At 46.7% G+C, this 57671-nt stretch carries 47 protein-coding genes and 1 pseudogene (1 of these 48 running past the window's edge); 21 read left to right on the forward strand and 27 right to left on the reverse strand.

The features are described 5' to 3' along the window. From C9I98_RS19405 to C9I98_RS19420, 4 genes are all read left to right on the forward strand, one after another. On the forward strand, positions 1–96 hold a 96-nt coding region (locus C9I98_RS19405), incomplete at its 5' end, for an IS3 family transposase (RefSeq protein WP_146153873.1). Beyond that, positions 86–907, forward strand: coding sequence for a nuclear transport factor 2 family protein (locus C9I98_RS19410; protein ID WP_051902132.1), 822 nt, complete (start codon positions 86–88; stop codon positions 905–907). The genes C9I98_RS19405 and C9I98_RS19410, both read left to right, overlap by 11 nt. Then, entirely contained in the window at positions 908–2197 is a 1290-nt protein-coding gene (locus C9I98_RS19415) for an MFS transporter (protein ID WP_051902131.1), read from the forward strand. It abuts the gene before it with no gap. A gap of 207 nt (positions 2198–2404) precedes the next feature. Further along, positions 2405–2665: a hypothetical protein gene (locus C9I98_RS19420; RefSeq protein WP_036821344.1), complete on the forward strand. Its 261-nt coding sequence runs from the start codon at positions 2405–2407 to the stop codon at positions 2663–2665. Positions 2666–2683: 18 nt separating this feature from the next. Here the strand turns inward: C9I98_RS19420 and C9I98_RS19425 are convergent, their stop codons facing one another. The 7 genes and pseudogenes from C9I98_RS19425 to C9I98_RS19455 form a co-directional block, all read right to left on the reverse strand. Next, positions 2684–3472 (reverse strand): DUF3157 family protein, encoded by a 789-nt coding sequence (locus C9I98_RS19425; RefSeq protein WP_036821342.1) that lies wholly within the window; start codon positions 3470–3472, stop codon positions 2684–2686. A gap of 86 nt (positions 3473–3558) precedes the next feature. After that, the gene (yddG, locus tag C9I98_RS19430; protein WP_036821340.1) at positions 3559–4443 is read right to left on the reverse strand and encodes an aromatic amino acid DMT transporter YddG; all 885 of its coding nucleotides are present in this window, start codon (positions 4441–4443) and stop codon (positions 3559–3561) included. A 162-nt stretch (positions 4444–4605) separates the two neighbouring features. Beyond that, a complete protein-coding gene (locus C9I98_RS19435; RefSeq protein WP_107272371.1) occupies positions 4606–6741 on the reverse strand; it encodes a TonB-dependent receptor in 2136 nt (711 codons plus the stop codon). A gap of 252 nt (positions 6742–6993) precedes the next feature. Next, positions 6994–7950, reverse strand: coding sequence for a GntR family transcriptional regulator (locus tag C9I98_RS19440; protein ID WP_036825232.1), 957 nt, complete (start codon positions 7948–7950; stop codon positions 6994–6996). A gap of 162 nt (positions 7951–8112) precedes the next feature. Further along, positions 8113–10008, reverse strand: a pseudogene (gene fhuB, locus C9I98_RS19445) (Fe(3+)-hydroxamate ABC transporter permease FhuB); the annotation flags it as partial. 88 nt (positions 10009–10096) lie between these two features. Continuing rightward, complete coding sequence (locus C9I98_RS19450; protein WP_107272373.1) at positions 10097–11020, reverse strand: ABC transporter substrate-binding protein; 924 nt, start codon at positions 11018–11020, stop codon at positions 10097–10099. A gap of 6 nt (positions 11021–11026) precedes the next feature. Further along, the gene (locus C9I98_RS19455) at positions 11027–11794 is read right to left on the reverse strand and encodes an ABC transporter ATP-binding protein (RefSeq protein WP_036831578.1); all 768 of its coding nucleotides are present in this window, start codon (positions 11792–11794) and stop codon (positions 11027–11029) included. A gap of 145 nt (positions 11795–11939) precedes the next feature. On the opposite strand from C9I98_RS19455, the gene C9I98_RS19460 reads away from it, so the two are divergent. The 4 genes from C9I98_RS19460 to C9I98_RS19470 all read left to right on the forward strand — a co-directional run bounded on the left by C9I98_RS19460 (position 11940) and on the right by C9I98_RS19470 (position 21300). Further along, a complete protein-coding gene (locus tag C9I98_RS19460; RefSeq protein WP_036831581.1) occupies positions 11940–13145 on the forward strand; it encodes an MFS transporter in 1206 nt (401 codons plus the stop codon). Positions 13146–13445: 300 nt separating this feature from the next. Next, the gene (locus C9I98_RS26900) at positions 13446–14525 is read left to right on the forward strand and encodes a hypothetical protein (RefSeq protein WP_245907193.1); all 1080 of its coding nucleotides are present in this window, start codon (positions 13446–13448) and stop codon (positions 14523–14525) included. After that, positions 14504–18466 carry a 2-oxoacid:acceptor oxidoreductase family protein gene (locus C9I98_RS19465; RefSeq protein ID WP_245907194.1) on the forward strand — a complete coding sequence of 1321 codons (3963 nt, stop codon included), beginning with the start codon at positions 14504–14506 and terminating at the stop codon, positions 18464–18466. The genes C9I98_RS26900 and C9I98_RS19465 overlap by 22 nt, the downstream gene beginning before the upstream one ends. A gap of 2 nt (positions 18467–18468) precedes the next feature. Further along, complete coding sequence (locus tag C9I98_RS19470) at positions 18469–21300, forward strand: sulfide/dihydroorotate dehydrogenase-like FAD/NAD-binding protein (protein WP_051902684.1); 2832 nt, start codon at positions 18469–18471, stop codon at positions 21298–21300. A gap of 157 nt (positions 21301–21457) precedes the next feature. On the opposite strand, the gene C9I98_RS19475 is transcribed toward C9I98_RS19470, so the two are convergent. From C9I98_RS19475 to C9I98_RS19485, 3 genes are all read right to left on the reverse strand, one after another. Then, positions 21458–24265, reverse strand: a complete 2808-nt coding sequence (locus C9I98_RS19475; protein ID WP_107272374.1) for a hypothetical protein — start codon at positions 24263–24265, stop codon at positions 21458–21460. Between the two features lie 389 nt (positions 24266–24654). After that, a complete protein-coding gene (locus tag C9I98_RS19480; RefSeq protein WP_245907195.1) occupies positions 24655–26496 on the reverse strand; it encodes a glycerophosphodiester phosphodiesterase in 1842 nt (613 codons plus the stop codon). Between the two features lie 133 nt (positions 26497–26629). Continuing rightward, on the reverse strand, positions 26630–27589 hold the full coding sequence (locus C9I98_RS19485; RefSeq protein WP_036821702.1) for a nitrilase family protein: 960 nt from the start codon (positions 27587–27589) through the stop codon (positions 26630–26632). Between the two features lie 100 nt (positions 27590–27689). On the opposite strand from C9I98_RS19485, the gene C9I98_RS19490 reads away from it, so the two are divergent. Next, complete coding sequence (locus tag C9I98_RS19490; protein WP_036821703.1) at positions 27690–28553, forward strand: LysR family transcriptional regulator; 864 nt, start codon at positions 27690–27692, stop codon at positions 28551–28553. A 398-nt stretch (positions 28554–28951) separates the two neighbouring features. On the opposite strand, the gene C9I98_RS19495 is transcribed toward C9I98_RS19490, so the two are convergent. From C9I98_RS19495 to ygeW, 14 genes are all read right to left on the reverse strand, one after another. Beyond that, entirely contained in the window at positions 28952–29977 is a 1026-nt protein-coding gene (locus C9I98_RS19495; RefSeq protein WP_146153891.1) for a sterol desaturase family protein, read from the reverse strand. A gap of 10 nt (positions 29978–29987) precedes the next feature. Continuing rightward, on the reverse strand, positions 29988–31004 hold the full coding sequence (locus C9I98_RS19500) for a Gfo/Idh/MocA family protein (RefSeq protein ID WP_107272376.1): 1017 nt from the start codon (positions 31002–31004) through the stop codon (positions 29988–29990). Then, positions 30997–31296 (reverse strand): pyrimidine/purine nucleoside phosphorylase, encoded by a 300-nt coding sequence (locus C9I98_RS19505; protein ID WP_036829130.1) that lies wholly within the window; start codon positions 31294–31296, stop codon positions 30997–30999. The genes C9I98_RS19500 and C9I98_RS19505 overlap by 8 nt, the downstream gene beginning before the upstream one ends. After that, entirely contained in the window at positions 31289–31891 is a 603-nt protein-coding gene (locus C9I98_RS19510; RefSeq protein WP_107272377.1) for a hypothetical protein, read from the reverse strand. The genes C9I98_RS19505 and C9I98_RS19510 overlap by 8 nt, the downstream gene beginning before the upstream one ends. After that, complete coding sequence (locus C9I98_RS19515) at positions 31884–32642, reverse strand: ferritin-like domain-containing protein (RefSeq protein WP_107272378.1); 759 nt, start codon at positions 32640–32642, stop codon at positions 31884–31886. Before C9I98_RS19515 ends, C9I98_RS19510 begins: the two co-directional genes overlap by 8 nt. Continuing rightward, entirely contained in the window at positions 32635–33807 is a 1173-nt protein-coding gene (locus tag C9I98_RS19520; RefSeq protein WP_107272379.1) for an MFS transporter, read from the reverse strand. The genes C9I98_RS19515 and C9I98_RS19520 overlap by 8 nt, the downstream gene beginning before the upstream one ends. A gap of 470 nt (positions 33808–34277) precedes the next feature. After that, a complete protein-coding gene (locus tag C9I98_RS19525; RefSeq protein ID WP_107272380.1) occupies positions 34278–34721 on the reverse strand; it encodes a nuclear transport factor 2 family protein in 444 nt (147 codons plus the stop codon). 33 nt (positions 34722–34754) lie between these two features. Beyond that, positions 34755–35105, reverse strand: coding sequence for an alpha/beta hydrolase family protein (locus C9I98_RS26905; protein ID WP_245907196.1), 351 nt, complete (start codon positions 35103–35105; stop codon positions 34755–34757). Continuing rightward, complete coding sequence (locus C9I98_RS26910) at positions 35083–35631, reverse strand: alpha/beta hydrolase (RefSeq protein ID WP_245907197.1); 549 nt, start codon at positions 35629–35631, stop codon at positions 35083–35085. The genes C9I98_RS26905 and C9I98_RS26910 overlap by 23 nt, the downstream gene beginning before the upstream one ends. A 243-nt stretch (positions 35632–35874) precedes the next feature. Next, positions 35875–36777, reverse strand: coding sequence for a carbamate kinase (arcC, locus tag C9I98_RS19535; RefSeq protein ID WP_107272381.1), 903 nt, complete (start codon positions 36775–36777; stop codon positions 35875–35877). An 85-nt stretch (positions 36778–36862) separates the two neighbouring features. After that, positions 36863–38326: a dihydropyrimidinase gene (gene hydA / locus C9I98_RS19540; RefSeq protein WP_245907198.1), complete on the reverse strand. Its 1464-nt coding sequence runs from the start codon at positions 38324–38326 to the stop codon at positions 36863–36865. Between the two features lie 108 nt (positions 38327–38434). Then, a complete protein-coding gene (locus C9I98_RS19545) occupies positions 38435–39652 on the reverse strand; it encodes a YgeY family selenium metabolism-linked hydrolase (RefSeq protein WP_036831231.1) in 1218 nt (405 codons plus the stop codon). A 220-nt stretch (positions 39653–39872) separates the two neighbouring features. After that, the gene (dpaL, locus tag C9I98_RS19550) at positions 39873–41075 is read right to left on the reverse strand and encodes a diaminopropionate ammonia-lyase (protein ID WP_036831229.1); all 1203 of its coding nucleotides are present in this window, start codon (positions 41073–41075) and stop codon (positions 39873–39875) included. Positions 41076–41251: 176 nt separating this feature from the next. Further along, the gene (ygeW, locus tag C9I98_RS19555; RefSeq protein ID WP_036825651.1) at positions 41252–42439 is read right to left on the reverse strand and encodes a knotted carbamoyltransferase YgeW; all 1188 of its coding nucleotides are present in this window, start codon (positions 42437–42439) and stop codon (positions 41252–41254) included. A gap of 492 nt (positions 42440–42931) precedes the next feature. Here ygeW and C9I98_RS19560 point away from each other — a divergent pair, with 492 nt between their 5' ends. The 3 genes from C9I98_RS19560 (at position 42932) to C9I98_RS19570 (ending at position 46599) form a co-directional block, all read left to right on the forward strand. Continuing rightward, the gene (locus C9I98_RS19560; RefSeq protein ID WP_107272383.1) at positions 42932–44680 is read left to right on the forward strand and encodes a sigma 54-interacting transcriptional regulator; all 1749 of its coding nucleotides are present in this window, start codon (positions 42932–42934) and stop codon (positions 44678–44680) included. A 255-nt stretch (positions 44681–44935) separates the two neighbouring features. Beyond that, entirely contained in the window at positions 44936–46252 is a 1317-nt protein-coding gene (locus C9I98_RS19565; protein ID WP_036817728.1) for a sulfite oxidase, read from the forward strand. Positions 46253–46263: 11 nt separating this feature from the next. Continuing rightward, a complete protein-coding gene (locus tag C9I98_RS19570) occupies positions 46264–46599 on the forward strand; it encodes a hypothetical protein (RefSeq protein ID WP_036817730.1) in 336 nt (111 codons plus the stop codon). 76 nt (positions 46600–46675) lie between these two features. Here C9I98_RS19570 and C9I98_RS19575 read toward each other — a convergent pair whose 3' ends face one another. Beyond that, positions 46676–47119, reverse strand: a complete 444-nt coding sequence (locus tag C9I98_RS19575; RefSeq protein WP_036817732.1) for an RNA-binding S4 domain-containing protein — start codon at positions 47117–47119, stop codon at positions 46676–46678. A gap of 132 nt (positions 47120–47251) precedes the next feature. On the opposite strand from C9I98_RS19575, the gene C9I98_RS19580 reads away from it, so the two are divergent. The 7 genes from C9I98_RS19580 to C9I98_RS19605 all read left to right on the forward strand — a co-directional run bounded on the left by C9I98_RS19580 (position 47252) and on the right by C9I98_RS19605 (position 55046). Next, positions 47252–47740: an NUDIX hydrolase gene (locus C9I98_RS19580; RefSeq protein WP_036817733.1), complete on the forward strand. Its 489-nt coding sequence runs from the start codon at positions 47252–47254 to the stop codon at positions 47738–47740. Between the two features lie 236 nt (positions 47741–47976). Then, on the forward strand, positions 47977–48135 hold the full coding sequence (locus C9I98_RS26675; protein WP_170111229.1) for a hypothetical protein: 159 nt from the start codon (positions 47977–47979) through the stop codon (positions 48133–48135). Between the two features lie 318 nt (positions 48136–48453). Next, entirely contained in the window at positions 48454–49299 is an 846-nt protein-coding gene (locus C9I98_RS19585; RefSeq protein ID WP_036817734.1) for a TPR end-of-group domain-containing protein, read from the forward strand. Between the two features lie 144 nt (positions 49300–49443). After that, a complete protein-coding gene (locus C9I98_RS19590; protein WP_051901916.1) occupies positions 49444–50988 on the forward strand; it encodes a DEAD/DEAH box helicase in 1545 nt (514 codons plus the stop codon). Between the two features lie 128 nt (positions 50989–51116). Beyond that, positions 51117–52403, forward strand: a complete 1287-nt coding sequence (locus tag C9I98_RS19595; RefSeq protein WP_107272384.1) for a rhodanese-like domain-containing protein — start codon at positions 51117–51119, stop codon at positions 52401–52403. 344 nt (positions 52404–52747) lie between these two features. Next, positions 52748–54424 carry a hypothetical protein gene (locus C9I98_RS19600; RefSeq protein ID WP_107272385.1) on the forward strand — a complete coding sequence of 559 codons (1677 nt, stop codon included), beginning with the start codon at positions 52748–52750 and terminating at the stop codon, positions 54422–54424. Then, positions 54417–55046 (forward strand): hypothetical protein, encoded by a 630-nt coding sequence (locus C9I98_RS19605; RefSeq protein ID WP_036823497.1) that lies wholly within the window; start codon positions 54417–54419, stop codon positions 55044–55046. The genes C9I98_RS19600 and C9I98_RS19605 overlap by 8 nt, the downstream gene beginning before the upstream one ends. Positions 55047–55177: 131 nt before the next feature. On the opposite strand, the gene C9I98_RS19610 is transcribed toward C9I98_RS19605, so the two are convergent. Beyond that, positions 55178–56356, reverse strand: a complete 1179-nt coding sequence (locus C9I98_RS19610) for an MFS transporter (protein ID WP_036823500.1) — start codon at positions 56354–56356, stop codon at positions 55178–55180. Between the two features lie 86 nt (positions 56357–56442). On the opposite strand from C9I98_RS19610, the gene C9I98_RS26680 reads away from it, so the two are divergent. Further along, positions 56443–56595, forward strand: a complete 153-nt coding sequence (locus C9I98_RS26680; RefSeq protein ID WP_170111228.1) for a helix-turn-helix domain-containing protein — start codon at positions 56443–56445, stop codon at positions 56593–56595. Then, positions 56528–57364, forward strand: coding sequence for a LysR family transcriptional regulator (locus tag C9I98_RS19615; RefSeq protein ID WP_146153894.1), 837 nt, complete (start codon positions 56528–56530; stop codon positions 57362–57364). Before C9I98_RS26680 ends, C9I98_RS19615 begins: the two co-directional genes overlap by 68 nt. 74 nt (positions 57365–57438) lie before the next feature. Here C9I98_RS19615 and C9I98_RS19620 read toward each other — a convergent pair whose 3' ends face one another. After that, positions 57439–57671, reverse strand: the final stretch of a protein-coding gene (locus C9I98_RS19620; RefSeq protein WP_245907199.1) for a nuclear transport factor 2 family protein. Its footprint extends 274 nt past the window's final position; 233 of the gene's 507 nt are visible here — the last part of the coding sequence; its start codon lies beyond the right edge, outside the window; it ends in the stop codon at positions 57439–57441.

Here is a 57671-nt window from a genome sequence, read left to right on the forward strand (position 1 = left end):
TTTGAGTACATTGAGGTTGATTATAATCAGACGAGAAGGCACAGTGCTCTTGGGTACCTAAGCCCAGTTAACTTTGAAAAGCAAAATGTCGCTTAATGAAGTGTCCAGTCTGGCTGGAGCAGATCATTACTACTCATCCCACCGAATTGTATCTAACGCGACGAACCTAGGGGACAGCAACTTTGGCCCAGCCACAGGCAAGAAAGCGTTTTTCAGAACGACCGTTGATTGCAAAGTCTACCGAAACCGTATTGTTGAAGAGTGGCTAGTACGAGATAACCTATACATTGCTAAACAGCTTGGTTTTGATCCTGTCGAATTGGCGAAGAAAATGGCCAAGGGATTTAAAACCAAGTCTCCTGCCCTGCAATCCAGGTTTGGTTTATCGGAAAATCGAAAAGGACAATTCACTCCAGAGATCACCGTCAAAACGATCACCAACGCTGAAGGTAAGTTCGACATCGGTAACTTTGTTATTGCTATGTATGAAAACATCTGGAATTACCGCTACTTTAACAAAGTAAAAGACTTCTATAGTGAAAATGCCATTGTCCATTCCATCTGCAATAAAGACCTGTTGGGTGAAAGCCAAATACAAGGCTTTTTAGTTAGCTTATTCGCCTCTGTTCCAAACTCTAGGCTGCTCATCGAACGAGTAACATGCAACCAAAATGGCGGCAGAGAAGATTGGGATGTATCAGTAAGATGGCGTTTATCTGGTGTACACGAAGGCACAGGCTTCTTTGGCGCCCCGAGTGGTAAACCGGTTGAAATATTTGGGATCAACCAATTAAGGGTCAAGCAAGGCTTGGTGGTTGAAGAGTGGGTCACATTCGATGGTTTGGACGTACTACGCCAGATCCACATGGAAGAAGACGACGCCTATCTTAATGTAAACGGAGGCTAAATGGATAATCAGCAAGAAGACGCTATCCTTGGCCAACACCTTTCAATGCCCCGAAGGTTGGCCGCATTCGCCGCGATATTAATAGTCTACTTCTTCTACTGTTATAACTTCATGGTGGATATTTTTGTAAGGCCGACATTGGTAAATGAGTTCGGCTTTACGCTACAACAAGCCTCATCCATCTTTGCTGTTATGTCTCTTGGCACAATCCCCGGCACAATCGTCGCGGGGATATGTTGCTCGCGCTTCGGTAAAAAAAGAACCTTAATCGCGATAGCAGTGCTGTATGCCTTAATGACATATATCCCATTACTAAGCCCTGAAAATTACACGCTTTGGCGGGCAGCGCGCTTTATTACAGGTTTTTGCCTTGGCGGGGTTTTTGGTACCTCGATACCTTTGGTTGCCGAGCTATTCCCTCAAAAGTACCGAGGGAAGTTGGCTGCAATCTGTACCAGCACTTTCTCTGTCGCTATGATCTTTGCGGGTCAGCTCTATGGGGCATTAGGGGATGAAAATTGGCAGCTACTTGTTTGGACCGCGATTATCCCACCGCTTATTGGCGCCGCTTTGGTACTATTTTTAGTGCCTGACGACGCTTCCTATATGAAAAAGCTTAGGGAAGAAGCAGCAGTAGAAAATACCAAGATCAGCTATTTGGAAATGTATAAAGGGAAATATCTCTGGATAGGCATTGCCGTAATTTTATTGTCTGGTACTAACTTCGTCGCGTATTCGGGATTTTCCAACAATGCGACTACCTACCTGACCACGGTATTGGGCATGTCGGCAGCCACTGCCGGTACCATCTTCAGCATACAAGGTATTGGCCAACTGATTGGCTATAACTTCTGGGGATTCATGTCAGACCGTTACGGAAGAAAAATTCCCATTTTAGGTATGGTTGCTTGTTCAGCCCTGATATTTATTTACTCAAAACTTGGCGTAGAAAGCATCAACATGTTCTACCTGGTATCTGTCATATTAGGTATGTCATTTGGCTTCTCCGGCGCTTGGGGTGCCTATTATACTGAGCTATTCCCAAACAAGTTTAGGTCGCTATCTGCCGGTATTTCCTTTAATGGTGGTAGGTTAATCTCAACCATTGGCCTGCCTTTAGTCGCTGGGGTGTCTGCAAGCACATGGGGTATGCAGGGGTTATTTACCGTTGTAATGCTTGTTGCTCTCGCAGGGGCTGTACTTTGGTTTTTCTTGCCTGAAACTTTGGTTAAAGAGAAATCCATGAAGCAAACTCAACCAAAACAAAGTGAAGTTAACACCGCGAAATAAAGTATGCAGCTAGTAATAATGTAATTAGTCATAAACAAAGCCGGACCACATTGTCCGGCTTAATTTCTCACCAATATCAACGTCTCGTCCCTTTTCTACTGCAACAACAATTCACCAAGAATGCAAAGCCATTGTCATAATCAACTTTTAGAATCGCAGCCCAAACATTCAGCAAAACATTTACTAAATAATTAATCAGAGTAAATCATGGCTAGGGTAGAAAATAAGTTGATAAATGACGGGATAAGCGAGGCAATTAAGACCATTTACACCCAGTTTCCTAACTTGAGCTACAAGCCACGCCCGGATGATGTAAAGTTGTTGGCTGCGTATATGAAAAGCCAAGACGAAAGCTATCCACTTCACTTGGATGAATTGCTAGCCGAAGAGAACCTGAAAATTGAGATGGCGCTGAAGAAATACCACAGCATCAACAAGACCAAGTTAAAGCTGGTTGCGACCGCTTAATACCGTGGCCTTGTTATATTACCAATGATCTACCTCGGTAATTTCCGCCTCTAGGTAATACTGCTTCGCTGACAACACCTTAAAGCGTAAAGTGCGCCCTTCCCGCTCGGTATCGGGGCGAAAGTAGGTTTCTGGCATACGTTTAATCGACGTCCACACCTTTTGATCTTCACGGGCGATGAGCTCCCCTTTGGCGCTGTGCAGTTTTAGGGCAAGTTCGACCAACACGATGGAACCCGTACTGTCATTTTTCAGCGACGTTGGAATCAACAGTTCGCCGTTTTGGTAGCTTGCGGGCTCCAATGTCAGCGTGACGCCGCTTCGCTGTGCGGCCTCAACTTGCTTGCCCGTACCGGGCTCAATCAAGATGCCATCAGGTGTTGCTATGCCCGGTTGTGTTACTGAACTTGACTGTACCTTATCCGGCGCTTGCACTGGCGCTGAAGCAGTAGCAACTGTCGCCGATGCTGCTGGGGCCGTTATCGGGGCGGTATTGGAAACAGGTTTAGGGTTAGCTTGGGGCTTAACCTCAGTTGTTGATATTGATGTTGAGGTTGGGGTTGAGGTAGATAGTGCAGCCGCAGAAGATGCACTTGTTTTTTTAGATACACTTGAGCTTTCAGGTACACTTAGAGTTTCAGGTATAAAACGCCAAGTATTATCCGGATATAACATGACTTCGCGGCCATCTTGAAGGGTGGCTTTCATTGGCTCGGCAGACACGTCCGCGGCGAGTATGGCAGTACCAAAGACGAGGCCAAAAGAAAATGCCAATTTAGGTATTTGGATCAGTTTAAGTGGTTTCAAAGCAGCCCCCTTCTTTTCAACGAGTGTAGTCAAAATAAAGGAGGCTGCTGGCTCATCCCTGAGTATTCATTTAATCGCTAGCGCTATTATTGCTTGCGGGTCAACCACCAGCAGCTTAGCGATGCTATGGTTACCATGACCACCCCCTGCCAGAAGGTGGCAGTCAGTTCGATATCCAGCAAAATCGCCGAAAGGAAGGTCGAGAAGATCGGCGTGAAATACGAGAAAGTCGCCAGCATCACCATGTTCCCGCCGATAATCGCGATATTCCACAGCGCGTAGCCTGCCCCCATCACTGTTGCAGCGAGCATCAAATCAATACCCGCTTGCCAAGTCCAGACCATTGGCGGTTCGTTACTCAGCAGATATTTTATCCAAAGTGCGATAGCCGTGCCGATGAAGAACCACGTGATACCGTTCTCCCCTTTTGCCAATCGCTTGGTAAGGTTGCAATACACCGCCCACAGAAATGCACCAACGAATGCCAGCGTATAACTCACAGGGTTTGATGCAACGTTGGCAGCCAGCTGGGCGATAGAAAGCCCTTCGTCACCACTCACCGTCCATGCCACGCCAAAGAACGACAACGCCATTGCCGGGTAAAGCAAAGGGCTAACTGGCTTTTTACTGACAACCACTGCCAGCAAAACGGTCAAACATGGCCACAAATAGTTAATGACACCCATCTCAACAGCTTGGTGGCGTGAGTTCACCATACCCAGTGCCAATGACAGGAACATCTCATAGGCAACAAACAAGCCGCCGCCAATTAGCAAGTAGCGCAATGAAAAACGCTTGGGATTAGGCAGGCCAACGAAAATGGCCAGCAAGACAGAGCTAACCGTGTAAATCAGTGCCGCACCACCAATAGGCCCCAGCTGCTCAGAAACATTGCGGATAAAGGCAACAATACAGCTCCAAAGCAAAATCGCGGTACAACCCGCCAAGGTGAATTTATGTCTAGAAAGCAAGGGATAAACCAATGAATACAAAAAAGGGCATGCAGGTTATCAATCTTATTGGCTAGCAACCACAAAAAAAGCACTGATACTTCGCAGTATCAGTGCTCTCATACAAGTCATTACTAACAGTGCTTACTAACCAGGGACGCTAACTAAGCGCAACCAATGGGATTAGTAAGATACTTGGTAGTTAAGCGTGAACGTACGGCCACGGCCTTTGTACTCATACATTGGTGAGTCGCCATACCAGTGGATTGCACGCTGGCTCCAAGTTGTCAGGTAATCTTCGTTAAGCAGGTTTTTGATACCAAAGCCCAAGCTACCGACAGGAAGCTGGTAGTTACCCACTAGATCCACAACGGTGTAACCATCAAGCTTGCGATCATCTGCATCGGTATAATCAAACGTCGTTTGGCTCTGCAGTTTCACGCTGTAGTCATACTCATACCAGCCAATCCAAGCACTTGCCTTAGAAGTACTCGCTTCCATGGCTTCGTAATCTTCCCAGCCTGTATCAGCCTTAATTTCTGATACAACGTAGTGGCCTGCTGTACCTAGCTGTAGGTTGTCCGTTGCCCAGTAGCTAACTTGCGCTTCTGCACCGTAAACACGTTTTGGATCAGAGATACCGCTAATGCTTTGGTCATCGGCGTATTCGATTGAGCCGTCAGAGTATGAGTAGTACGCAGCCGTTTGAAGGGAAACGCTGTCCCAGTCGCTACGGTAGCCAATCTCATAGCTGTCTGTTTTGATACCTTCAAGCTTGGTATCGTTCACATTCACAGACGCATCTTTACCGTAGTATTTAGCCGGGTTTGCTAAATCAAAGCCTTGAGAGAAGTTCGCCCAAACTTGAGAAGATGACGTCAGGTGATAGATGGTGCCAAGGTTAAATAAGTTCTCGGCGTAATCCGTCTCTCCACCCGGTACAAAGTCAGAGCTTTCATTTTTCTGGAAGTCTGATATCTTGGTGTTGAGGTATTGATAACGGTAACCACCTTGTAAAATCCACTCCGGCGTCAGCTCGTACTCGGCTTGGATAAAGCCTGCCAACGCGTAAGTATCAACACCTGGGTAACGGCCTTCAATACGGTCAATGACGTTAACCATACCGCCAGTATCTTCCGTCGTGGTTTGATCGTAAATCGCATTATCGCTGTCAAAACGGTCAATAAAGCCGTCAACACCATAGGTCAGGCTCAATGCATCATACGACTTGTTTAATGCCGTTTTGACCGACAAGATATCAGTGTCTTGAGTCGATGAACTTAGCACCAGCGAGTCACTACCGCCCGCAGTGTAAGGGGTGAAGGTATGATCTTCTGTGCGGTAGGAAATCTCGGCAATAAGCTGATGGTTGAAAAAGTCAGTGTTGCTGTACTGCGCACTCAACATGACACGCTGTGTACCCTGCTGGCGATCAGCAGAATAACCATCACGCACCTCGACAAATTGGTAGTTGCCATCGCTGTCTTTCTCGAAGAACAGGCCGTATGGCGAATCTTGCTGGCTGTCATAGTACTGAGCCAACAGGTTAAGGTTTTGGCCTTCGGCTAGGTTGATTTGCAGTGTACCCATCAAGTCGACAGTTTCGTTGAACTGAGTTGAGCCTTGGGAAATGTCTGGGGTAACAATGGTGCCATCGGCATCAAAATAGCCTTGGGTCTTGGTGTAGGCAACCGATGCACGGCCACGCACTTTCTCATTACCACCAGCAATAGACTGGGCTAGCTTATAATCAAAGTCTTCATCTGAATTAAAGCCAGAGGTGCCACTCACGTAGCTTTCAAATTGCACGTCTTCTGCATGTGCTTTTTTAGTCACGATGTTTACAACACCGCCACTTGCACCTGCACCATAAATTGAGCTTGCACCTGATAGTACTTCGATTCGTTCAATGTTGAACGGATCAATCGAGTCAAGCTGACGGCTGATCGAGCGAACAGACTGTAGAGACACACCATCAATCATCACCATGATGCTACGACCACGCAGGTTCTGGCCTGAGTGAGTACGCCCACCGCTGCTGACATCAAGAGACGGGATGGTTGCCGCCAGAATTTCATCTAGGTTTAGGCCACCACGATATTGTTCTTCGATTTGTGCAGCATCGATAAACCAAACCGTACCTGGAATATCACTGATTGCCTTTGGTGTACGGCTTGAAACCACCACCATGCTCTCGTCTGTCGAGGTGTATTGTTCTTCTGCTTGGGCTGCTACCGCGATATTGGCTGTTGTGGTTGCGGCTACTGCAAGTGCAATAGCGGAATACTTGAAACTTCTGTTTTTGATGCTGGCTTTCATTTTTTTCTCTTAGTTTTCTACACGCGCTGAACTGTGCAACTCTAAATGATAATTATTATTATCGTTTTTTCGATTCAAAAATACAATACGGAAATGCGATTTATTTTCATCTGGATATGGATATGGATATGGGCGAGATTCTGTCTGTATCGCAGAATTCAAATAGGTTGGTTTATGCCGAGGAATACTAGGGTCTGTTAACTGAGGGATTCAATAGAGGGGAAAGGCAGCCCCATCGGGCTGCCTTTTGAATTAACGGCTTTTAGCGACAAGACTATTTATCAGCTTTTCCCGCTGTGCTCGCGTTACATTCATAACATCATTGTAGGTACGCTTCATAACACGAATATCGTTTTCCAGCAGCTGAGCCAATTTGGTTGATGCTGCCTGGTTATTGCCATCAAGCACCAGTTCAATGATATCCAAGCGACGTTGACAAGACTTACTAACAGAGGATTGCAAGTGCATCGAAACCAAGTCTGTCGCTTTGCGCAGGCGGTTGTGCTGCTGCATGATATTCAGCAAAAATCGGTTGCCCGAACAAGCGACAAGCGCTTCATGAAAATCGGCACTTAGGCCAAAAAGCTGGCTGGCATTTATCTTTTCTGGATTGGCAATGGCCTGCAGGTGACGTTCACGGCACCGCTCAAGTAGCTCGCGATCCAACTCCCAACTTGGCTCTAGTAAGGTGGCTGGTTCAAAAATCAACCGACACCGATAGCTCTCTGCGTGTCTGTCTAACGTGTTCAAGACCCCGTTGAGTTGCCATTTATAACCCGGACTCCGACGCAAGATAGCATCGTTTTCTAGCAAGCGAAGGACACTCTGTATCTCACCACGGTTGGCTTGATAACGCTCTTGTAGCTCTTTTTCAGAAAAAGAGTCCTCAATTTCACCAAAGAACAAATCCATGAGCAGCCTTAGATAGAGCTGCTCTTGGTCAGGCTGTTCATTGTCGCCACTGCCGATTGTCTCAATGCTTGCTGCATCAACCTGAAGGACAAACCCCTTATATGGCACCGCCTTGGCAATATCCTGAGCAACTAGGTGCTTTAACACGGCCCGCATGGGAGTTCTGGAAACTTCAAATTGCTGCGCCAAAGAAGATTCATTCAGGCTACTGCCCGCCTGGGCGTTTTCAACCTTGAGCCTGGCAATAACCTTGGATAACAAATCTTGTTGAAGTCGGGTGATTGCTGTCGTGTCCATAAGATTCATAAGCTTGTCTAAATTCTTAGCCTCATGGTAAACACAAACGTTCTTGAATACCATAAATTGTGTTTTTGCAGCCAAAAAACAAGCCCTCGTTGAACGTATTGGCGATAGTTGCCAATGCGTCCAACGAGGGCTGATAACGGATAAAGCGTTTTTCTATTTTCGCATTAAGTACAAGAAGTACGCACCGCCAAGCAATGAGGCCAGCAGTCCTGCCGGGAATTGCCACGGGAACCATAATACCCGGCCCATCCAATCGGCAGCCACCATGATCACACCACCGATCAGTGCCGCCGTCATCATTTGCGAGGAAGCACGGTATTGATTTAGCGATCGTGCCATATGCGGGGCTAGCAATCCGATGAAGCTCAACGGACCGATAACAATGGTGCACAAGGTCGTCAGGGCTGCAACAAGAATAAGCAGCATCAAACGTACCTTACGGCAATCCAGCCCGATACTGCTTGCGGTCACCTCGCCTAAACCGATGAGCTCAACCCAACGGTGTGACGCGAGTGCAATACCGCCGACCAAGATCACCCCAACCAGAAGAAGTGCAATATCACTATAAGACACCAAGTAGGTCGAACCAGATAGCCAAGTTAATAGCGCCTGGACGTTATCTTGACCGGAGGACATCGCGATACGAAGGAAGGCATCCAAGCCCGCACTTAGGGCTATACCGGTTAACAGTGTTTGCGAAGGTGCAAAGTTATGGCGCTTACCCAGTAGCCATACCAAGCCCGTGACCAACAATGCGCCAGTGGTACCCAGCAACATCTGCTCATGACGCTCAACCGCAACGCCCAGCATCGCACCAATCACCAGTGCCAGTGCCGCACCAGAGCTTATACCCAGAATTTCCGGGCTCGCCATCGGGTTGTTTGATACACGCTGGATAATGGTACCAGCGAATGCCAAGCCAATGCCTGCCAGCAAGGCAACAAACACTCTCGGCGCACGGAATTCAAACACCAACAAAGACGTGGTGAAGGTCCAACCTTGCTGGTTCTTGCCCACCAACACAGCCACGGCTAATACCGCCATCAATACAGCAAGCAAACCTACCGCAACCGGCAAGAAACGACGATGATGATAGGCTTGCGGGGTTTCATCCCTTGCCTTTAAATCTGACTGCAACGACTTGCGTTGTAACAGCCATAGTAGAAACGGCGCACCCAACAAGGCTGTCATCGCACCTGTTGGCAACAGTTCACCACCCGCCCCAGAAAATGGCTGAATGATCAAATCAGCCACCAACAACATCACAGCGCCGATTAATCCACTGAGTAGAATTTGCTGCTGCAGGGCACGTGCGCCAAGCATACGCGCCAATGCTGGCGCCACAATGCCAACAAAGCCAATCAAACCTACCTCACTCACCACTGCCGCGGTGACAAAGATAGACAGGGTTAAGCACAGAAGCTTGATTTGCTTTACATTCACACCCAGTGATCCCGCCACGTTATCGCCAAACTGCAGTGCCGACAAAGGGCGCTGCAAAATGAGCAACAGCACAACCGGGATAGTCACTAGCGGCAGCAAGGTGGTTGCACTCGACCAGTCGTTTTGGTTTAGCGTTCCGGCTCCCCAGACGAACACGCTAGCCAGCTGCTGCTCGTGGAGCAATACCAACATGGTGTTCATTGAGCCAAAGAACAAGCTGACCACCATACCTGCTAGCACCATGTGTACCGGCGAGAAGCCGCGCTTGGCACTCAGGGCGAAGACCAATGCAGTTGCCAAACAACCACCAAGAAACGCGGGAATAAAGCCACCAATAACAAGCTGGCTAGGGATAAGCAACAAACCAAGTACCATACCCAGCTCGGCACCCGCAGCTACCCCCAACGTGGTTGGCGAAGCAATCGGGTTGCGCAATACGAACTGCATAACAGCACCAGCCACCGCCAACGCAAAACCACACAACACCGCAACGGCTAAGCGCGGTAGATAAGTCATATTGGTAATAAGGTGCTGATAGTTAGTGACATCGTAGTTAACGATTGTCTGCCACAATAAACCCAAGCCTTGCGAATATGGCGTGGTGTAATGCACCAAACCAATAATAGCAGCGAACAGCGCTAACCATGCCGATAAGCGTTTTGGCGTGAAAAAGATAGGCTGGGCCTGAATCATATTAGAACTGCTCATGGGTATTAATTAACTGCTGAGTAATGTGATCGCTAAATCGTTGTGCCGAAATCAAGCCGCCAAAAGTCCAGATGGCCGGTAACTCATAAACGGTGTCCTCACGGGTAAATGCCATTGCCTGCCACAACAATGATTTGGTCAAATTACCCTTTTCAGCCTCAGTTAACGGGCCGAAAATCATTAAGTTGGTTTGCTGGTGCTCTGCCAACTTTTCGAAACCAGCGGTGGTAAAGCCCCATAAGTTGGTATTGGCAGACCAGTCATTCACTAGCCCCATCTTGGTGATGGTGTCATCGGCAAGGGAGCCTTCACCATGGATCCTTAATGTCTTATCGTTGATGAAGCGTACGAACATCAAAGGCTTAACATCAGAAACATGCTTGCGCACCATTTCACCATTGTTAGCCAGTTTGTCGTTCGTCTGGGCAATCACCTGCTGTGCCTGTTGCTCTTTATCAAGCAACTTACCCAGTTGGGTGGTCATCAGGGTTGCAGATTCAAGCGGTGTCTTGTCGTTGCTGTAGGCACTATAAACCATAACAGGTGCAATGCGCTGCAATGGGCGATAGGCCGCCGCCATATGTTCGCTCATCAAGATAACATCGGGTTTGAGCTCTGCGAGCAATTCAAGGTTCGGCTCGCGGCGAGAACCTACGTTGATCACGTCATCACTCAGTACGGGCTCTGAAACCCAGGTTTGGTAGCCACTAACATCGGCAATACCAACGGGCGTCACACCCAAACTCAATACCGCTTCGGTTAGTACCCAATCCAATGCCACCACACGCTGCGGCGTTTTATCGAAAGTGACTTCACCTAGTTCATGTTTAAAGGTTTGTGCTTGAGCCCAACATGACACTAGCGCCAGCGCCCATAAAACAAGCTTTTTCAAAATATCAGCCTTTTTCATTTTAGATTAAGGGATGTAGCTAATTGGCTTACCTGTTTCAGGGTGGTTGAACAACGCCAGTTCCATGCCATATATCTGTTGAAGCGTCTCTGGGTTCATCATCTGCTCCGGGCTACCCTGGGCGATAACTTTGCCAGTGTGAAGGGCAATCAACTCATCACTGAATTTGGCTGCCATGTTCACATCATGCAGAACCATGATGACGGTAAGACCAAGAGACTGATTTAGCTCTCGGATCAACGCAAGTAGCTCATACTGGTGGGCAACATCGAGTGCTGAGGTTGGCTCATCAAGAAGGATACACTTACTCTGCTGCGCCAGTAGCATTGCGACCCATGCACGCTGACGCTCACCGCCAGACAGGGTGGTAACAAAACGATTAGCAAACGGCGTTAGGCCAACTTTTTCGATTGCGTCATCCACCAGGCGGTAATCTTGATCACTGTATCGACCAAAGGCACCTTTCCAAGGATAGCGGCCAAAGCACACCAACTCTCTGACGGTCACACCATCGGTGATCGGCGGATGCTGAGGCAGGTAGGCAACATTCAAAGCAAAATCTTGGCTCGACAATGCACTGATCGGCTGTTGATCAAATAGCACCTGCCCCGAAGCGGCAGGGTTCTGACGGCTCAATAGCTTAATCAAAGTGGATTTACCGCAACCATTGTGACCGAGCAACGTTGTCACGGCACCGGGTTTGAAAGTCAAATTGGTTGGGTGAAGAATAGTTTTGCCATCAATTTGAAATGACGCATCGACAAGTTGATACATGAGCCAATCGCAGAATATTGTTGAGTGAAAATCTGGGGCGCCACTTTAACATAGGGGAATACCAATGATAATAGTTTTCATAGTTGCTAATTGTGAGTAGTATCTCCTGCCAATCATAATAATAAGCTCAATACCTTAAGACACCATGACTGAAAAAGTCCAAGCAATCACAAAGCCCTACCCGCTGTATATTCTTGCCAGCATCGCCACCTTGATGGGGATTGGACAGAATGGCCTGTTAGTCTCGTTGCCCTTACTCATTGAGTATTCGGCATTTAGTCTCCCTGAATGGTCAATGCTTATTGCCCTTGGTAGCTTTCTTTTTCTGCCCGCTGCGCCCTATTGGGGAAAACGCAGTGATCGCCGCGGCCCTAAGCCGATTGTGAAAATAGCCCTAATGGGCATGGCGCTTAGCTTTTTCATGCTGCTTGGCTTTTCGCAGCTAAGCCATTCTTTTTCTGACCTTTACTGGGTTTGGCTCATTGGCTTAATCGGCGCCCGAGTTATTTACGGATTAACCGTAGCTGGGCTTGTTCCTGCGCTTCAACATTGGGCAATTTTACTGTGCGGGGAAGACAACCGCATGCAAGCTATCGGCACCATTAGCATCGGATTGAGCAGCGGACGACTCGTTGGCCCGTTATTTTGTATCGCTGTCCTGAACATTTCGCCTTATGCCTCTTTGGCCACCATGGCAGTTTTCCCTATCATTGCACTGCTGGCTGCGTGGGCATTGCCAGCGCCCGAATTTACTAGCAATGACTCATCAAGAGCTGCGCAATCAAAAGGCTGGTTGCCCCCAGCTTCACTTGCCTCATACCTTCTTTCGGGGCTTTTTCTTTGTATCGTTATTGCCCTGCTGCAATACACCCTACCCGCCATTCTTAACGACATGACGACTTGGAGTAGTAGTGAAATCAGTAACGCCATTGGCCTACTATTAACGCTCAGTGCTGCGGTAACACTGGCAACACAAGTCATTGTGATAAAAAAGAAACGGCTCTCTGCGGCTAAAATGTTTCGTATTGGCGGGGTAACCCTCGCATTGGGGGCTACGTTATTCTTGACGGGTAATTTGGTGTTTTTCGCCATCGGCATGGCAATTTTGTCATTCGGGGCAGCATTACTCGTGCCAGCCTACACCACCCTCGCGACCCAAGCACACAAGCATAGCCCTGGGGCGACCTCCGGCTTTATCGCCATGTCACACACGGTTGGCTACACACTCGCAGCTGTTCTTGCCTATTCAGTGCAAATCGCTCCTATTTTTCCTATCTATATCTGTCTTGCTGCCAGTGTGGCAATTCTCATAATTTCAGCCAATAAAGGTGCTCATTTTGTGACCATGTGAGCAAAGATGCATCAGCAACTAGTGTAGCATCTAACTCATATACCCAAGTGGCTTCAGGTTAATAAATTGTAACTAACGTCTTGTTGTTACAAGCATCTTGACGCTGCTTGGGTAGTTATAAGCATCGACGGTCATCTCGAGAGCGATCACTAGGTTTATGTGGTTTATCACCAAAATGCTCTGAATGATAAGGTGCAAACAGGCAATGATTGCCGTGACGTATTTTGGTGAGGAGTAAAGAATCGACGCCATAAGGAAGTCGACCTAATAATAAATCCATAATCCAAGGAGCTATGTCGTATGTCTACACTGACCCAAAGGAGCAATTCGTACCAAGACACCCCCATTTATCCCGGCATCCCAACCGTTATCCATGGCAATGGCGCCGTCGCCCATGTCATGGATCATGTCTGCGGTGGTGTCATCGGATACCCAATCACCCCTTCAACTGAAATTTCTGAGCTCTACGAAGCTTTCCGGGCTCAAGGTGGTTGCAATGTTTGGGGCCAACATCCCTTCTTTTTCGAACCAGAAGGCGAACATTCGGCGCAAAGTGGGGCACTAGGGGCAGCCCTAACCGGCGGAAAATATATTTCCAACGCCTCTTCCAGCCAAGGTATTCTCTACGGCCTTGAATCCCATTACGTCACAGTCGGTAAGAAAGCCGCTGGCTTCGTACTGCATGTCGCAGCCCGCTCTGTTTCTCGCCACTCACTGAATGTCATGGCGGGGCATGATGATGTTTATGCCCTACTGTCAGCAGGCTACACCACCCTGTTTGCCAGTAATGCCCAAGAAGCCGCCGATTTAGCTGCAATTTCATACCGGATCAGCGCACTTTCGTTGATCCCGGTTGCCAACACCATGGACGGCTTTGCCACCAGCCATATCCAAAGCGAAGTCGCCCTGCCCGAGCCTGATCTACTCAAGCACTACCTAGGTGATCCGTCGGATCGTATCCCAGCCCCAACCGAAGCCCAGTGCTTGCTTTACGGTGCCAAAGGGCGTGTGTGGCAACTCAACCAATTTATCGAGAAGTATCACAGCCAGTTTTGGCCAGAAAAGCTAGATGAGTTGAGAAACTACATCACGGTTAATGCCGAGGCCATTGAACAAGATAGCGAAGGCAAGCTCGTCGAACCAACGGTCGCGTTGTTACCTGAGTTGCTGCACAAGAAGTGGCAACGGGCTTGGCTCAATGCCTACGAGAAGAATACCCGCCAGCGCGTTCCTGCCCTCGTTGATACCCATAACCCCGGGCTGACTGGTGGGGTTCAAAACCAGCCTGACTACCAAGCCGGTATTGTCGATCACCGCAGCCATTTCCAAAGCGATGTGCCGCATTTATCGAGCAAGCCATGCAGGAATACGGTGAACTAACAGGCCGCGTCTACCAGCCCGTGATGGACTTCCTATGTGACGATGCCGATTATGTCATCGTGGGGCTAGGCTCTGTCACCGACGATGCCGAAGCCGTCGCCAGCCATCTTCGCCAGCAAGGACAAAAGGTTGGGGTGATTTCGATTAAGCAACTTCAGCCTTTCCCGGAAGCACAAATTGTCGAAAAGCTCGCTGGGAAAAAAGCCGTTACGGTATTGGAACGCTGTGATGAAACCCGCCTAACTGCGCGTATTTCTCGTGCCCTATTCAAGGCGCAAGAAAATGTGCAACAGCCGCGCCACAAAGGCATAGCGCCATTGGCACAGATCCCGATGATCAACACAGGTATCTTCGGGCTTGGTGGTCATGATCTACAGCCCAAGCACTTGATCGCAGCCTTTGACAATATGCGGGCTGAGGCGCCCAAGCCATTCTACTATTTGGGCAGCCAGTTCTTTGATGCCGAGGCCAAAGGCGAGCTTAAACAAATCCAAGGCCGACTCCGTGCCGCCTACCCCGATACCGAGTTAATGGCATTGGAAACCGGCGATAACCCTAACTTGCTTCCTGACGCAGCCCTACGGGTAAGATTCCACTCTGTTGGTGGCTACGGCACCATCGCAACAGGCAAGTTGCTCACTGACATCCTGTCTGGGGCATTAGGCTTGCACTCCAAGTCCATGCCGAAATACGGCTCGGAAAAAAGTGGCGCGCCCACCAACTTCTTTATCACGCTGTCGCCAGAGCCAATCAAGATCACCAATGCCGAGTTACAGCAAGTTGAAGTGGTACTGTCACCGGATCACAAGGTGTTCATGCATACCAACCCGCTTGCTGGGCTAACCCGCAACGGCACGTTCATCTTGCAAACCCACCACGAGCCAGAGCAGGTATGGCAAGAAATCCCGGCAGCGGCACGCCAGTACATTCGCGACAATAATATCGACTTCTATATCGTCGATGCCTTCAAGGTAGCCAGGGAGCAAGCGCCATCTGCCGATCTTGAAATCAGGATGATGGGTATCGCCTTTATCGGTGCGCTATGTGGTCATGCGACCCAAGTTACTCAGGGCGCCGATGAAACCTTGATGCTTGAGCGGATCACCCAGCAAATCGCCAAGAAGTTTGGTGCCAAGGGTGAGCGCGTTGTTGAAAGTAACATGGCGGTGATCCGCGAAGGGATTCACGCCACCAAGCAAGTCTGCTACCAAGATTTCAGCGATGTCGCCATTGAGGCATCAAATGCCGCAACGGCAGAAGCACCAAAGCAAACCCAAGCCAGTTGTGGTTTGTTCGACCCTTCCTACTTCAACAATATTGCAGGTAAGCGCTATGCCGACGGCTCTATTGGCGAAGCGCCTGTCATTCCTGGTTCGGGTATGTTCATGCCGCCTGCCAGTGCCATCACCAAAGATAAGGGGCTGTTTAGGCTTAATGTGCCCAAGTTCGACGCCGATAAATGTACCGGCTGTATGGAGTGCACCATTGCCTGTCCTGATGGCGCGATACCTAATGCGGTCCATGAACTGCACGATATTTTGTCTGTGGCCATCGACAAACTGAATATCCCGCCAGCGCAGCACGACAGGCTGAGAGCACAAATGCCGCCGATTGCGGATGCGGCTCGCCACTACTACCGTAATGCACCGAAGAACGAGTCTATGCCACTTCATCAGATTGTGGCTAAAGTCGTCGATACCATGTCCTTCGGCGATCACGGTATGACCCAGCAAATCGCGGGAATGTGCGTTGCACTGGAATCGCTACCGGTTAGCCGTACCAAGCCATTCTTTGATGCGATGGAAAAAGCGGTTCCGGGCAGCGGCGGTTTCTTCTCGGTAGCCATTGACCCAAGCAAATGTAGCGGATGTATGGAGTGTGTCGACGTCTGTGGCCCGAACGCGCTATTGAAGGTGCGCCAAACCACAGAAATGAACCAGCAAATGCATGAGCTGTTCTCGACATTGGCCGAAATGCCAAATACCCCACCTCGCTTCTTGCACCAAGGCGTAACCGATGCCAGCGAATCAAAGCGGTTATTGCTTGATCGCAGCAATTACTATGCGATGAGTTCCGGCCATGGTGCGTGTCGTGGTTGTGGCGAGGTTACTGCCCTGCGCCTTGTTACCTCCATTAACCGAGCGCTACAGCAACAGCGTTACCAATCGCACATTGCTAGCCTTGAAAACATCATCGAGCAACTCGAAGACAAACAGCAAGCGCTAGCCAGTGGCGAAACAGCGCAAGGACGCGTGGAGCGTATTACGAACACCATTCAAGTACTGGAAAAACGCCTCTACCACTTTGAGCACGGCCCAACGGGCAATGGGCCATCTGACGCCTTGATTGCCAACGCCACCGGCTGTAGTAGCGTTTATGCCTCCACCTTCCCTGCCAATCCTTACAACGATCCTTGGGTAAATAGCTTGTTCCAAGATACCCCTGCGGTTGCCAAAGGGCTATTTGAAGGTGAAGCTGCCAACCAGCTTGAGCAGTTCAAGGCATTGCGAACAGCCAAGCTAGAGCTTGAAGACATGTACGATCCAGACGTGCATGACCGCCAACTGCGCTATCTCGAGTGGAACCAGCTGTCTGAGCAAGAGCTTGGTTTGCTGCCTACGGTGTTCAGTATCGGTGGTGACGGCGCAACTTATGATATCGGCTTCGGTGCCCTATCGCGGTTGCTGACCACCAGCACGCCAATCAAGATCTTCGTGCTCAATACCGGTAGCTACTCCAATACAGGCGGGCAGGCATCTACTGCTAGCTTCACCGCGCAAGATTCCGACTTAAGCCGCTTCGGCGCCGCCCATAGTGGTAAGCAAGAGTCGCGCAAAGAGCTCGGCATTATTGCGACCTTCCACCCGAAAGTCATGGTGGTGCAAACCTCCACCGCGTTGCAGGGCCACTTCATGGCTAACTTGATGGAGTACCTCAATTACCAAGAGGCACCTGCACTGTTTGATGTCTATACCCCATGTATGGGCGAACACGGTATTGCCGATGACGCCAGTACCCGACACTCACGCCTGGCGGTTGAAAGCCGGATGAACCCGGTATTTGTCCACGACCCGCGTAAAGGCGCGACCTTGGCAGAGCGCTTCTCGATTGAAGGCAACCCAGAGCTACAGCAAGATTGGGCTACCCACACCATCAGCTACCTCGACAGTGATGGCATGACCCAATTGAAACAAGTGCCGTTTACCCCGGCCGACTTTGCCTTGTACGAGGGCCGCTTCAAGAAACACTTCAACCCTATTGGCGAAGAGCAAAGCGCCGTTGAACTAGCCGACTTCATCGCCATGAACGCCGATGAGCGCCACGGCAAAACGCCGTTCATCTGGTCAGCCGATCACCAGCAGCACTTAGTCAAACTGCAGGTCTCGGCCTCACTCGTTGCCCTCACCGATGAGCGATTAAGCAACTGGCGTATGCTGCAATACTTGAGCGGGCTGCACATTACTAACCTTGATAAGCAGTACCAGCTTCAAGTGGATGAATGGAAACTGCGTTACCAGCACGAACAAGACAGTAACGAACAAACTATCGAAACCATCGCCAACGGTTTGGCGGAGCTGGCAATGTTTGCCTCACCAACGGCTGGTAATGCCATCCCGGTCACCCAAATCGAATCAAGTGGTAGCACAGGTGCAAGCCAAGAAAGCAGTGCCAATGGTGATGCCTTACCGCTAGTTGCTATCAACGAGGATGAAAAGGGCCAGTGTACTGATTGCAAAACCTGCTATCAGCAGTTGGGTGAACTGTTTGAGAAGACGACGATTGTCGAGAATGGCGAAGCGAAAATCATCAGCCAAGTGGTCCCCAATGCGCTGGACACGGTTGAACTCAGCGATGAGTTAGTCAAGCGTGCCGCAAGGATCGCCGATGAGTGTGATGCTGAAATCATACACTTTAACGCCCCTGCATCAGTGGAGGTGTAGCGATGGTTGAACTAGTTACCAAATCAGCAATTGACCAGCCGGAGCCGAGACAATCGGGGTTACCGGATGCCCAACGTGAGCTAATGCTAAGGCGCATGGAGCAAAACCCGCAGCGCTTTCAGCAAATGGTCATCGAAGAGAGTATGCAGCTTATTCGCGAGACGCTGAAGCAAGGCAAGCTCTCCGCCGAGTTCACCGAAAAGCTGTGGCAGCTATTGCTTGCGAACAATACGTTGAGTATCGCACTGCAACGTTATCTATGGCGTATTCCACTCAAGCAAAAACGCGCCTTCGTCCAAGCGCTGGATACCCATATGTCGGTGCGCTACCCGATGTTCAAGGGGCTGTCTGTCGGTTGGCCGGGGAGCAATAATATTCCCCCTTATGTCCGCCCAGCAGAAGAGCGCCGCAACGACTTCGACCTCGTTAGCCAAGGCTATTTAGGGTATATGGGATTGGGGTACAGCTTGCGCGAAGTCGAACTGTTTGTCTGGCTCGAAGTTATTCGTGATAAGCAGTGCGAAGATCGCCCTTGTGAAATTGGCGCACCAAAGTGTGACCGCGACGGCAACCCTACCGATGAAACCGATGGTGGTTGCCCGGTTAAAATCCATATCCCCCAAGTGCTTAACTTAATGGGAGAAGGACGCTTCAAGGCAGCCTTCGAGCTGATCCGCGATGCCAACCCGCTGCCCAATGTCACCGGCCGCGTCTGCCCGCAGGAGCTTCAGTGCCAAGAGGTCTGTACCCATAACGACAGGCCAATCGAAATCGGCCAGTTGGAATGGTTCCTACCCCAGCGAGAGCGTGAACTAACCAATGGCGAACCGTCGCAACCGGTTGAGGTTAACCCTTGGGTGGCAGCCTCCAAGCCGCCTGTCGCCATTGTTGGCTCAGGGCCTTCGGGGCTGATCAATGCCTATTTGCTAGCCAAGGCAGGCTACCCCGTCACCGTGTTTGAAGCATTCCATGTCTTGGGCGGGGTGCTGAGGTACGGGATCCCCGAGTTTCGTTTGCCGAACCAGCTGGTTGACGATGTGGTTGAGAAAATCAAAGCCTTGGGAGGCCGCTTTGTTGCCAACTATATCGTGGGCAAAACCGCGACCCTGGCCGATCTGAAACGTGCGGGCTTCACCCGTATTTTCGTGGGTACAGGCGCCGGCTTGCCCCGGTTCATGAATGTGCCGGGTGAACACCTGCTGAACATCATGTCGGCCAACGAGTTCCTGACCCGTGTCAATCTGATGCACGCCAACGAGCCCGACTATGAAACGCCAATGCCGGATATGGAAGGCAAGGAAGTGATGATCATCGGTGGTGGTAACACCGCGATGGATGCCGCCCGTACCGCTTGCCGGTTAGGCGCCAATGTCACCATTGTCTACCGTCGTACCCAGCAAGAAATGCCAGCCCGCGTCGAAGAGCTACACCATGCGCTGGAAGAAGGGATTTTGCTCAAAGAGCTTCGCTCACCTTGCGAGTTCAACGGCGACAAAAACCACTTCCTATCCAGTGCCAAGCTTGACGTCATGGCGCTTGGCGAGCCTGATGCCTCCGGTCGCAGGCGTCCTCAGTCCACGGGTGAGTTCGAGTTAATGCCTGTCGATTTCGCCATTATGGCGCTCGGCAACAGCTCGAACCCTATCGTCAAAGACGCCAACCCCGATTTGGATACCTCTAAATGGGGCACGCTGTTACTGAACAGAGATTCGCAAGAAACCTCAGTCAGTGGCGTTTACAGTGGTGGTGATGCTACCCGTGGTGGTTCGACGGCCATTAAGGCTGCGGGTGACGGCCAAGCCGCCGCTAGGGAAATCATGGGCCATGTTGATTTCAATGCCAAAGAGGTGGAAGGCTTGGTCGCACAAGCCAGCCGCTACACCGAGCTTGGTCAAACTGCGCCTAAAATCGTCAAGCGTCGGCAATTAACCGATGAAATTGTGGAATTCACCATCACATCACCCTTGATTGCCCGCTCGGCCAAAGCTGGTCAGTTTGTCAGGGTACTCGCTGATGAGAAAGGAGAATTAATCCCACTCACCCTCGCAGATTGGGATGCCGAAGCCGGCACCATCGAACTGGTAGTTCAAGGCCTTGGTACCAGCTCCAAGCTGATTAACCAGATGCAAGAAGGCGATAGCTTCGCCGCCATTGCGGGTCCATTAGGTCAAGCTAGCCACGTTGTGAAGCACCCGGATAACCAGCGTGTGATTTTCACCGCCGGTGGCGTTGGGTTGCCTGCCGTTCATCCGATCATGCGTGCCCATCTAGCGATCGGGAATAAGGTGACGCTTATTTCCGGATTTAGGGGCAAAGCCCATCGTTTTTGGACAGAGCAAGGCGACAAGGTCGAAAATCTTCGTGATGCCTACCCTGAGTTACTGGACGTCGTGTACACCAGTAACGATGGTAGCTTTGGCATTGAAGGCTTCGTCACCAAACCGCTGGAATCGCTTTTGATCCAACACCGTGATGGCAATGCTGACACAGCTAATAGGAGTGAAACTGATACCGCTAGCACTGAACAGGCCATTGCCGAAGTTATCACCATTGGTCCACCGATGATGATGCGGGCCGTTAGCGATCAGACCCTAGGGTATGAGGTGCCATGTGTCGCGAGCCTGAACTCCATCATGGTGGATGCCACCGGCATGTGCGGTGCCTGCATGGTGCCCGTGATGGAAGATGGTAAACTGGTACGCAAGCACGCCTGTATCGATGGGCCGGAAATCAACAGCCATGTCATCGATTGGGATAAGTTCTTGCCTAGGTTTAATCAGTTCAAGCCCCAAGAGCGGCAAAGCGAAATCGCCCATCATTTTATTGATGAGTAGCTTGTTGGTAGCTCGTTGGTAACTCGTTGGTAACTCGATGATTAATACCCAGCGCTTCTAACTGAAGCGATACCAATGACAAAGGATCTCTTAAGAAGAGATCCTTTTTTATTAAACGCGTTACGTTGACCATTGAATGATGACTCGGAACAACTTATTACTCATCGGTATTCACGTATTCAAAGCTAGGTGGCTGCTGGTCGTAGAAAGTGACCTGCAATTGTTGCTGCGCCGTATATGGAATACGCACTATTGTGCTCAAAGGATGTTGTTCATCGACTTCAATTCCACCAACAAACCGTTCAATATTATTGGTACTGGCCAACGGTATGATCAGGGAGATGAAATTGCCCCTTTCACCACCAACTAACGGTTTATGCGCGCTAAACCACTCTCGATTCCCATTTTTACCTTCGGGATCATGCGGATTCGCGGCAAGGCTTATTTCAGCGCCAGCGGGAACGGAGGCAAACAGCACTAAGGTATCTAAAGTCTCTTTCTCTGAGATCGGCAAAGCTTGCGGCAACATCTTTTGTTGCCCTCTAAGCAAAACCCAGTTCTCACCCGAATCAGATTTAAACTCAGTCAACACCTGATAAAGCACTCCCCCGTTATGTCCACCCGCATAAGTTGTAGCGGCGGAAATCGTATCGGACACAACAGTGATGCCATTGTGCAACAAGGCGACCTGACGCTTAGCGCCTACCCCTGAGTACTGGTACCTTGAGTAATCAACAAAACCATAGGCAGCCTCTGGTGCAATCGAGCCTGCGCCATACTCGTCAATGACATAGCCATGGCTTGGTGTGTATTGCATAACCTCGTCAAAATGCTCTCGCTCACCCGGTGCAGACACCTCTTTCGATTGATACGGCGCATTTGGGTACTGGTATTCAAGTGGGTTAATGTAAATATCATTGTTTTTATTTGCTTCCGACCAACGCTTAATTCGAGATACCGTGTGTGAACCATTGAAAATATGGGTATCAATGCCTGAGCGGTGATCATGCGCTGCTTTGTGCTGGGTATAACTCAGATCCATCAATAGATACGGTGCCCGAGGGTGATGCCCTGTCGACACAATGAGTTTATCTTGCACTTCAACGTAATTGGTATCACCCCGACCTAGCAACAGGCCATCTTGTGCGCAGCAAGATGTTATTCGAGGTGTCGCTCGAGACAGTACATCTTCTGGGCGTGGTTTTGCTAACGTAATGTCTATCGCATCAATACCTAGGGGCCACAGATCGACTTTATAATCGTCGGCTGTTATCGCACCATGTGACTGTAAATAAAGCGATTCATATTTTCTCGCGACATAGAGGTAAAATGGATTGTCCCATAGGCGGTAGCCTACTTTTAGCACCCAAGGTAAGTTATTGCTTGCCGATACCCTCATCTGCCCCTGGGCACTTTTCTCTGTCGACTTGCCCCATTTCGCCGATTGCCCACTACTCATCACAGTACGAGACATCCTATCCATCATTCTTAATAAATGCTCAGATGCGATGACCTCATCTTCTTTACCATGGCGTAGGGCGATATTTAATATGATATGAAAGCCAGTCCCGGCATCGTAATGAGGGGAGTTATCTCCGTCATATGACATTTGAGTGACGTTATACCAAAAAGCGTGAAATGCTTCTTTCACCATAGGGTACTGAGTGGTGCCCTTGTAAAGCAAAGTAATCGTTGAGGCTATATCCATTGCCGTTACATGCTTGTTGTATCCGCCTGTAAAGTATGGGCCATCATAATATGGCGCTGTACCTTCAATATATGTAGTAACGAAGTTTTCAAACTCACGACGAAAAGCAAAAACCTGAGGGGCGTCACTGTAGAATTCACCCAGCATATACAAACCCCAAGCATAATCCATATAATGACGTATCGGATTCACCTGGGCCAAGTCATTAATTTTGCCTTCATGCTTTTCAATGACTCTTATTGCTTCCAACCGAGCTAACTCACCCTCTTCTTGGAACCGTTTAACTACCTCATTTTTCCACTCAGGGTAAAAGCTTTCCTCCGTTACCAATGTCACTAATGTCCTTAGCGAACTTTTAACCCCCGTCTGGCTATTATTCTCTTCAATAAATCGTTCAATAATGGCCGATGCATCACCTGCAGCATTTGCCTGCTGAATCTCATCCAAAAAACTATCATAAACGGCGAACAATTCATTTTCTCGACGTGCAATTTCAGTATCATCCTCATAATAAGGGACGTAATCCATTGCAAAAATATTGCTGGTATTCGTGCTCCCCATTATTGGCGAGTTAGAAAGTTGGTCTAAGTCATTCCCGTCACCATCTCTTCCTACTTCCTCCACATCAAGGTCATGGTTTAAGCTGAATACAAATCGATCAAGCGCAATACCTTTCTCGCGGTCCCGAACCTTAAAACTCAACGCTTTACCAACATCTTGTTCAGTCACAACAAATTTTTGGCCACTACCAAACCAGAAAAATTTACCTTCCTGAGGGTTAGTGATTGGATGAGATTCAAGTTCACTGTCTTGTGATTGGCGTGTACCCAGTTTCTTATCCGGTTGCTCGCCAAAGCCTGGAGAAGCATAAAATGAATCCTCCCCACCATAGGACTCACTCCCACCGCGCTCAAATAAAGAGCTACGGTAATACAGTTTATAGGTGCCTGGTGTATTAAAAACCAACTGGTAGTCAACCGTGGACTGCTCGCCATCGGAAGAAAAACGCATATCAGCAATCAAGGCATGATCACCAGAGGCCGGGAATTCGCTGTGTTGCGGTAATACCTGCGAGCCAAAATCTGAAGTAAACGCATCAATACCGACAATATTAAAGCCGTCATTATCTCCATTGTGCCGAGTGATCTCAGAATAGCTTTCAGCTTCAAAGGCAATGTAATTCGCCTCTAAATCCTGTTCAAAGACCAATTGTTCAGTTGGTGTTTTGGCTAGAATATCAGTTTGGCTTTTTGCCATCGTTTGTCCCATAAACGATGATAAAAATATAAATAACAAGGTTGGGGGGCTGTAAGGTGATCTACGCATGAATAATGAATAACTTTTTCAATTTAAAGTCATTTTATTATTAAGTATTGAACAAATTCATTTCAAGATGAATAACAAACAAATTGCCTTCACAAAAATAAAAACGGCTCACTCACAACTAAGTTAAATAGGCAATTATACTCGCCCATTAAATTAATTATAAAAAACATACAAAATCAATTTCACCAACAGAAATTTCGATAGCAAAAGGCTCTATTTATTCCAAAAGAATAAAACAATATAAAAGACTTATAAAAATTATACATATTCAGCCTTAAAAGTTTAATTACGAAAACCAAACTAACCATCCACCTACTTTTTTATAACAGCAACCAATGACGCAAAGTAAGCAGTGCACGCTCTGAAAACTCCATTTCATCGATGGCAGATTTCACCTCTAACGCCATTTTCGGCTCATCCGTGATAATGCCATCAACGCCCAGTAAGAACAGACGACGCATGGCTGGTTGGTTGTTAATTGTCCAAGCCAACACCTCTTGGCCTCGTTGCTGAGCATCGATAATTCGCCAAGCATTAAACCATTGCTCGTTCAGCATCAAAATATCAACTTCTCGCTCCAGCTCCGATTCACCCACGCTTGCGGCATAGATAAGTGCGTAACGCAGCTGGCCGGGGCGAATAGCTGTCATTTCTTCCATTAACCGCTCCAACAATGACACATCAAGGCTCGACACAATCATCGCTTGCTCATAGTTCGGCAGTATCTCAGCCATCGCGAGTGCCAGATCAAAACGGAAGTTGTAACGCTTCAGCTCTATATTGAATTCAATGTCATCGGCATAAGCATCTAATAAATCGGTCAGCAACGGCGGGGGAATTTGGTTGTTTGCCTCATAGGCGGCAACAATTTCAGGGTAACTTGTGTTTTCAACAACCAAGGGCACACCGAGTAAGCGGCCTAAATCACGGTCATGGAACACGATAACCTGTCCGTCTTTGGTTATCTGAACATCAATTTCAGTACTTTTGATCCCCAGCTCAATCGCATACTGCACCCCCGCCTCACTGTTTTCAGGGTGTGCAAAGCCACCTCCCCGGTGCGCAACCACATAGCCCGATGTGTCGGTTTGTAAGTGCCCGACGAAATTACGGACATCTGAGTAACCGTTAACGGCGGCAAACCCAATAAACAGCACCATGGTCGTCATAAGCAAGGTACGGCGCTGGGTGTTCTGTTGAATGCCTGCAAAGCGCTCTTCTTCATTGACCAATTTAAGTCGCTTGGTTTGCAAGCGTAGAACATAATATTGGCAGCTTGCGTAAATAAAGCGGTCAACAAAACTCAATAGAAACGCAATGGCAAATAACAATGCCGTTGCCAGCATTAACCACGGATAATGCTCAGGGTCGGTTGTTGCCCAATACAATATCGGGTCAAGAATGAAAAAGACCACTTTCGCGATAATGGCAATAATGACAACCCGACCAAACAGCCAAGCAATGTGACCAACCAAGATATGCAGATAAATAGCCTGGCTAAGCCTTTGGGCCTGCTTGAATAAACGCCATTGAGAGCAATTTTGAAAAAGGCTCAGCGGCAGAGCAAGCCACCAGCTTGCCCAATAACGAAGCACCAATAACACAAGCGGTAAGGTGAGCAAAACCAACAAACCAACGGCAATCCATAATGAGCTCATTTGATTGTTGAGATAATAGTTTATATCCCAATCACTCAGCATTAAGCCGTAAAGCCAACGCCCGCACCAAATCAAAGTGGAGAACAATAAACTGATCCCAATAGACTGTGCGAGCACCACTTTAGCAACCCGAAAGCTACGCTGCAGGATCAAGCCGAAAGTATCTAGAATCGACCGCTTCCCTAAATCATGCTGGGCAAGCAAAATACTAATGGTGGAATGCTCAACAAAAAAAGCAAAGCTCAATTGCGTCACAAACCAGAAGCTCAGCAAGAAGCCCGCAGGCGAGAGAAAGAAAGCCAATAGATCCTGGTTGGCAATCGCACTTACCCCATGGAAAGCCATGAGCTTAGAGCTTATCCATATATCAAAAGGCACAAACAAGGTAATCAGCGCGCAACGCACAAACAGAAAGCTGGCCAGCATCTGAAAGCCGCTGGTTTTCAGTCGATGCCAGGTGAAATACAGGATATGTCTACCGCGATGGAAAATTGCGTTGCTCAAGTGGTTGTTTCGCCAAGGTTGTATGCTTGCTGTAAAGATATGATAGCACCGTAAATACTCGAAAAGTCACAATCGTTACATCATGACTATTCGAGAGTTTAGGATATGAGCAATATTGACAATGACTGAATGATTACTTTTCTGAGAATCTTGCCTGATGGGGATCCAATTCGTGCCCAAGCGCCTCGGTCAGTGGGTGATATAGATCAGGACGACGCCCACGAATCCACCGCTTACCGGTGCACATGTCCAGCTCTTTCGCCTGCAACGTTGCAACAACCATATCATTGTCCACACTATCTGTTTCAGTAATAATTTCACCATAAGGGTTAAGAATCATGGCGTTGCCTGTTCTAACTTCATCCATATCAACCCCGACACCATTACTAAATATAAGGAATAGGCCATTGTCATGTGCTCGGGCAGGTAGCCAGCGCATTAGCCACTCCCGCCCTTTTCTTCCTTGCATTTCAGCGCGAATCGCCTCGGGGTTACTACCGCGATTATGCCAAAGATCTAGATCAATCAGCCCCATAGCATTTGGGCTTCTCGAGTGGCATCCACCCGTTTGGTGTGGGGCAATTAAAATATCCGCCCCTTTCAATGCGGTAATGCGTACATTCTCAACAAGGTTATTATCCCAACAAATCAATATCCCAACCTTACAACCGTGAGGTGTATCGACAACGGTATACTCACTGCCACTGCTCATATGGGGGCTAACAAAGGTATGTAACTTGCGGTGTTTTGCCGTTTTACCGTCCGGCATGGCCAAAACAAAAGTATTATAAAGCTTTCCATCATCACCAAGCTCAATTAACCCAGCACCAATACTCATGTTATTTGCTTTCGACAATGCCAGTAGGGATTGTGTGGATGGGCCTTCTGGAACAGGCTCAGCCAATATTTCAATCTCTTGCTGGCTTAATTTAGAAACATGCCAATAACCGGTAATACACATTTCAGGAAACACAATCAATTCGACTAATTCGCTTCTGGCTTGAGCGACGTAGTGCTCGATCACTGAAAGGTTGTATTCCTTATTGTTGGCATGATGATTAAATTGTACAGATGCAACGCGGATATCTCTCATAAATAGCTCATTTTAGTTCTTAAGTTGTGGTGAGGTCAGTTTAGAAAATTTCTTTCATTCCTTATAATGAAAGAATCTCAACCTTCGATGAGTAATTGGAATGAACCATGATCAGTTGCGAGCCTTCTGCCAACTCGCACAAGACAGAAACTATCGGATAGCCTCTGAGCATTTATGCATCACTCAATCGGCACTGACAAAAAAGATTCAACGTTTAGAGGAATACCTTGGGGCAGAGCTCTTTGAACGTGGCCGGCAAGGTGCAAAATTAACGCCTATAGGTAAAGTATTATTACCTGAAGCCCAGCAGTTACTACAAAGCATGGTGAACTTTGAAGGGCTTTCACGATTAGTAATAGAAGGCACACGGGGCTATTTAAAGATTGGGTTTGGTGTATCAACTTACCATCAAGCACCTAAATACATAGCTGAGTTTAAGCAACACTATCCACAAGTAAATATCACTCTCAATGATATTCCATCCGAAAAACAGCGAGAGAGCCTGCTAAACGGTGACTTACAGCTCAGCTTTAATCGTCTACCCGTTGAACCACCTCTTAAATCAATAACACTGTCTTGCGATCATTTGGTTGTCGCAATCCACAAGGATGAGAAAATAAATCAAAAGAAGCTTTGGGAGACCTTATCTAGCTACCCGTACTTACAACTAAATCCTTTGAAAGGACCTGGCCTTCACCAGCAAATAAAAGCATTTTTGTTTACACAAAGATGCAATCTCAAGGTTGAACAAGAAGCTGATGACATCCTTACTTTACTTACCCTGGTCTCTTCACGTTTAGGCTATACAATTGTGCCGGCCAGCACCCAAGCAATTAGTCAGCCTAACATTCGATTTATACCGCTAGACGGGCAACATTCCAGTTGGGAGGTTGGTGTAATATGGAATGAACTCAAACCTAACCCATTTGTGTCTAAGTTTATTGAAATTATTGAGAAAAATTAGCATTTCAATAGCCCCCTAAAGATATAAACCGCCATAAAAGATATATCAAATCCCCTGCACGGCTCTTGTCAGGGCGTCCAATTCGTAACATTATCCGTGCCGAAAGCGATTCGCGCTTAGATGAGTAAAGTCAGCAATCCCCCTGATGCTATCGGCATTGATGATGTAACTTCAGTTACAACTAAATTCCGGAAGCCCATCTAAGTTGAGTACTTTCAATAATTGCTAATTGTGTTTATCACCTACTTTAGATAAACGTGTCGGGGGAGGCCCTACTCCCCACTTTTTTATAATTACAAAGATCAACACAAGCCTTGCCCGATTTAGCTATAAAGGTTATAACCCCAAAACCAGCAGCCATATCTTGATAGAAAGTCACCTAGAATAAATTTAGTAAGCTAAGGTTCAACTCGATTTTCTTTTGAAGAAGCAACCGTTTCATGTCGTTTAAACATACGTCGAGCAACTCTTTTAAAAGGTGTTAAGTACATATTTAGCACTCCTGCATAATTGTCATACTTCTCGCCAGCTACACCAAAAGTTAGTACTTCCTGCTTAGTTGGCATAACTTGAGTATTGAAAATTTGGTCCCAAAATGAGAACAGAAAGCCGAAGTTGACATCATGATGCTTCCTCAAACTACTATGGTGAATTTGGTGGTAAGCAGGGCTCACTAATATGCTTCTTACGAACCGAGGGTATCTGATAAAGACATGAGAATGTTGTAAATTTAACCCCATTATCAGAAATATAAGCATAAATACATTCTGACCAGCTATAACTATGTATAACTGTTCACTAGGAAACAAATGATTAATTACTCCTGAGTAAATACCTGTAAACAAACTAACAATCAGCACAAAACAGATTTGATTCACTGGGTGCGAGCGGTAAGCTGTTAATGGATTTAAGTTATCTGCAATGTGATGAATTTTATGAAACTCCCATAAGAACCTGACCTTATGAGCTAAGTAATGCTCAAAAAAGGTGGCAAAGTCAAAAACAATTATCGCTCCAAGCGTTAGTAAACCGCTTAACAGCAACCCAACTTCAACATGGATTATTGGCAACCCTACAATTGATAATAAGTCAAGCACCGACTGCTTAACAACAAAAGCGCTAGATAGAATAAATGAATACATAAAGCCCAATAGCACTTTATCTACTAAGTAAAGCTTAATATCATCTACCGTTGACTTTGATTTAAGCTTATGAAGCTGTATCAGGCTTTTCATCAACCATATAAAATTCCAAGATTTTGTCTGGTACGACTGAAACAGCAAAGCAACTACCAACGCAGATAAGATATAGCCAAGGAACAAACCTTGGCTGGGATCTAAAAACACATAAAGGCGCTGAATAACCGACTCTAAGCCAAGATAAAGCAACTTAGAAAGCCAACTGAAGTCGATAAGTGTATCCACAAGCGCCCCCTTATACGTTAATGACAACCGCTTTTTCTTTTATGTGCTCAATCATTGAAACCGTTCTTAACATCAGATGTTGAGAATCCCACCAAGACTCATCTCTTGCACCATCTATACTCTGTTGAAAACACTTAAGCATCTGATGATGCTGATAATCATCAAAAACAATACGACGCTCTTGCTTCTCGACTAAAGGGAGAAAGCCACTACTAATAGTGACCTTAAGACTGTCAACTACCTTTCCGTATACAAAAGACCCACAATACGGCATAACAAAGTCATTAACCCGAATCTCACCCTTATCACCAGATATGATCAACTCCTGCCTTACTGTTGCACCATGATAAGATGAAGATATATTAAAAATAGTTTTATCCACATAACCAATTGCATTGAACCCAACAGTACAATCATTATCATTATTAAATATGACAGGGTTAAGTATCATTGAATCATCACAATCACAGAGAGTTTGTAAGATCCGGATTGGATACCAGCCCAAATCACCAAGCGCCCCGTTTGGTTCTAATTTTGGCTTGAATTTAATGTGACCATCATCAATACTTGGCCAAATAAAATCAGCATCTATACGTGTAATATTACCCACAAACTTGTTAATTAAGGAAGGAAGCTCAACCATAAATTCATTATGTAAAAAGTGGCTAGCATCCATAAATATCAAGTTAGAACTTGATACTTGATTTAATGTATTATTCACTAAAAAACTATTAGGAATAGGCTTCTCGACAAGCATATGTTTTTTAAAATCTAAAGCTTGATTTATGTGCTTTTGCTTCATGCTTGTCGGCGTGGCTATGTATACAGCTTTCAAAGCTTCGTCACTATAGAATGCCATCTCATCACTAAAACACCGCTCAATGGGTACCTTGTATTTCTCTCCAAAGCTTCTGGCTGATTCAAGGTTCCGCGATAACACTGAGTGAATAGGTATACCAATTTTCCTACATGAGGATGCAATCACACTGGCCATTAAACCTGTTCCAACAATACCTATGTTAATCATACTGGCACCTATAATCTAAATGCTCTAATACTTTAACTGTAAACTTTTTCCCTTTTGGCACTATCATGATTGAACCTTTGGAAACAGATGACTCTTCACCGTCAACTACAAATACAGCTTTCCCTGCTTCTATATGGAAAGTTTCTTGTTGTTCTGCTAACCAACAATAACTACCGCATCTCATAAAGCCAAAAGTAATAACAGTATCATTACCTGTTTTGAAGTTACGTAAAATGACATTACCATCGAAGAATACAAAAGTGTCATGATAGTTGTATGTGATATTAGACATGATTATTACATAGCTCCTTAATATAGCTATCATCCACATTAAGTCCAGTTTTGAATGGATCTGTAATTACTTCAGGTATAGGATCAGCACCAAGTGCTTCACGGCGGTCAAACTTTAAGTTTTCGTTGTTGGTGTAACAGAGAATGAGTTGAAGACGATTCGTATAAGGACATGGTTCGCGACCATGCTTATACTCTTTTCCATTAACGATCAAGATATCCCCTGCATCCATAGAAATACGCTCATCCTCAATAAGGAAATCCCAATTATTCTCAGCTCTATTGTTTATATTCAAAGAAATAATATAATCTACAGAATCCCTATCTTTGTGCATAACGACAGGGTGACCCTCCTTATAATTCCATAAAAAGGAGTAACTTGGGTATACTTTCTCACCAACAGTCTCAGAAACCAGATCAGAATAGTAACTAAGCATGGCTTCAAAGTATGGAACCGCAAAATACATATGCACGTTTTCAGAGTCTGTATTACCATTTAAATTACCAGTGCTATCCATAATAGCAAGATAGCGATACATCAGTTCAATTTCTCTTTCAGAGATAGCACTCTTAATCAGCTTATAACCATTAAGCATAACACTTTTCCTCTAGAATCTTATTAACAAAACCAGATTGTCTATTTTCCACCCTATTCTTTATTTCTTCGTACGACTTACCACTAATTTCTGCTAACCAATTAATGCCAGCATCATTTACATGTAGAATATTTTGAAACTGATTTAAATGATCCTTGATTTTTTTTACCTTATAAGGATTTTTAATAATTTGTTCTCGGAAGTAGTTAATCCCCATTTGAACATGTCGAGCTTCATCTTGTAGGGCACCTTTGTATATTTGTCCAATTAAACTATTGGAACCAAAGGCTTGAATAAAAATATTGAATTGCTCTAATGCTCCATTCTCTAGAAAAACATGGCTGAGAAAAATATCATCAAAGTCAGTTAGAGTAGAGAAGTGCTGGTCATAAATCTCAGTATTTTTTGATAAATCTTGAACATTTCCATTAGCTAACATCACGTATTTTGAAAATAACTCAGCATGCCTAGCTTCGTCATTTACCGCTTGCCCTAGCCCTATTTTTAACGCGAAATCTTCGCAATCAGACAAGAGTTCTGCAGCATTTTGCATTCCAAGAACTTCAACATGGGCAGATAGGCTTGCTACAGCAATTGCCGTATCTTTTAAATGCTCAGGAATTAAATCATCTTCAGCTAGGCTCCAATCTAAATCCCTATCCCAGTTTTGTTTTTCCTTACCTTTAAGATAGATATCGTAATGACCAGTAGTTAAAAAAGACAACTCGCTCATCTTTTCACACTTAAGCATTTATCCTCCTTCCAGAGTGTAGGTTTACTGTCTTTATAGAACAAAAAATTAAGATTATAAAAAGTGCTATACCTGTAACCTTAAATGTAAAGGTAATTGAGTATAGGTTTGCTAAATACCCACCTAATACAGGCATACATATAGCAATCACAGATGATATTTTTTGAATTCCACCTGTAACTTTTGCAAGGTTACTAAAATCTACTAACCTTCTAATGCCAAAGCGAAATGACACAAAAATTATACCAGATGCAAGACCAGTCAAAAATATCAAGAAATAGTAAAAATATACACTAACTACAGTTTCATTGAGAAATCCAAATGCAGTGAACACTATACTATTAACTACAAGAGATAGTAAAAAAACATGATTACTGCTTAATTTACCCATCATAAAAGAGCTTATTTTCGTTCCAACGATACCTCCTAACCCTAGCATAGTTATTATATATCCAACACTTTCTTCAGATTCACCAATAAATTCAAAGAAAATGCTAAGCATGTCATTACTTAGAAAGAATGATAAGTTAGATAACGTATAAGCAATAATCAGCAAATATAATTCTGGTTTATCCTTCATCTCTTTCCTAAGAGAGAAGTTATTTTTTAAAATAGATTTGTTATTGATATCACCATCATTAAAATATCGTTCATTGTCGAAGATTGAAAATAATAAACCTATTATATTAAGCAATAATGAAATTATAACAACAGACCATAAACCAAAAGTTCCATAGAAGAATGTTACTAGTAACGGAATACCAATCCGGCTTATGTTGACTAAATATCCACATATTTCATAAAACTTCTTAGATTCATTTTCATCTTTGTTCAGTTTTGGATTAGAAACGTTCAACCCACAACGACAAGAAATTTTCATCAGCAAAATAAAATATAAAGACACCATTGAATCTGCCAGTAACAATAATGGCATTAATATAATGACACTAAAAAATAGCCCTCCCCTTAATATTTGCACATTATACTTATCGAACACTTTTCCAAACCACTTTCCAAATACAAAAAATGGAAATGCGAAACACGCCCCTAACAGACCCATTTCAAATGGTGTTGCAGAGAACATGTATATAGAAATAATGCTAAAAATAGTGTAGTCAAGATAGGTATCTAGCTCACTAGCACCTATAGTAATATATTTTTTCATATTAAACCTTCTGAAGAAAGGTATGGTTACCCATACCTTTCGTTATTTAATTTAGATATTGCCAATTGGTTGGTATTCCATACATCCCCCTAAATTATCCTTAATTAAAAATGTAGTGCCGTGTGGCAGGAATATAAAAACAACTATCTCCTCAAAAAAGAAGCATTTTTTTAAAACAATATTGTTAATTTGATGTTAAACACAGGAAATGCCAATTTTACATGTTTTTTATTTGACAATATCTTGCATATGGTCAAAGATAACAGATTGCAAACTGGTTGCATATAACTCGGTGGCATATAAATATGTGTTTAAATGCATATTTGGTATAGGTAAGTCCTAAACAAGCAATCACCATTAGCACTTAATAAACTACGAATTGCGTAAAAAAGCAGCAACCCAATAAAGATTGCTGCCTCACCATTAAGTGTTATTACTAAACCTTTTAATAGTTATCACTACTACCTTAATTAATTTTGATTAACTGACACTAACTGCTTCAACAAACCAAAACCTTTAGCTGCCACTACAGGGTTAAAAATCTCCACATACTCTGTAATTTCCCCGTTAGAGTTGAATTTGAATGTCGAGTAATATTCGTTTTCATACCAACCTCCACTGTTTTTCAGTTTGATTCGGCCTGTATACCGTACAAATACCTTGTCACCAGCTTCCATGGCATAAAGTTCATGAATAGGGAACGCCATGCCATCAAAATTGGGAAAAGTCGGTGCCCAGTAAGCTTTTATACCCTCCCGCCCCTTGGCTCCGGTTGGAAAAACGCCTGAGTGGTAGGGATTAATATGAAGGCCATCTTCGGCAAAGAGCGCAGCAATGGCTTCAGGGTTTTCTGCTTCAATCGCCGCGAAAAAATCGCGGACTCTTTGTTTATTTTGTTCTGCTAAGCTCGACATAATGTTCTCCACGAAAATCGTTAGGTAGCCTAATTAACCTTTAAAGAAATCGGCTACCGCATCGCTGGCTTTGCCCACTACATCTTTACGATCGTAAAAGTCGAATTGAGTTACATCGTCTTCTAGCCATAGCTTTTCCAGTGGGGCTTTAGTGCGCTTTGCATAAGCTTCTGCGCCAGCTGGCAATGCGATAGAGGCAGAACCAACCATCAACATTGGTTTGCTTAACTTATCAGCGGAAGCTTGCGCATCGTAAGTCAACCAAGGCTTCCAGCTTGCTACCGAAAACTTGTTATCGTACTCGGCAATCAAACCACGGTGGGCCTCAGTGTAATAAGGGGCTTGGTACATCACCGATTTATCATCTGTCGCACTGGCTCCCAATAGCACTGGCTCCCAATAGCACTTGCTCGCCAGCACCTGGGGCTTCGCTCAAAGCAATCAAGCCCGGTACAACTTCTGGGCCACCATAAACGGCTTCTGCCATTGCAGGATCGTGGAGCCAAGGGGCAACCAACGCCACTTTTTGCAAATTAGCGTTACTCGCAACCGCATCGGCCATATAACCCGACGAGGCACACACCCCTAAACCAGAAATACGGGCGCTGTCTACTTCGTCCAATGTCGCTAAAAAATCAGCTGCAGCTTGAATGTCTGCGGTTTTCACCACAGGGTCTTCGACATAGCGAGGGGCGCCTTCACTTTCGCCCCAGCCGGTAAAATCAAACGCCAATGCAGCGAAACCACGGGCAGCCAGTTCACGCGCATAGGTCCCCGGCATTTGCTCTTTCACTGTGGTCCAAGCACCCGCAACGATAGCCGCTGGCAGTGGTTGGCTAGCACCCTCTGGTGTATACAGCGTGCCTTTCAACATTGCGCCATTGCTTTGAAAAGCGACGCTTCTGCTCACTACACCTTCTTTGTTAGGGGTATTTTGTAAATTAATAATGGAATTTGGCATAGGGTGTCACCACTTCATGTCGGTTAGTTTGGGAAGAGTATAGTGGGACAGGGAAAGCAGAGATTGACGATTATTGCCTGAGTTTTTGTACTTTATTGCAGCAGAGGAAGTGATTAAAAGACAGCAATAAAAAAGCAGCAACCCGGCATCCAGGTTGCTGCTTAATTATCAGCAGTTAAGAGCAGCTACACGTTAGGCACTCACACATGTCCCGGCTTTTTCAGCCAATACATCCAAGCCTTGCTCTAAAGCGCCAATGTATGCCTTGCCGCCGAAGTTGGCAAAGTCAGCCGCGGCTTCCACTTTTGGCCCCATAGAGCCAGCCGGGAATTGATACTCACTCAACTGGGATGGCGAGGTTAGACGTAATGCCCGTTGGTTATCGGTGCCCCAATCCAAGTAGACCGCATCAGCATCGGTGAGGATCAACAGTTTGTCCGCTTTAAGCTGCTTGGCTAACAATGTGGCTGCCAAATCTTTATCAATCACCCCTTCGACACCCGCGTAGCCAAAGTCCCCTTTGCGTACCGGGATCCCGCCACCACCGCAGCAAATCACCACCTGGCCTGCGTTTAACAAGGTCTCAATAGACTGTTTATCAATAATGTTCACAGGCTTAGGCGATGGCACCACGCGCCTGACAAATTCACCGTCGCGCTTCATGGTCCAGTTATTGGCCTCGGCCAAGATACCGGCTTCTTCTTCGTTGTACACCGGGCCGACAAACTTGGTTGGGTCCAGCATACTTGGGTCATTGGGATCGACTTCAATCCGGGTCAGCAAGCTGCTGACTTCAGTTTGCAGCATCAGGTTTTGCAACTCTTGCGCCAGCATATAACCAATCATGCCCTCACTTTCGGCACCCAATACATCAAGCGGGTATGGCGATACTTTGTCGTAAGCCAAGTTCTGCAACGCCAGCAACCCAACCTGAGGGCCATTACCGTGAACAATCGCCACTTGGTATTCTTTGGCTATCTCAGCAATGGCTTTAGCGGCAATCTTAATATTGGCGAGTTGGTTTTCAAAACTTGGGGCATCGCCGCGACGCAGCAATGCATTGCCGCCCAAAGCGACAACAGCAATAGGCTTCATAGTAGCTCCTTGAATTATCCTTGTTGGTGGGGAGAAGCCCTCTCTTTCGATGAATCTCCCCTATCTGGCCGTTACAACAAACCCGCTATAGCAATTGGTGAGTATGGAACGGTTGGCGGCGAATAAAGCGGCCATTCCCGGCTTTCCCCGTAAATTCGCCATTGCACGCCACCACCTGCCCTCGGCTTATCGTCATTACTGGCCAGCCTTGAACTTGCTTACCTTCAAACGGGGTGTAATCAGTGTTGTCGTGTAATAAATCGTGTTTTATCGTGACTTGTTGCTTAGGGTCGAACATGACCAAATCGGCGTCCGCCCCGACTTGCAACGTCCCTTTTTGTGGATACAAACCGAACAACTTAGCTGGCATGTAACTGGTGAGCTCAACAAAACGGCTTGGGCTGATCCGCCCCGACATCACACCGTCTGAAAACAGCAATGGCATCCGGGTTTCCACTCCCGGCAGGCCGTTGGGGCAAGCACTAAAATCTTCCTTACCCTGCTGCTTTTGTACCTTGTAAGTAAACGAACAATGATCGGTGGCAATGGTATCGATGCTGCCATCTTCAATGCCTTGCCAAAGCTTGCGCGACTCTTCGACCGGGCGCAGTGGCGGGCTGAGAATGAATTTAAGTGCATCTTCGCGTTCATAGCAGGCATCGCACAGCACAAGGTATTGAGGACACGTTTCGGCCCAAACCGGTTGATGGTTCTGTCGTGCCAAGCGAACGTAATCAAGCCCAAGCCCATTTGATAGGTGGACAATATATAACGGCGCGTTATCGGCCAAGCTTGCCAGGTTGATAACCCTGGCGATGGCTTCAGCTTCACAGGCCAATGGTCGACTTTCGGCATGATACTTGGGCGCAGTTTTACCTTGGCCAAGCAGCTGCTCACGCCGCAGTGCGATGGCAGCGTCATTTTCCGGGTGCACAGTGGTTAGTGCATTCACCTTGTTCAGCTCAGTGAGAGCCTTGAGTACATCGGCATCATCAAGCTTGTAGTTGTAAGTGAGGTACAGTTTGAAACTGGTGATCCCCTCTTCTTCCACCATCGAGGCCATCTCAGCCAAAATTTCATCATTGATGTGTTGAATCACACCATGGAAACTGTAATCAATGACCGCTTTGTCCTTGGCGTATTCTTTGTACACCGCAAGTTGGTGATGAAGGTTACAGCCCTTTGGGCCAAACCCCATATGATCAACAATGGTTGTCGTGCCCCCGCAGGCGGCAGAGCGGGTACCGGTGTAGAAATCGTCGCAGCTGCGGCTGATACCAACATCAATATTAAAGTGGGTATGGACATCAATCCCGCCTGGCATCACATACAAACCCGCCGCTTCAATCACATCACAGCCAGAGGGAACACGGTGAATTTCAGGAGCAATATCCGCAACCTTGCCGTCAATAACCAGAATATCGGCTTGTTGTGCTTTCACGTGGTCGACAACGATGCCTTGGCGGATCAACACGGCATTGTTCATCTCTGGCGCACGCTGGGGCACCTCGCTCGCCAGTGTGTTTATGGTCGGATTGCCTTGAGTCATGATTCCCTCACCACTGTCCAGAAATTCCATCCTAGGGGGGATATGAGGCCAACTGTTAGGCAGAGGGTCGGCGCCCCTAGGACGGAAAAGGTTTAAACCACTAACGGGTTATTTTTTCAGTTCTTGTAGGTACATCTGTGGAATAACAGCGTACATCGCAGCACAGGTCACCAAATGCTCTTTCCATGTTTTCTCATTTGGAGCGTGAGCTTCTGGCTCTTTACCTGGACCAAAGCCAATCACAGGGATACCGTAACGGCCCATGATTGATACGCCATTGGTAGAGAAGGTCCACTTATCGACGGTTGGTTTCTTGTCGAACAGCAACTCATAAGAGGCTTCAAGTGTTTTAGTTGCGACATTTTCTTCATCAATAACCCATGCCGGGAAGTAGCACTCTGTTGGGTAAACCAAACCGGTGTAGGCAGGACGATCGTAGTTGTACATCGAAACCTTGCCGCCAAATCTCTTCACAGCATCCAGCTCTTCGATCTCTTTGATCGCGCCTTCCCAAGTTTCACCCCAAGTCAGGCGACGGTCGATAGAAACGGCGCAGCTATCAGCAACAGCACAACGGCTTGGCGAAGTGAAGAACACTTCTGATACTGTTAGTGTTCCTTTGCCTAGGAACGGGTCGTCACCCAAATTAGAAGCCAGTTTTTCGATATCATTTAGCATGTGGCCCATCTTGAAGATGGCGTTGTCACCACGTTCTGGGGCTGAACCATGGCAGCTCACACCTGATACATCGACGCGGATTTCCATACGGCCACGCTGACCACGGTAGATCTGGCAATCTGTTGGCTCGGTTGATACCACGAATTCTGGGCGGATATTGCTTTCCTGGATAATGTACTGCCAGCAAAGGCCGTCACAATCTTCTTCCTGCACCGTACCTGTTACCAATAAGGTGTACTCATCTTCAAGGCCGAGATCTTTGATGATCTTCCCCGCGTACACCATCGATGCCATGCCGCCTTCCTGATCCGACGCACCACGGCCACCGATCACTTCATCATCTTCCATACCCTGGTAAGGATCAAATTCCCAGTTATCCATGTTGCCCACACCAACGGTATCGATATGCGCGTCCATCGCGATCAAGTGCGGGCCATGGCCGATCCACCCTAATACGTTACCCATTGGGTCAATTTCAACCTTATCAAAACCGACTTTTTCCATTTCTTCCTTGATGTGCAGTACGACTTTCTCTTCATCGCAACTTTCACTAGGGATCGCAATCATGTCACGCAGGAAGCGGCTCATATCCGCTTTGTATTCTTGGGCTTTTTCTAGTACTTGGGCAAATGGGATGTTCATTGTCATTGTAATTCTCCTTGCGCCGGCAACATTTTCACGCCGGCATGTGTGATTTTGCAGGAGCTTGAAAGCAGTATTCACCGCTCCCAGCGCCATAGAATTTTTATTGATGCTCTGAGCATTAACTGAAGCTAGTTAGTGCAAGGACAAAGAGAAAGCGCGGAGTTTATAAGCATAAATGAGCACTTTCGATACAGGCATTGTGCTAACTAGCAAAAGTAAATGTTCAGAGTGTTGGGTGAAGTCCTTGCCACACTACCTCACGGTAATGCACCGGATCGGTATCCCCTTCGGTGTTGATCAGCAATACCACCGAGTCTTGGTTTAGGCCGAGTTTCTCCATGAGTTGCTCGCGCTCTGGGTGGTAGTGAACGGCAGCAAGCAACCCTGCGCCAACAGCACCCGACTCGCCGGATACCACTCTTGGATCATCACCCAATGGGTTGCCTAGCACGCGCATACCAAGTGCGGCGACGCTGTCTTGGCATGAAACAAACTGGGTCGAGCAGTCGCGTAATACCGGCCAGCCGATTGGGTTAGGCTCACCGCAGGCTAAGCCGACCATGATGGTGGCAAGATCGCCGCTTACATTGACCATGTCGCCTTTGTCGCTAATTCCGGAGCGGTAGATACAATCGGCTTGGTCTGGCTCAACAACCACAGAGTGAAGTTTATCCGGGCCAAATTGCTCGCATAGGTAGCCGAGTACACCACCTGCCATTGCGCCGACACCCGCTTGTAGGAATACATGGGTTGGACGGGCTATTTGTTGGGCTTTCATCTGGTCAACAGCTTCGGCTGCCATGGTGGTGTAGCCCTGCATGATCCAAGTTGGGATTTCGGTATACCCTTCCCATGCTGTGTCTTGCACGACCTTCCAACCGTTTTCTTCAGACGTTTTAATCGCCAAGCGCACGGTATCGTCATAATTCATATCGGTGACGATACATTCGGCGCCCAAGGCGCGAATATTATTGACTCGCTCATCGGCCGCGCCTTTTGGCATGTACACCACGGCATTCTGGCCAAGCTTGTTGGCTGCCCATGCTACACCCCGTCCATGGTTACCGTCGGTTGCCGTGGCAAAGGTCATTTTTTCGGTGATATCGTTTTTCAAGGTATCGAAATTAAACGCGTTAATATCGAGCTTATATTCGTCACATAACAAACGGGCAATCGCATACGCACCGCCGAGCATTTTGAATGCACACAAATCGAAACGGTGGGCTTCGTCTTTGACCAATATTTTGCCAACGCCGATTGCTTTGGCCAGGTGGTCTAAAGAATGCAAAGGGGTTGGTTGATACCCTTCCACCTTTTGGTGAAAAGCGCGGGCTTTTTCCGCTTCTTCAATGGAGAATAGAGGAGATAGCTGACCGTTATAATGGCGGTTATCGGCGATCTCCATTTTTAGAGAGAATGTAGACACGACCAGTCCTCATTGAATTAATTGAAAGAAAAACGCGGGGGCTCCCAAGGAGTAGACGCATGATCGTTACCCCCGCCATGAGCTATCATGCTCAAGCTGTAAAATTACAGATAGATCGACTTCGGTGCCCACTGCCCGCCCTTGCAGGCAGCAGGTATCTTGAGTATACGAAGGAATTACTTCACTCGTTTTTGCCCTTCATCTAGCAGCTCTTGCAAGATATCGGCAGGGTTTTGGTACTTGCGGTTCATAATCATTGCAGCAATGATGTACGGCTTCCAGCTAGCTTCCTTGTATGTCGGGATGCGGTATTTTTCGAATACGGATTCTTCAACCTCACCTTCTTCACAAGAGACACCGGTGATATCCGCTGGCAGACAGTGCATGTATAGTGCTTCGCCGTCTTTGGTCAGCTTCATCATTTCTTCGGTGCAGTGCCAGTTTTTGTGGTTAGCATTTTGGGCCAAGCATTCTTGCTCTAGTGCTTTCAAACCGTCGTGGTCATTGGCACGCAGTAGTTCGGTACGACGTCCCATCACCTGATACGGCGCCCAAGATTTAGGGTAAACAATGTCGGCATCCTTGAATGCTTCTTCCATCGACTCAACTTGAGTGAAGCTACCGCCTGAAAGCTTGGCGTTTGCACGCGCTTCTTCCACCACTTCTGGGATCAAGTCGTAGCCTTCTGGGTGAGCCAAGGTCACATCCATGCCGAAACGAGTCATCAAGCCGATGATGCCCTGTGGCACTGAAAGTGGTTTACCGTAACTTGGCGAGTAAGCCCAAGTCATCGCAATCTTCTTACCTTTCAACTTATCTAGGCCGCCGAAATGCTCTTCTAGCCATGCAAGGTCAGCCATCGACTGGGTTGGGTGGTCAATATCACACTGTAGGTTCACCAGTGCAGGACGGTGAGGCAATACGCCTTCTTTCACACCATCATCCAATGCTTCGCCAACTTCACGCATGTAAGCGTTGCCCGCACCTAGGTACATGTCGTCACGGATACCGATAGCATCGGCACAGAATGAAATCATATTCGCTGTTTCACGCACTGTTTCACCGTGGGCAATTTGCGACTTCCCTTCATCCAAGTCTTGCTGAGCTAGGCCCAACATGTTGATAGCAGAAGCATATGAGAAACGGGTACGGGTAGAGTTGTCACGGAATAGCGATACAGCTAGGCCATTCTTGAATACATTCGTGGCAATGTTTTCCTGACGCATAGCTTTAAGCACTTGGGCAGTTTTAAGAACACGCTCTAGCTCTTCCGGGGTTTGTTCCCAAGTGAGTAGGAAATCTTTATCATGTAGGTCTGACTTTAGTTCATTGATTTCCTTAATTAGTTCATTAATACTTTTCATCATCTTCTTCCCGATAATTGGTTGTTATAGTTCACGTCTGGAAAACACCGACACAAAGTGACAGGCTTTATCTAATCGTTACGTGGGCATTAATTGGTTTACGTTATTTTCTATCTGGCTCTAGTATCCAGTTAACTTGGTTTTATAACTTCCAATATCTATGCCATGTTTTGAAAAGTCGGGAAAAACGCTGAAATAAAGTGGCCTAGATCTCATAATTTCTTTTAATGGATGGCGTAAGTGAATTATCGCTTTCATCCAGGTTACGGTTTCCTTCTCAGAGTATTGAATAAACTATCAAGCCCTATCAGCCTTGATAGCCAAAATGATAGTAAATAAGCCGCTGCTATATCATATTGATATTCAGCTGTGACATCGGTAGCAATTGTCTTTATTTATGGCTTATGCAACATAAAACACTGACATATATCAATTAGGAATTTCTAAATATCCACTATTTTTATCTATTCCATAATTAAAAAAACTATTGTTATGCTGAATACAACTGTGACATCCGAGCTGATGAAGCTTCAGCCGACGATACTACGCTTTACCCAGACCTTATCAGCGGTATTGAAAATAGATGCTGAAGTGGTCGATGCCAACCTGGTACGAATTGCAGGTACTGGCCCCTACAGCAAATTCTTTGGCAAGAAACTCAATACCAGCTCAAGGATTTTCAGGTATATACTTGAAACACATGAGGAAAAAGTCGTCGTTAAATCACGTACGGACCCCTTATGTGAAGGGTGCACCAACAAGGGAACTTGTCGGGAGACAGCCTTTCTTGGTGTGCCTATTATTATTGAAGAGCGCTGTCTCGGGGTGATTAGCCTTGTCGCCTTTACCGAAGAATCCCGTGAGCGCATTAAGGATAATGTGCAGCTTTTCTCCGATTATATTAAGCACATCGCCCAGATCGTCGTATCCAAGGTTGAAGAGAAAGATAATATTGCCGACGGCCTCGATGAGGTGTTTACTAATCTTATTGAAAACATGGACCAAGGCGTATTAGTTCTAGATGAAAGCCGACGGGTTAAATATGGCAACCAACCCGCGCTAACCAACTTAAACATGACCAGAGATGCATTGAATAAAACTGAAGTAAATATTCAGCCTTTATCAATGCACAACAATGAATTAAAAGGCCACCAGCAGCACATCATTTCCCTTGGTGAACGCCAAGAATTAGTTGTAGGGCAATTTTATCATGCCCAAGGGCACCAATTATTCCTGATGGCTTATTACCAGCCAAATAGTTCGATTGCTATTGCTGAATCTTTACCACAATTTTCAACGGTAATTGGCGAATGTAAAAAGATGCGCCAATTAAAAACCTTAATTACCCGTATTGCCAGCAGCCCGTCGAGTGTACTAATTAATGGTGAAAGTGGTACCGGTAAAGAAGTGATCGCCAATGCGGTTCACAACTTGAGTGATCGTAAAAATAACCCGTTCATAGCAATTAACTGTGCCGCCATACCAGACCAACTCCTTGAGAGCGAGTTGTTCGGTTATGTTAAAGGGGCATTTACGGGTGCATCGAGCAAAGGTAAAACAGGCCTTATCCAAGCGGCTAACAAAGGTACCCTGTTCCTAGATGAAATCGGTGATATGTCGATGACCCTACAAGCCAAGCTGCTACGCGTGCTTGAAGAGCGGGAAGTCATGCCTATCGGGTCGAACAAGGCTGTACCGGTTGATATCCGTATTATCTCGGCCACCAACCGCAACTTTGCCGAAATGATTGCCACCAATAATTTCCGCGAAGACTTGTACTACCGCCTGAATGTGATCCCTATTCACTTGCCGCCGTTGAAAGATCGCGAAGGTGATGTCGAGCTTCTGATCCGCTTCTTCTTGGAAATCCATACCCAAAAGATCGGCGTTGGCTATCCGGGCATTACCCCCGAGGCGATGAACCGCCTTAACAGTTACCACTGGCCGGGTAATGTGCGCGAGCTAAGCAACTTGATAGAGTATTTAGTGAATGTCGTGCCAGAAGGCGATCAAATCGATGTTGATCTGCTGCCTCCATACTTTGACAACGTGCAACCCAAACAAAAGGTTGAGCCCATCATCCATGATGACAGCGCCATGAGCTTGGAAGAAATGGAAAAGATCCGTATCGAAGAAGCCATTGGCCGCCTAAGTAACCGCAAGCTCGTTGCCGAGGAGCTTGGCATCGGTATCGCCACCCTATACCGCAAGATCAAAAAGTACGGTTTGGGTAATCACTAAGCCACTGTGCTAAAAACAGAAAAAGTCGCATTCGCGTTTCTCGAGTAGAGGGCGAATGCGGCTTTTTGATTTTTCCGGGCTTGAAACAGGTGCTAGCCTGAACGCGGGATAAAAAGAGAAGTGAATCAAAAAACGAAATAAAACGTTCCGATTTTGTTGCAAAAATGTAAATTACCCGTTTATCATTACCTGCACGATCGGTTGTTTTTTGATCGATCTGATATCTTAAACCATGGAGAAGGAAATCAGGTCAGCATGAAACAGAACAAGCAAATAGAGAAAGGCATTAGAGAGTTATACCAAGAAGATCCTATCGGTGCAGATAAGAAAGTCTTTGGACGTACCAGCGATCCCATCAGCAGAAGGGGATTCCTAACCGGTTTAGCAACGATGAGCACTATACTTGGTGCCGAGATCGTGTTCGGTCGTTTTATGCCGGCAGGACTCATACCAGCGGCTTTTGCCGAAACTACTGACAATTTTATGCTCCCCGGCAAAGATCCGGGCCTGATTGTCCTCAATGACCGCCCTATTAACGCAGAGGTACCAGCCCACCTACTCAATGACTTGGTAACACCTGCCGATAAGCTCTTTATTCGAAATAATGGCATCCCACCAGAGAATGTAGACGTGGACAGCTGGACTTTGGTTATTGATGGAGAATCCGTTGAAACCAGTAAAACTTATACCATCAAAGACCTCAAAGAAAAGTTCGAGTCACATACTTATCAACTGACGATTGAATGTGGTGGTAATGGTCGCGCTGAATTTAACCCGCCAGCCAAAGGTAATCAGTGGACAACGGGTGCTGTCGGATCCCCCCAATGGACAGGGGTTCGTTTGCGTGATGTATTAAAGGACTGCGGTATTAAAGATGATGCCGTTTATATTGGCTACCATGGCGGTGACTCGCACCTTTCTAGAAACCCTGAAAAAGAAGCGATATCCCGAGGCGTGCCTATATCCAAGGCCTTAGAAGACGAAGCATTGATTGCTTGGGCAATGAATGGTGAAGATATTCCAGCTTTGAATGGGCACCCATTGCGATTAGTCTTTGGCGGCTGGCCAGCCTCAACGTCTGGTAAATGGCTAAAAGGGATTTCGATTCGAAACAAGGTACATGATGGTACCAAGATGGAAGCACCAGCCTATCGGATACCGTGTGAGCCAGTAGCGCCCGGTGACAAAGTAGCCGCCGAAGATATGTGTATCATTGAAGCGATGCCGGTGAAATCATTGGTGACGCTCCCTCAATCAGGCATTAAGCACAAAATAGGGGAGAAACTGGCTGTGAAAGGCCATGCTTGGGCGGGCGATAAGACGGTTGAGAAAATGGATATCTCTATCGACTTTGGCCAAACTTGGCAGGAAGTAAAACTCGCCAAACCAGCCAATAAGAATGCATGGCAACGTTGGGAGGGCGAGGTGAACTTTCCTAAGAAGGGTTACTATGAGGTCTGGGCAAAAGCGACTGACAGCGATGGTATTTCCCAACCAATGGTACTGCCTGGCTGGAACCCTAAGGGATATTTAAATAATGCATGTCATCGAATCGCAGTACAAATTGTCTAGGGAGTACTGGCATGAAAAAGCATGTGTTATTGCTAGGCTCATTACTCTCTTTTGCAGCCGTTGCTGTATCTGATTATGAGAAGGACAAAATAACCGGATTGGTGATTGATAAAGGCTTTGAAGAAGTCAGGGCGAACTGCACCGTTTGCCATTCAGCTAAAATCATTACCCAGAACCGAATGAGTTATGATTCATGGTTAGACTCAATCCGTTGGATGCAGGAAACCCAGGGGCTGTGGCCACTGAGTGTTAATGAACCGATTATCTTGGACTATCTTACGAAGCATTATAGCCCTGAAGATACGGGTCGGCGGGCAAACCTTCCCTCGCATTTGTTACCGAAATAATTCAATCATGGTTCTCCCCGGCTATGCCGGGGAGAACCGCATAGATTCTACCTTTATCGCGGTATAAATAAGGGGATTAAAAGTTCAGCAACTTACGGCCAGTGTTTTTATCTGCTGGACCCGACTTCTGCTTGGCAGGCTTGGAAGACTTTTTACCCGCTTTGGCTTTATTGCCTTTGTTCGATTGCGCGCTCTTGCCACGCTGCTGCTTGCTTGGCTTAGGCTGTGCAGGTTTTGGCTTTTCTGCCTTTGGATCCGGCTGCTCTGATACCGGCTGATCACATATCACCAAGTAGAATTCATTATTGAATTCAATTACATCGCCGTCGTAAATCTTACGGCGCTTACGCTGCTCAAGTTCGCCGTTTACGGCCACATAACCTTCAGAAATGGCAAATTTGGCTTCACCACCACCGCTGACGGCGTTGGCGATTTTCAACACCTTATAAAGCTCAATTGGCTGGGCACTGACCTCGACGCCAAGGGCTTCTACTTCATATTCATTATTTTCTTCAGACATAACTAAACCGGTGGTGAAACAATTTCGACAGATTCTACCGCAAAGCTTGCTAGCAATCACGAATTGGCTGCGCTATTCTCACCTCCGCTTTAAAATGCATCTAATCAATTAGGTTTAGCAGGTATCTCAATCATGTACTGCCCCGAATGCGGCCAACAGTCCTTCTCTCAGCAAGATGAAAAAGCCCATAGCTGCAACCATTGTGGATTCACTTATTTCCACAATACAGCATCTGCTGTGCTGGCTCTCATTACTGTTCACGATGAAGTACTTGTCGCGACTCGCGCAAGGGAGCCCGGCAAAGGCATGTTCGACTTTCCTGGCGGGTTTGTTGACCACAATGAAAGTTTGGAGCAAGCACTTGCCAGAGAGTTGTATGAAGAGTTGGGACTACCTGATGCTAAGGGCAAGTATTTGGGGTCGTATCCAAATACTTATCAACATAAAGGCATAACCTATAAAACCTGTGACAGCATCTTTCACATAGCATTAAAACAAAAGCCTAACTTAAAGGCGGCTGATGATGTGGCCGATATTTGCTGGCAAAAGATAGATGAAATCCCTTGCACACGTTTTGCCTTTAATTCGGCAAAGCATGCAATATCGCTGATAAAACAATAACTCACAGCGAAATCGTAGCATGGTGACTTGCTACTGATGAATGACCGATGATGTATATGAGAGAAGAATAATAGTCACTAACTACGCCTACAAAGGTTGATAAAATGTGAACTACGCCCGTGTACTCATCCCCGCATAAAAAACTCAAGGATGATGTTTTTTTATTCAACCACACAGACAATGCAGCATATCTGTTGTGGTAATTACTACACATTATTACTTGAGGGTATTACGACATGCTTATTTTCAATAAAGACTATGTATTTTCTGACGTCACAGAAGAGGCACAGCAAGCAAGTCAGCACACACAGACATCCGAACAAGAGCAGAAGCGTTTAGCCATGCTAGCTGCTGCTCAGCAAGTAGGTGGATTGGAATCAGAAGCATCTTGTTAGTTTGCTAACCGGCAACCACCTTACGACTCTCCAGCACTGGCGGTAAAATAGACCTCGGTCGCCAACCTTGGACTTTCCTGTACCTCGTTGTTAGTAAGCAAATCAGCAAAGTCAGGACCCCAGTGCTATCTTCCCTCTCCCTGATCTACCCTACACCTAACACCCTATACCCTATACCCTATACCCAAGCTATCTCAATGTGCGATTGAGCACATCTTCACAACCAAGCGTTGATAATGCTATCTACACCCAATTTACTTTGCTATATAACAATTTAAGCTACTTTAATATCTTGACCACTTAATAAAAGGCTGCGCCATGCTCTATCGCCTGCTTCTGCTATGTACATGCTTGCTATGGACTCTTCCGACTTTGGCTGAAGAAAAGTACTCGGAACAGAGTATTTACGATAAGGCATTGATGGAGCGCTATGTGCTTGATGAGCTGAAATCACTGCGCAAAGATCAGCAAGATCTTGAGCGCAGGGTGATTGTCGAGATCACCGACCGAGAACTTGCGGTCGCCGATAAATCCATGAACTACGCCAATGTCACGGTTACCTACTTCTTCTATTTGATCGCCGGTGCAGCATCATTGTTTGCCCTAGTAGGTTGGCAGTCGCTGCGTGATTTAAGGGACAACACCAAGAAAATCGCCGATCAGCAATTGCAAGAAATCGCCGATCAATACGAGAAAAAGTTTCAGCGCCTAGAGCAAGACTTGAAACGTAAGACCCGTATTATCGCCCAGAACAACAAAGAAATTGAAACCATTAACGAGATCCACAATCTCTGGCTCCGCTCGCAGAACCTACAAACTCCCGAGCAAAAAATCGAAGTCTACGATGATATTTTGCGGATCCGCCCCGGCGATCTTGAAGCCCTGACCTACAAGGCTGATGCCGCCATGGAGATCCGCGAGTTCCACTGGGCGCTGAGCTTATGTAACCGCGTGTTGGAACTTGACCCGACCAACGCCCACGCCCTTTACCAGCGTGCTTGTGCCTATGCCTGCCTTGGTTCTGAAGATCAAGCCATCGATGATTTGGCAATGGCCATTCAAGGGAGTGCCTCTTTGAAGGAGCTGGCTGCCGACGAGCCCGACTTTGAATCACTCCGCGGTAACGAACGCTTTGAAAACCTGATTGCCATCGCGGATAGCTAGTCGCAAATATGGCATAGACATAACCACAGTCTAGCCATGGTTATATTGGTCAAATGATTAGGACTTTTCCCCATCCTGCTGTAAGCTAGCCCGCTTGCTGCCGTGTGAGGCAGATCAACTTTTTCATTTTACCGAGAATTGTCTATGAGTTTTGCCTCTCTGGGGCTATGCACCCCAATCCTTGAAGCTGTTGCGAATCAAGGCTATGAAACCCCCTCTCCTATTCAGGCCCAAGCCATACCGGCAGTGCTTGAAGGCAAGGATGTCATGGCTGCAGCACAGACAGGTACAGGCAAAACCGCGGGCTTTACACTTCCTATCCTTGAGCGCTTATCAAAAGGCCCTATCGTGCGCCCTAACCAGGTGCGTGCGCTGATCCTAACTCCAACTCGTGAGCTAGCCGCTCAGGTGGGCGAGAATGTGGCAACCTACTCTAAACGTTTACCACTTAGCTCTGCCGTGGTGTACGGTGGTGTAAAGATCAACCCGCAGATGATGCGCATGCGCAAAGGTGCCGATGTACTTGTCGCGACACCGGGGCGCCTACTGGATTTGTATAGCCAGAATGCTGTTAAGTTTAACCAGCTTGAAGTGCTCGTGCTTGATGAAGCCGACCGCATGCTGGATATGGGCTTCATTCGTGATATCAAAAAGATTCTGGCGCTATTACCTGAAAAGCGTCAGAACCTACTTTTCTCAGCCACCTTCTCTGAAGAAATCCGCGAACTTGCCAAAGGCTTGGTGAACAACCCGGTTGAGATTTCGGTGACACCGCGCAATGCCACCGCCAAGACGGTGAAACAGTGGGTTCACCCGGTTGATAAAAGCAAAAAGTCAGCACTGTTAACCAAGCTGATCCAAGAAAAGAAATGGAAACAAGCACTGGTATTTACCCGTACCAAGCACGGTGCCAACCGTCTAGCGACTTTCCTTGAAAAGCGAGATATTACTGCGGCAGCTATTCACGGTAACAAAAGCCAAGGTGCGCGCACCAAAGCGTTGGCCAACTTCAAAAGCGGTGAAGTCCGTATTCTGGTTGCAACCGACATCGCCGCACGCGGTATTGATATCGACCAACTGCCGCAAGTAGTTAACTTTGACCTACCTAATGTCGCTGAAGACTATGTTCACCGTATCGGCCGTACCGGTCGTGCAGGTGCCGAGGGTCAAGCGGTATCACTGGTATGTGCCGATGAATTCAAAGAGCTAAATGCCATCGAGCAACTGACTCAGCAGCACCTTGAGCGTGAAGAAGTGTTTGGTTTCGTTCCAAGCAACAAACTGCCGGAATCATTGGCGCTAAAGCCAATTAAAGCGAAAAAACCTAAGAAGCCGAAAAAGCCTAAGGCACCGACCGAAGCTGGCCAGCAGGCCAAAGACGCTAAGTCGGGCAATGGCAAAAATGCGCCAAAAGCGGGCAATAAAGCAAAAGGCCATAATGGCAAACCAACCGCATCTGGCAAACAGGGTAATAAGGCGCAAGGCAATAAAGGCCAACAAGGTAAGCAAGGGCAAAAAGCAAACCAAGCCAGCGGTGAAAACAAATACCGTAGTGATGCCAAGCCTAAGTCTGGTTACCGTAAATCAGGCTCAGACAAAAAAGGTGGTAACAAGGGTGGCAATCAAAGCCGTGCTAATGCGGGCAATAAAGCCCGAAACAGCAACCGACAGAAACCGGCAGCAAAATAAAAAACCTAACCAAGCTAACAGTTAAAACAAAAACTCCAATCAGTGAGATTGGATTGTGATCTTGTATAGGTTAAGCACTAGGCCAGCATCATATAATGCTGGCCTAGTTTCATATTAGGACTGCATACATGCAAAATTTCAAATGGTTATCGATACCACTTCTCACCCTGTTCAGTCCCCAGCTTCTCGCAACTACTTTCGACCAGCTGGCTGAACTATCATTCCCCCACCAAGTCATCGACTGCCGATCTAGCAACTATTTCAATGGTTGGCCGGAAGGGGAAGCCACACGCGGCGGCCATTACCCTAACGCCATCAACTTTGATGCCGATTGGCTTAGCACCCTTCGTCCGCCAAAGCTGCAAGCACTCCTCGATAGCCACGGCATCGATGTCGAACGGCCAACCTACCTCTACTGTCATGAAGAGAAAGCGCAGCATATAAAGCAGCAATTCGAGCAATTGGGCAATGACGATGTCACTATCATCTCAGAACCTATCGCCAGCTACTCCGGTGAACTGATGGCATTGCCAAACTATCAGCAACTCGTGCCCGCCTCTTGGGTTCAGCAGCTCATCAATGGCGAGCATGTTGCGCACCCACCAGCAAAAGGCTTCAAGATTGTTGAGGTGGCATGGGGACCACCCGCCAAGCACTTGGTTTCCCATATCCCCTCTGCGCTGTACTTGAACACCAACCATATTGAAGCCGAGCCCTGGTGGAACCGGGTTTCCGACCAGCAGATAGCGGAAATGGTCAAAAATTTGGGTATTCGCTACGAGACCACGGTGATCTTATACGGACGTGACAATACCGCCGCAGCCCGAGCTGCCAGCATCATGATGTACGCCGGTGTTGAAGATGTACGCCTGCTTAACGGTGGCTGGCAGTCTTGGGTAAACGAAGGCTATAAAACCGAGCCGATGCGTAACCGCGCAACACCGGTCGAGTTTGGCCGCCCTATCCCATCGAATCCCGACTACATTATTGATGTGCCCGAAGCCAAGGCGATCCTTGCCGATCCCGAACACCAGTCTTTGGTCAGTATCCGCAGTTGGCCGGAATACATTGGTGAAACCAGTGGCTATAAATACATTGATCCGAAAGGCCGGATTAAAGGTTCAAAATGGGGTCACGCCGGATCAGATCCGTACCATTTGGAAGACTTCCGCAACCCGGACGATACCATGCTCAGCCCTTACCTGATCACTGAGTTCTGGAAAGACTGGGGGATCGAGCAACACCAAAACGTATCCTTCTATTGTGGTACGGGATGGCGCGCCTCCGAAGTGTTCTTCTATGCCCACGTCATGGGCTGGGATCAAATAAGTGTCTTCGATGGCGGTTGGTATGAATGGAGTGGTGATCCTGCTAATCCATACGAAATAGGTGATGTAAAACCGCCGCAGGGCTAATGAACGCAACAACAACCCAAAAGGGGCAGATGTACTTCTGCCCCTTTTTTCAACTTTAAGAACAAAGTACATGCAATAAGCGCTACACCGCAGAAATTAACACTTGCACCCACAGGCCATTCACACTACCAATTACAAGCGCAATTATACCACTCTTGATTTAAGCACCAAGTTGACCATAAAATTAACGGCATAATTTCAAAAATATCATTTTATTATTTTGAGGGAACAAGATGATAAAAATAACAATATTATTGTTAACTGTAGTCTATTTATTTTCCAGAAAATTCACTAAAAAAGACAGCCAATTTGGTTTAATCACCCGAAGAGCCACATTACTTTGCTTGCTTAATGCTTTTCTATTCCTTTTGGTACTTGCCTTTGGTGCAGAGAAGTACCTTATCTACAGTGATAGCCATGGCCTGTTCACTCAAGGCAATCAGGCATTATTTTTTGGCTGGGAGCAGTTCCGCTTATTGCCAATTCAAGCATTATCAAAGCCGGTTTTGATTACAGGTGACTATACAACAGTACTACCACCTCCAGCGGATCACCTGCCGCAACTCATCGAGCGCTACCCTTATCAAACGGGCTTTGAACCTTATTATTCTCTGTTTTACCTCTATACTCTGCTGTCCGTGGTGTTGGTATTATCGAAACACAAAGACATCGATAAGAAATGGAATGAAGCCAAAAGCAATGACACCGTCGCCGGTTATAAGCTTTTTATTCACTGGTCTGAGGCTAACTTCATCCGTCGCATGTATACCACCAAAGAACGTCAGCAGGCTGTTGATGCTTACCAATCGATAAAGCAAAGAGCTATCTTAAAGCTTGATACCTACCAATCGGCCTTTTCCCACTCTGGCTTAAAACCGGTATTCCTCAACATAGTTCAAGCATTAGCGAAGGAAAAATGTGAATCATTGAAGCTCGATGTAAAGTACAACGGAAACAACCACCACCTCTTCAATGTCGATGAATTTTACTCCTCACCCAAAGATAAGGGTTTTGAATTCAAAGAAGACATCAGCGAGCTGCCAGAAAAAATCCTGCCAGACATGCTAACTGATACAGCATCTAAAATGGATCTATTGATGGACTATTCAAAGCGTTTGCTCGATGAGTACCCTTATTATCGGCTTGGTACTGGTATCTCCATGCTTGGGTATGCAAAACCACATACGTTCATCCATCTACCCAATATAGAGTATGCCGAAAAATCGGTGCGCAATGCATTAGATGAAGCTCTACAAGAGGGGGTTAGGAAATTTGCCGGCCAAGAACTGCTATCCATCAAGGATAAAAACGAAGGTGCTGTACTAAGTGTGGATTTTAACTGTTTTGTCTACTCCCCCTTTCACATCATGTGTAAGCCAAAACATTGGAAAAGAACCGCTGGATTTTCTGCTGGGGCGGGCTACAAAGAGTTAATCGTTGACGGCAAGGCATACCCAGGTGCCGCTAACGCATCAACTACACTAGGGATGCTTTTCAGCTGGCAACTAATCGTTAGAGGCAAAACCATACTCGAGGGCAAGCAATACGCATTACCTGATGATACGTTTATTTATAAAACGAGCAACATAGGCCCCGAAATCGAGAGCTTCGATTCCCGCGATAAAGGCTTTTTTGATGCAAATGCGATAAGCAATGTAAATAGCTTGTTTGCCCAATTAATGGGCATTGATGTCAACACCATTAATAATACAGAGCTAAGGCTAGATAAGACTTCTGCAAAAGTACTTGAGCAAAGTGAGAGCCAATTAAGCCAGCTTTCCCACCAGCTTGAAACGGCGCTTAAAGATGAAAGCTTATCTGAATTGCTCAACACATCATCAAAAGAATTGTACTTAAGTAACAAAGCGCTTTTTGACTCATACATTGCAGACTTCATTCAAAACACGGACCAACAAGAGAACCTCAGGTACATAGCCGAAAACTATGCCGACTTAATCCCTATTTCAGACATCGCGGAAGAAGTGCTCAATATTGCGTTGGAGGCAACTGAAAATGCATAAAATATTTATCTTGTTGCTGGCCCTGAGCTGCCAAGCTGTTTATGCCAGCCCTTTTGGCTCATTGAAAGAGAAAGCAAAAGAATCAGTCTTTGGCGAAATTGCCTCTTGGTTCGCATCGCTCCCAGGCATCAAATACCTCGAAAACAAGATTGACAGCAACAAGGTCAGGATCATTACTTCCGATTCAAACTCGCCTACATTGTCTATCACCGCAAAGGAAGAGTCTGAGTTATTTATCAGGCCAATCAATAGCAATGCCTCATTACTCATCTATGACAAGCTTTCTATTCCTGCTGGTAGCTATTTTATCCATGCGTCTCAAGTGAAGAAAAAGGGGAAAGGCCAAACGGTCTCCAGGCGCATCAACCTACCTAACGGGGTCAACCACCACGAGCAAATTGTGTACTGGAAGGATCATATCAAACAGTATCCTTTGCTGATTGATACCCACCCTCAAGCGCAACGTATTCGGGTGATGAACATTAAAGCCAAGTATAGCCATGGCATGATGCTAGACAGTGGCCGTTACGATATTGAAGTTCTTTTCAAGGGAGACAAAAAGCGCCATCGTTTTTATGTCAACCTCGATCAAAATCAGCAGACGTTTAGTGTTTACCATTAAGCAAATAAGGATCTGAACTAACGTCAGATCCTTTGCTCTTAACTCAATAATACCAATCTGGATAAGCCATTGACCTAAGTATTACGCAGGAAAGGTGGTTGGTATAAGATAAGGTTAATTCAATATCACTGCTAGTACTCATTCACCGAGCCACGGTAGCGCATAAACCTCGCGACTTGAGGCAAGACCAGTAATAGCACCGCCAAAGTAAATGCGATAAAGCTGCCAACCATAAAGGCAGACTGGGCACCAGACGTGATGAATAAATTGCTAGCCAATGGCGAAGTAAACTGGCCAAGGAAGAAGGCTGTCACAAACCCTCCCATTAGCTGTGGTCGGCTCTCTGGCGTACTGCAAGCCGCGACCCCTTTATTCAAGGCAGGTACCAACAAGCCAAAACCTACCCCAATGATACAGCCGCCAATAGCCATGCCTAGCCAGCTGGCTGCCACAGAGATCAAACCATGGCCGACTGTGAACGACAACGCCGCAATGGCGATGATTTGGTATTCGTTGAATCGGCGTCCAAGGCGAGGAACGAGCATTGAGGCCGCCCCCGAGACGAAACTAAACAATGCCAACGACATACCAATCTGGGTTGGGCGGGCATCCAGCATTTCAGTCACAACAAACGGGTACATAACGGGGATCATATAAAACAGCACCATCATCACGAAGCCTGCCATATAAATTGGCATAACCTCAAGCCATTGCTGCTTAGTCACCACAACCTTCGCTTTTTGGGCTGGCTTCTCGCTGGTTGGGATCACCACAACGGCTGCCATTAGCACCAGCAACGCCAAAAGGTAGACTGAAAATGGCAAGCGCCAGTGCATATCGGCCAGATAACCACCAACGCCGACAAAAATAACCCCGCCCATATTCATTGCGACCGACTGATAGGCAATCAGCTTTTCTCGTCCCCGGCCAGAGCTCAAGTTAGACACCAAGGTTGAGCTCAGCGTCATGATGATAGCTATCGACATCCCCAACACGAACCGGCCAACCAACAGCAAAGGTAGACTATCTAACCAAAGTCCGGTGCTACCCGCAACGCCGTAGCCGAGTAGGCCAATCAGGAATAAGGGTTTCAAGCCCAGCTTATGGGTCAAGGTGCCAACAAACGGCGCCGTCAGCACCACCGCCAATGAAGGCAGAGTCAGTAACAGCGACACCAGTTCAAGATTATCAAACTGCAAGTTAAGTGCCGGTAATGATGGGCCGACCAATGTCCCCGCCATGATCGTAAGTGCGCTGGATACCAGCAGCAGTAAAGCCACCGGCATTTTAGGAAAAATATGTGGCGTCATCACGTCCCCTCTTCATTGTTATATTGACAACAATCATAATTGCGTACCAATATGTGAACAACAGTAAAAAATGAGACAGATTGTTCATGAAATGGAACATTAACGACATGCCTATTTTTGTCGCCGTGGTTGATTGCGGTGGCTTTACCGCAGCAGCAAAAAAAACTTTCCATGCCCAAATCGACAGTGAGTCGCAGCATCAGTCGCCTAGAAACGGATTTGAATATCCGTCTGCTTGAACGAAATTCCAGAAACCTGCGTTTAACCACCGAAGGTGAGCAGTTTTATCACCACTGCCAACTGATGATGGAACAACTTGCCGCCACTCAAGCAACGCTATCAGGCTTTGCCCAAGTCCCCAGCGGTAAGCTCACCGTCTCGTTGCCTGCAGGCTTCAATGTCGAGTTTATCCAGAGCGAACTAGTCCATTTCTTAAACCAATACCCAGAGATCCAGCTGGATCTGCAAATCGCCCACAGCCACCAGGATCTTTATCATGGCAATATTGACCTTGCGGTACAGATTGGCCCCCTGCCCGACTCCGAGCTGATCGCTATCAAACTTATCGAGTCGCCACAAATTTGGGTGGGTTCTCCCCATTACCTAGAGCAATACACGGATGAGCTTCAATGTCAGGATGTCACCATCACTAGCCTGAAAAAGCACAGCAAGATACAGCTAATCCACCCGCAACAATACAATTTCAAAATGCACTTTAAAGGTGGGGAAGATGTCCTATTTGAACCGCCCGTCGCCCAATGCAACGATGCTCTCACCGTTAGGCAAGCAGTGATCACGGGGGCCGGTATCGCGCTTCTGCCCAAGTTATTGGTTCAACGAGCACTCAACACCGGAGAGCTAATCGAGTTTGCCAAAGAGCGCGAAGTACACCCAAAAACCGCCTTGTATGCCGTGTATCCAAGCAATAAGTTTCTATCTGAAAAAACACGGCTATTCATCCAGTTCTTGAAAGACGCCATAGCAAACAACGACAACAAAGATGATTAGGCCCGCTTGATGCACCTTGCCCATGTTTTTCTGAAAAATTAGGCGGGTTTCCTTAACCCGCCAAACACCCCATGTTATTCGAAGCTGTTTTTTCTGGCTTCTTTCGCTTTCAGTTTTTGCTCTGCAAACCTTGGCGCTTGCGCCAAAATATCTCTGCTGCCATCTTCGCTATTAGCCTTTAAGGTCACGGACGTGATATGCCAATGGCCCTCAACCTTCGCCATTAAAAACGCATATTCGCCCGTCACAGCCCAAAAGCCATCGTCACCCAGCCAGTGGCTTGCAGTAATATCAACCTTGGCACTGA

It is taken from the genome of Photobacterium sanctipauli (assembly GCF_003026495.1).
GTDB classification, from domain to species: domain Bacteria; phylum Pseudomonadota; class Gammaproteobacteria; order Enterobacterales; family Vibrionaceae; genus Photobacterium; species Photobacterium sanctipauli.

What these genes read in the sequence shown, in the direction of transcription:
- C9I98_RS19470 (WP_051902684.1), top strand. Translation starts at nt 18,469, where the DNA reads ATGGTTGAACTAGTTACCAAATCAGCAATTGACCAGCCGGAGCCGAGA.
- C9I98_RS19545 (WP_036831231.1), bottom strand. Translation starts at nt 39,652, where the DNA reads ATGACAATGAACATCCCATTTGCCCAAGTACTAGAAAAAGCCCAAGAA.
- arcC (WP_107272381.1), bottom strand. Translation starts at nt 36,777, where the DNA reads ATGAAGCCTATTGCTGTTGTCGCTTTGGGCGGCAATGCATTGCTGCGT.
- C9I98_RS19585 (WP_036817734.1), top strand. Translation starts at nt 48,454, where the DNA reads ATGCTCTATCGCCTGCTTCTGCTATGTACATGCTTGCTATGGACTCTT.
- C9I98_RS19575 (WP_036817732.1), bottom strand. Translation starts at nt 47,119, where the DNA reads ATGTCTGAAGAAAATAATGAATATGAAGTAGAAGCCCTTGGCGTCGAG.
- C9I98_RS19475 (WP_107272374.1), bottom strand. Translation starts at nt 24,265, where the DNA reads ATGGCAAAAAGCCAAACTGATATTCTAGCCAAAACACCAACTGAACAA.
- C9I98_RS19595 (WP_107272384.1), top strand. Translation starts at nt 51,117, where the DNA reads ATGCAAAATTTCAAATGGTTATCGATACCACTTCTCACCCTGTTCAGT.
- C9I98_RS19505 (WP_036829130.1), bottom strand. Translation starts at nt 31,296, where the DNA reads ATGTCTAATATCACATACAACTATCATGACACTTTTGTATTCTTCGAT.
- C9I98_RS19455 (WP_036831578.1), bottom strand. Translation starts at nt 11,794, where the DNA reads ATGTATCAACTTGTCGATGCGTCATTTCAAATTGATGGCAAAACTATT.
- C9I98_RS19565 (WP_036817728.1), top strand. Translation starts at nt 44,936, where the DNA reads ATGAAACAGAACAAGCAAATAGAGAAAGGCATTAGAGAGTTATACCAA.
- C9I98_RS19525 (WP_107272380.1), bottom strand. Translation starts at nt 34,721, where the DNA reads ATGTCGAGCTTAGCAGAACAAAATAAACAAAGAGTCCGCGATTTTTTC.
- C9I98_RS19515 (WP_107272378.1), bottom strand. Translation starts at nt 32,642, where the DNA reads ATGCTTAAGTGTGAAAAGATGAGCGAGTTGTCTTTTTTAACTACTGGT.
- C9I98_RS19580 (WP_036817733.1), top strand. Translation starts at nt 47,252, where the DNA reads ATGTACTGCCCCGAATGCGGCCAACAGTCCTTCTCTCAGCAAGATGAA.
- C9I98_RS19500 (WP_107272376.1), bottom strand. Translation starts at nt 31,004, where the DNA reads ATGATTAACATAGGTATTGTTGGAACAGGTTTAATGGCCAGTGTGATT.
- C9I98_RS19560 (WP_107272383.1), top strand. Translation starts at nt 42,932, where the DNA reads ATGCTGAATACAACTGTGACATCCGAGCTGATGAAGCTTCAGCCGACG.
- C9I98_RS19485 (WP_036821702.1), bottom strand. Translation starts at nt 27,589, where the DNA reads ATGAGAGATATCCGCGTTGCATCTGTACAATTTAATCATCATGCCAAC.
- C9I98_RS19510 (WP_107272377.1), bottom strand. Translation starts at nt 31,891, where the DNA reads ATGCTTAATGGTTATAAGCTGATTAAGAGTGCTATCTCTGAAAGAGAA.
- C9I98_RS26900 (WP_245907193.1), top strand. Translation starts at nt 13,446, where the DNA reads ATGTCTACACTGACCCAAAGGAGCAATTCGTACCAAGACACCCCCATT.
- C9I98_RS19420 (WP_036821344.1), top strand. Translation starts at nt 2,405, where the DNA reads ATGGCTAGGGTAGAAAATAAGTTGATAAATGACGGGATAAGCGAGGCA.
- C9I98_RS19435 (WP_107272371.1), bottom strand. Translation starts at nt 6,741, where the DNA reads ATGAAAGCCAGCATCAAAAACAGAAGTTTCAAGTATTCCGCTATTGCA.
- C9I98_RS19490 (WP_036821703.1), top strand. Translation starts at nt 27,690, where the DNA reads ATGAACCATGATCAGTTGCGAGCCTTCTGCCAACTCGCACAAGACAGA.
- C9I98_RS19415 (WP_051902131.1), top strand. Translation starts at nt 908, where the DNA reads ATGGATAATCAGCAAGAAGACGCTATCCTTGGCCAACACCTTTCAATG.
- C9I98_RS19610 (WP_036823500.1), bottom strand. Translation starts at nt 56,356, where the DNA reads ATGACGCCACATATTTTTCCTAAAATGCCGGTGGCTTTACTGCTGCTG.
- C9I98_RS19615 (WP_146153894.1), top strand. Translation starts at nt 56,528, where the DNA reads ATGCCCAAATCGACAGTGAGTCGCAGCATCAGTCGCCTAGAAACGGAT.
- C9I98_RS19440 (WP_036825232.1), bottom strand. Translation starts at nt 7,950, where the DNA reads ATGGACACGACAGCAATCACCCGACTTCAACAAGATTTGTTATCCAAG.
- C9I98_RS26680 (WP_170111228.1), top strand. Translation starts at nt 56,443, where the DNA reads ATGAAATGGAACATTAACGACATGCCTATTTTTGTCGCCGTGGTTGAT.
- C9I98_RS19570 (WP_036817730.1), top strand. Translation starts at nt 46,264, where the DNA reads ATGAAAAAGCATGTGTTATTGCTAGGCTCATTACTCTCTTTTGCAGCC.
- C9I98_RS19410 (WP_051902132.1), top strand. Translation starts at nt 86, where the DNA reads ATGTCGCTTAATGAAGTGTCCAGTCTGGCTGGAGCAGATCATTACTAC.
- C9I98_RS19590 (WP_051901916.1), top strand. Translation starts at nt 49,444, where the DNA reads ATGAGTTTTGCCTCTCTGGGGCTATGCACCCCAATCCTTGAAGCTGTT.
- hydA (WP_245907198.1), bottom strand. Translation starts at nt 38,326, where the DNA reads ATGACTCAAGGCAATCCGACCATAAACACACTGGCGAGCGAGGTGCCC.
- C9I98_RS19450 (WP_107272373.1), bottom strand. Translation starts at nt 11,020, where the DNA reads ATGAAAAAGGCTGATATTTTGAAAAAGCTTGTTTTATGGGCGCTGGCG.
- C9I98_RS19520 (WP_107272379.1), bottom strand. Translation starts at nt 33,807, where the DNA reads ATGAAAAAATATATTACTATAGGTGCTAGTGAGCTAGATACCTATCTT.
- C9I98_RS19605 (WP_036823497.1), top strand. Translation starts at nt 54,417, where the DNA reads ATGCATAAAATATTTATCTTGTTGCTGGCCCTGAGCTGCCAAGCTGTT.
- ygeW (WP_036825651.1), bottom strand. Translation starts at nt 42,439, where the DNA reads ATGAAAAGTATTAATGAACTAATTAAGGAAATCAATGAACTAAAGTCA.
- C9I98_RS26675 (WP_170111229.1), top strand. Translation starts at nt 47,977, where the DNA reads ATGCTTATTTTCAATAAAGACTATGTATTTTCTGACGTCACAGAAGAG.
- C9I98_RS19460 (WP_036831581.1), top strand. Translation starts at nt 11,940, where the DNA reads ATGACTGAAAAAGTCCAAGCAATCACAAAGCCCTACCCGCTGTATATT.
- C9I98_RS19465 (WP_245907194.1), top strand. Translation starts at nt 14,504, where the DNA reads ATGCAGGAATACGGTGAACTAACAGGCCGCGTCTACCAGCCCGTGATG.